Raw genomic sequence first — 56,533 nt, forward strand, 5'->3', positions numbered from 1 at the left:
GGGCGTTGCCGCCAAGGCCGGCGACGACAAGGCGCGAGCCGCACTCGATTGCAAGACCGAACTCACGGCGCTCGACGCGCTGCTCGCCGACCGCGATGCCAGGCTCGACCCGCGCGTGCAGAAGCTCCTCGCGATGTGGCCGCAGACGAAGGCCGCTTACACCGGCGACGAATACGTCGTGAAGATCCGCGGCAAGGAGATCCGCACCGCGCTCACCACGGTATCGCTGTCCGGTACGCACGTGCCGAAGGTCGCACTGCCGAAGTTCGAGGACGACGGCGAGATCCTGCGCTGGCAGCTCGGCGAGAACGTTCCCGGGTCATTCCCTTACACCGCGGGGGTGTTCGCGTTCAAGCGCGAGAACGAGGATCCGACGCGCATGTTCGCCGGCGAGGGCGATGCGTTCCGCACCAACAAGCGCTTCCATCTGCTCGCGGACGGCATGCCGGCCAAGCGGCTCTCGACCGCGTTCGACTCGGTCACGCTCTACGGCAACGATCCGGATCTTCGTCCCGACATCTACGGCAAGGTCGGCAACTCGGGCGTGTCGATCGCCACGCTCGACGACATGAAGGTGCTGTACGACGGGTTCGATCTGTGCGCGCCCAATACCTCGGTATCGATGACCATCAACGGCCCGGCGCCGACCATCCTGGCGATGTTCATGAACACCGCGATCGACCAGCAGGTCGACAAGTTCAGGAAAGACAACGGCCGCGAGCCGACCGACGACGAAGCCGCCAAGATCCGGGAATGGGTGCTGGAGAACGTGCGCGGCACGGTGCAGGCCGACATCCTGAAGGAAGACCAGGGGCAGAACACCTGCATCTTCTCGACCGAGTTCAGCCTCAAGGTGATGGGCGACATCCAGGAATTCTTCGTGCACAACCGGGTGCGCAATTTCTACTCGGTATCAATTTCCGGCTATCACATTGCCGAAGCGGGGGCCAATCCGATCTCGCAGCTGGCCTTCACGCTGTCGAACGGCTTCACCTTTGTCGAGGCGTATCTCGCGCGCGGCATGCACATCGACGATTTCGCGCCCAACCTGTCGTTCTTCTTCAGCAACGGCATGGATCCGGAATACACGGTGCTGGGGCGTGTGGCGCGCCGCATCTGGGCGGTCGCGATGCGCGACAAGTACGGCGCCAACGAGCGCAGCCAGAAGCTGAAGTACCACATCCAGACCTCGGGGCGTTCGCTGCATGCGCAGGAGATCGACTTCAACGACATCCGCACCACGCTGCAGGCCCTGATTGCGATTTACGACAACTGCAACTCGCTGCACACCAATGCGTATGACGAGGCGATCACCACGCCGACCGACGAATCGGTGCGCCGCGCGCTGGCGATCCAGTTGATCATCAACCGCGAATGGGGCCTGGCCAAGAACGAGAACCCGAACCAGGGCAGCTTCATCATGGAGGAGCTGACGGACCTGGTGGAAGAAGCGGTGCTGCAGGAATTCGAGCGCATCGCCGAGCGCGGGGGCGTGCTGGGTGCGATGGAGACGGGTTACCAGCGCGGCAAGATCCAGGAAGAGTCGATGCATTACGAGCATTTGAAGCACGACGGCACGCTGCCGATCATCGGCGTGAACACCTTCCGCAATCCGAAGGGCGATGCGGTCCAGCAGACGCTGGAGCTGGCGCGGTCTACGGAAGAGGAGAAGCAGTCGCAACTGAAGCGCCTGGCGGAATTCCAGGCGAGGAACGCCGAACAGGCTCCGGCGATGCTGAAAAAATTGCAGCAGGCGGTGATCGACAACCAGAACGTATTCGCGGTACTGGTGGAAGCCGTGCGCTACTGCTCGCTGGGACAGATCAGCAATGCGCTGTTCGAGGTCGGCGGGCAGTATCGCCGCAGCATGTAAGGCTTGATTGTCCACGGAAAACACAGAAACCACCGAAATCTTTTCCGTGTTTTTCGTGTCTTCCGCGGACAACGCTTTTATGGCACGCTGTTCCACTTCATGCTCCCGCGATATCTCTTGTCCACAAATTACGGCGTCAGGAAATTCTCCCATCAAGGTCAGCGACATGGATCGTTCGTATACACAATGATGCTCAGGCATCTGTCTTTCGCGCTCGCAATGTTCCTTGGCGCCTCGGCCATCGCGGCACCCGCGCCTTGGTACAAATGGCGCAGCAAGCTGAATGGAACGGTGGTCTGCGCGCAATTCATGCAAGGGGAATGGGAAAAGGTCGACGGTCCGTTTCGCGACGCGCACTGCACTGAACCTGGTTCCGCGCATAATCCATCCTGAGCGGAAAGGGCGCGCGGCCGGATGCATTCCGGGCAATCTCAGAACTTCGCCATTTGCTGCTGGATCTCCTTGTCGATGGCATTCAATGCGACGGTCTTCTCGACCGCGCCGCGCTTGACGGCTTCCTTCGGCATGCCATAGACCACGCAGCTCGCCTCGTCCTGCGCCACCGTGCGCGCGCCGGCCTTGCGCATCTCCAGCAGCCCCGCCGCGCCATCATCACCCATGCCGGTCATGATCACGCCCAGCGCGTTCGCGCCGGCGGCCTTCGCGACGGAGCGGAACAGCACATCGACCGAAGGACGGTGGCGGTTCACCAGCGGCCCGTCGACCACCTCGAGGAAATACTGCGCGCCATTGCGCCGCAATAGCATGTGCCGGCCGCCGGGTGCGATCAGTGCGCGTCCCGGAATGACGCGGTCGTTGTTCTGCGCCTCCTTGACCGCGATCTGGCAGATGCTATCGAGCCGTGCTGCAAAGGCAGCAGTGAATTTTTCCGGCATGTGCTGCACGATCACGATGCCTGGCGACACGCGCGGCAATGCAGTCAGCACCACTTCCAGCGCCTGCGTACCGCCGGTGGACGTACCGATGGCGACCACCCGTTCGGTGGTCTGCGTCATGGCATTGCCGTCGGCCGGCGTGAGGATCACATCGGCGCTGAATTTCTCGGTGACCGGCGGTGCGGCATGCTGCTGCCGTACCAGTTGCTTCACGTTGGCGCGTGCCGCCGCGCGGACTGCGTGGATCAGTTCGTCGGCGCTGTCTTTCAGGTATTGCTTGAGCCCGAGCCTGGGCTTGGTGATGATGGCGACGGCGCCGGCGGCGAGCGCTTCCATGGTGGTCTGCGCGCCCTTTTCCGTCAGCGTCGAGCAGATGACGACCGGCGTCGGCCGCTCGCTCATGATCTTCCTGAGGAAGGTGATGCCATCCATGCGCGGCATTTCCACGTCGAGCACGATCACGTCCGGCCACTGCATTTTCATGCGCTCCATCGCCAGCAAGGGATCGGCCACCGCATGCGTGACGGTGATGCCGGGCGTGTTCTCCAGCAGGCCGGTCAATACCTGGCGCACAACGGCGGAATCATCCACGACCAATACCTTGATGCTGTTCATGCGCTGCTTCCTGTCTCCATGAATGTCGTCAGCCGGGCTTCACCTGGCGCGACCAGACGTTGCCGCTGCTGACGTCGAAAATGATTTGCCGGTGCCCGACGCCGAACAGGCTTTCGGACAGGATGGGGATGCCATGCGCGCGCAGCAGTTCGCGCGCCGTTTCGCCATTTCGCTTGCCGACATGGATCGGCGCCGCCCGCGCACCGGGAAACATGTCGCCGCCGCCGAACACCTTTCCCTGGCATTCCCTTGGCGTAATGCCGGCCGCGCGCAATTCGCGCAGCATCAGCCACATGGCTTCCTCGCCATAGCGCCCGTCGGGCTCCGCGATGACGTGCGCGGGCCGGCTCGCCAGCAGGAAGTGCGACATGGCGCCGATGCGCAGGCAAGGATGCCAGAGCGTGATCGAGACGCAGGAGCCGAGCAGTGTGCGGATCCGGTAATCCGCGTTGCCGACGAAATATTCGCCAGGCTGCAGGAAGATCTCGATGCATGGCGTCTGGCCCGGCATGGCATCAAGCCACCTTCCGGTACACCGAGGGCATCAGGGGCTGCACCTGGTCCGTTACGCCATGCAGGCTCTCGGAATGGCCAATGAAGAAATAGCCGTTCGGCCTCAGCAGCGAGAGTACGCGCGCCACCACCTGCTGCTTGGTCTCGCCGCTGAAGTAGATCATCACGTTGCGCAGGAAGATCACATCGAAGGTGCCGATCTGCGGCAGCGTGTCGTTCAGGTTCGCTTGCAGGAACTGCACCCGCTGGCGCAGGGCGCGTTCGACCAGCAGCGTCCCCTGCTGCGCGCCGGTTCCCTTCAGGCAGTAGCGCTTCAGGTAGCCTGTCGGGATGTGCGTGGTGCGCTCCAGCGGATAATGGCCGGTTCGCGCGCGCGCCAGCACCCGCGTGCTGATATCCGAACCGATCACTTCCCACTGCGCCTCTCCCAGCGTGTCGGCCAGCACCATGGCGATGCTGTAAGCCTCTTCGCCGCTCGAACTGGCTGCACTCCACACGCGAAAGGCCTGCCCATGCCTGCGCAGGCTGCCGGCCGCTTCGCGCAGCAGGTCGAAATGCTTCGGTTCGCGAAAGAAATAGGTCTCGTTCGTCGTCAGCAGGTCGATGGCCATCTGCACTTCGGCGACATCATTGCCGCTGGCCAGCAGCCGGAAGTATTCGCCATAGTTGTTCAACTGGCGCTGCTGTATGCGCTTGGCCAGGCGTCCGCTGACCAGCGCCTTCTTGGCGGGCGACATGGTGATGCCCGCAGCCTCGAAGATGAAGCGCTGGAACTGGGCAAACTCGTGGTCGGTAAGCGTGATGACATTTCCCACAGCTTTTCACTCATTGATGGTTTTCTTGCCAGACCGGTTATATGGTTGCCGTATCGGTTGACAGCGACGCGAGCGCGCCACGATCCTCGACCGACAGCACGCTGTCGACGTTGAGGAGAATAACAAACCTGCCGTTGACCTTGCCCATGCCTTCGATGAACTCGGTACGGATCTTCGCGCCGAACGTGGGCGGCGGCTCGATCTCGGCCGCGGGGATCTCCAGCACGGCATTGACGGCATCGACCACCACGCCGATCACCTGCTGTCCGTCATGATGGCTGACTTCCACGATCACGATGCAGGTGCGCTTGGTGATGGCGGTCGTCGCCCTGCCGAACCGCGCCGACAGGTCCACCACAGGCACCACGGCACCGCGCAGATTGATCACGCCGCGTATGCATTCCGGCATCATCGGCACGTCGGTCAGGCCGCCGTATTCGATGATCTCCTTGATCGCCAGAATGCCGATGGCGAAAGTTTCACCGCCCAGCATGAAGGTGAGGTACTGCGCGTGGTCGGCGCCGGCCTGTATCGGCCGTTTCGCATTGGCCCTGGCTTCTACCAGTGAACTCATTCTCGCCTCCCTAGAATTTCGTGAAATGCGACTCGTCCGGCGCTTGCGTCGCGGCGAACGCGTGTTCCGGCAGCTTCTTCGTGCCGTTCAGTTTTGTCGTCGGCGCCTTCGGCACGGCTTTGCGCAGTGCGGAGGTCGCCTGCGTTTGCCCCTGCATTTGCGCCTGCTTCAGCCTGAAGAAGGACATCGTCTGTTGCAGCTGCTCGGCCTGGCTGCTCATCTCTTCCGCCGTGGCCGCCAGCTCTTCCGAACTCGAGGCATTCTGCTGCGTGGTCTGACTCAACTGCCCCACTGCCGCATTGATCTGGCCCACGCCCGACGACTGTTCCTCCGATGCCGCCGTGATTTCCTGCACCAGGTCCGATGTCTTCTTGATGTTCGGCACCATCTCATCCAGCAGCTTGCCGGCCTTTTCCGCAAGACCCACGCTGTTGCTCGCCACCTCGCCGATTTCCTGCGCCGCCACCTGGCTGCGCTCGGCCAGCTTGCGCACTTCCGCCGCCACCACGGCGAAGCCCTTGCCGTGCTCACCCGCGCGCGCCGCTTCGATCGCGGCATTCAGGGCAAGCAGGTTCGTCTGATACGCAATGTCGTCGATGATGCCGATCTTCTTCGCGATCTGGTTCATCGCGGCGACGGTTTCCTTGACTGCATCGCCACCCTCGGCTGCTTCCTGCGCGGCCTTGGTCGCCATGCCGTCAGTGACCTTGGCGTTCTCGGTGTTCTGCGAGATCGAGGCCGTCATCTGCTCGATGGAGGCGCTGGTTTCTTCCACGCCGGCGGCCTGCTCGGTCGAGGCCTGCGACAAGGCCTGCGCGGTGGCGCTGACTTCCTCCGACGCGCTCGCCAACGCGTCGGCCGCGCCATTCACCTCTGCCACCACCAGCGAGAGCTTGTCGACCATGTTGTTCGAGTATTCCTTGAGCTTGCCGAACGCGCCCTCGTAGGACTTGTCGATCTTCGTGCTCAGGTCGCCTTCGGACATCGCGCCCATCACTCGCACCACATCATCGATGCTGGCGCCGGTGGTCGTCATCAACTGGTTCAGGCCGGCCGCCATCTCTTCCTGGAATCCGCGCAGGCCTGCGGTCTCGACTCGCGCCTCGAAATTGCCGTGGTTGGCAGCGTCAATGACGCGGCGCTGGCCGTCGATCACCTGGTTGAGCTTGTCGACGGTATTGTTCGTATATTCCTTGAGCTGGCCGAATGCGCCCTCGTAGGGCTTGTCGATCTTCTGCGACAAATCACCGTCGGACACGGCACCCATCACGCGCACCACGTCGATGATGCTGTCCCCGGTCACCGTCACGAGCCTGTTCAGCCCTTCACCCATGTCTTTCTGGAAGCCCTGCAATCCGTCGAGATCGGTGCGTACATCGAAGTTGCCTCGGTTGGCGGCCTCGACCACGCGCTTCTGGCCATCGATCACCTGCGTCAGCTTCGCCACCATGGTCTGCATCGCGTGCAGCAGCTGGCCTGTCTCATCCCTGCTCGTTGCTTCGATGCGTATGCCAAGATCGCCATCCCTGAGCTGGTTGGCGGCCAGTACCGCCTGGCCGAGCGGGCGCGTAATGCTGAGCGTGATCCAGAACGCGGTGAGCGCCGACAGCACGAGCGCCGCGGCGCCCATGACGAGCATCAGCACGCGCGCGTCATGGAATTCGTCGGAAGCGTCCTTGCCGGAATTTTCCATCAGCTGGCCCTGGTAGCTGATCAGCGCATTCAGCGCGTCCATATAGGCAAGCTGTGTGGGCCGCAGCTGCGTCTGCAGGAGATTTTTCGCTTCGTCCTTTTTCCCTTCGTTGACAAGCCGGATGAACTGCTCCTCATGCACGCGGTAGCTTTCCCGCGCGTCGGCAATGCCCTTCAGCAGTTCCTTTCCTTTCGCTGATGTGATCGCCTTGTCCAGTTTCTCGACGCTTTCCTTGATCTTTCCCTTGGACGTTTCGATCGTGCCAAGCTCTTTGCGAATCGTTTCCGGATCGGTAAAGATGATCGCGTTGCGCATCGAGCGCGCAATCTGGTTCACTTCGCCGATCGCGGAATAGGCCCACACCACCTTCGGATAGCGGTCGTTCACGATGAGCTCCGTGCCTGCGTTGAGATTGCCCAGGCGGGAAATCCCAAGCAGCAGCACGGCAATCAGTACCAGGCAAACCAGTCCGAACGACATCCCCAGCCGGGTGCCGATTCTCATATGTTTCAACATTGCATTACCTCTACAACCAAGTGTTCATTTCAACTTCGGCAGCGCGTGCTTGCCGTACATCCGCATCTGTGCAGTCAGGTCATGGTCTGGTGACTCACCTCCGGTGATCTTGCATGGTTTGCTGTTGCCGAAAACATCAGAAGCGCGTGAACTGGGCTTCCTCAAGCGCGGCCTCGGTCGCGAGCGCCGTGCTTCGCGTCGATCTGCCATCGCCCCTCTTGGCCTGTCCATTCGCCGGCGTTTTCGCTGCCGGCCTGCGCGACTGCATCTCCCGTCCGCCCGCGACACCGTCCAGCTTGAAGAAAGCCATCGTCTGCTGAAGCTGCTCGGCCTGCCCGCTCATCTCCTCCGCCGTGGCCGCCAGCTCTTCCGAACTCGACGCGTTCTGCTGCGTGACCTGGCTCAACTGCGCCATGGCGGAATTGATCTGCCCGACGCCCGACGACTGCTCTTCCGATGCCGCCGTGATTTCCTGCACCAGGTCTGAGGTCTTCTTGATGTTCGGCACCATCGCGTCCAGCAGATGCCCCGCCTTCTCCGCCAGCTCCACGCTGCTGGTCGCGACTTCGCTGATTTCCTGCGCCGCCACCTGGCTGCGCTCGGCCAGCTTGCGTACTTCCGCTGCGACCACGGCGAATCCCTTGCCATGCTCGCCCGCACGCGCCGCCTCGATGGCTGCGTTCAACGCCAGCAGATTCGTCTGATACGCAATGTCGTCGATGATCAGGATCTTCTTCGCGATCTGGTTCATCGCAGTCACCGTGGCCTTGACGGCCTCGCCACCCTCGGCCGCTTCCTGCGCGGCCTTGGTCGCCATGCCATCGGTCACCTTGGCGTTTTCGGTGTTCTGCGCGATCGAGGAAGTCATCTGCTCGACCGAGGCACTGGTTTCCTCCACGCTCGAGGCCTGCTCGCTTGCCGCCTGCGACAAGGACTGCGCCGTGACGTTGACCTGTTCGGACGCGCTGGCAATCGCTTCCGCGCCGCCGTTGACCTCGGACACCACCTGCGACAGCTTCGCGACGGTGTTGTTGGTATAGTCCTTCAGCTTGCCGAAGGCGCCCTCGTAGGATTTGTCGATGGTCCTGGTCAGGTCGCCCTCCGATACCGCGCCCATGACCCGCACCACGTCGTCGATGCTGGCGCCGGTCGTCACGACCAGCTGGTTCAACCCTTCGCCCATCTCCTTCTGGAAGCCCTGCAATCCGGCCACCTCGATGCGCGCATCGAAATTGCCATGGTTTGCCGCCTCGACGATGCGACGCTGTCCTTCGATCATCTGCTTCAGCTTCGCCACCATGTTCTGCATCGCGTACAGCATGCTCGACTGGTCGCCGGCCTTGACCACCAGATCGGCCGGCAGGCTGCCCGCGGCCACCTCGCGCGCCACCTGCGCCGCGTACTCCGGCTCGCCGCCGAGCTGGCGCAGCAGGTTGCGGATGATGAGCCAGGACAGCAGCAGCGTCACGCCGATGCAGGCAATGGTGAGCGTCACGGAGATGATCAGGTTGCGCCAGGCACGCGACGCAATGTCGTGCGCGATGGACACGATATCGGCGGACAGGCCCTGCTCCACTTCATGCAGCCCATCGATGCGCGCCGTCGTCTGGCGCACCCAGGTTTCGCCGGACACGCCGAACTGGCCGCTGGTATTGCGCTCCAGCGCCGCGCCGCGCATCTTTTCGACGTCGCGTGAGTAGTCTCGCGACATGACGCCTTCAAAGTTCTTCACATCCTTGTCGCTGGCGTAGGTGCGGAAGGTGGAGAAATCGCTATCCTGCTTGTGCACGCGCTCCAGGAATGCGCGGTAATCGGCAGCGCTCATTGCATCGGCGACGAACACGCGCGCCCCCAGTGCACGCTCCTGGCCGGCAAATTCCTTGCCTTTGACGAGGCTGAGATAGGCCGTGAGCTTGCGCACCAGCACCGGGTCCGCATCCTGCGTGGCGAGGCCGGACAGCGCTTTCACCAGGACACTGACGGTGTCAGTGAAGTACGCAACGGTCTCGTCGCCGGACTTGCGCAGGGAGGAAATCTCCTCGCGGGCGCGCGCAAGGCCGGCCAGGCCATCCAGCGCCTGCCGGGCGAACTCATTGTTGCCGGCGATATTTTTCAGGTTCTGCTGGCTGGTATCGGTAGTCATGCGGCGCCTGGCCATCTCCTCGCCGAACTTCTGGCCCTTGGACTGTGCGAAGCCCACGCTGTTGGCGCGCTCGACCTGCAGTGCATGCACGACTTCGCCGAGGGAGGTCGCCAGGTTCATCAGCTTTTCCGTTTCGCTCGCGCCCTGGTACTGGAGCCAGCCATCCCTGGAAATCGTGCCTGCTGCAAGTGCCAGTGCCAGCAGCGGCAGCGCCACCAGTATCAATAACTTGCCCGCAACCGTCTTGATGATGTTCATGTCAGTCTCCTCCCTTGAAGTCCTTTTTTCCAGTTCCGCCGCCGGCGACGGCCTTATGCCGCTTCGGGCGGTCCGGAAGCCGTCTCTGCCAGTGCCGCGAGTTCGTCGAGCGAAACGATCTGGTTGATGTTGAGCAGGATCACGAACCGGCCGTTGACCTTGCCCATGCCCTCAATGAAATCGGTGCGGATCTTCGCGCCGAAGGTCGGCGGCGGCTCGATCTCGGACGCCGGTATCTCCAGCACGGCATTGACCGCATCGACCACCACGCCGGCCACCTGCTGTGCTTCGCCGCTATCGACTTCGACGATCACGATGCAGGTGCGCTTGGTGACCGCCGTCGTCGCCCGGCCGAAACGGGAAGACAGATCGAGCACCGGCACCACGGCGCCGCGCAGATTGATCACGCCGCGTATGCATTCGGGCATCATCGGCACTTCGGTCAGGCCACCGTATTCAATGATTTCCTTGACGGCGAGGATGCCGATGGCAAAGGTTTCTCCGCCGAGCATGAAGGTCAGATACTGGCCATGATCGGCGATCGCCTGAACCGCCGATACGGCGGGGCCGGCTTCGATGAATGCGCTCATTCGCCTCTCCTAGAACCTGGTGAAATTGGCTTCATCCAGCGCCGCGTCGCTGGCGAGCGCGAGATTGCCTTCGACCGGCTTGCTGGCGAAGGCCCTTCTGGGCACGGCGGGTATGCCTGGTTTGCGAAGCGACTGCACGATCTTCACCTGCGCGCCGGCCTCGAGCTTGAAGAAAGACATCAGCTGCTGCAGCTGCTCGGCCTGGCTGCTCATTTCTTCGGCAGTGGCCGCCAACTCTTCCGAACTCGATGCATTCTGCTGCGTGGCCTGGCTCAATTGCCCCACTGCCGCATTGATCTGGCCCACGCCCGACGATTGCTCTTCCGATGCCGCCGTGATCTCCTGCACCAGGTCCGATGTCTTCTTGATGTTCGGCACCATCTCGTCCAGCAGCTTGCCTGCCTTCTCTGCAAGGCCCACGCTGTTGCACGCGACTTCGCCGATTTCCTGCGCCGCCACCTGGCTGCGCTCGGCCAGCTTGCGCACTTCCGCCGCCACCACCGCGAAGCCCTTGCCATGCTCGCCGGCACGTGCCGCTTCGATCGCGGCATTCAGTGCCAGCAGGTTCGTCTGATAGGCGATGTCATCGATGATGCCTATCTTCTTGGCGATCTGGTTCATCGCGGCGACGGTCTCCTTCACCGCTTCGCCGCCCTCGGCCGCTTCCTGCGCGGCCTTGGTCGCCATGCCATCGGTGACCCTGGCGTTCTCGGTGTTCTGCGAGATCGATGCTGTCATCTGCTCGATCGAGGCGCTGGTTTCCTCCACGCCGGCCGCCTGCTCGCTTGCCGACTGCGACAATGACTGCGCGGTGGCGCTGACTTCCTCCGACGCGCTTGCCAGCGCATGCGCTCCGCCATTGACCTCGGCAACTACGTGTGCAAGCTTCGTGACCATGGTTTTCAGGGCGAACAACAGGCTCGACTCATCCCTGGCCTTGGTCCGTATCTCCAGCGACAGGTTGCCTGCCGCGACTTCGCGCGCGATCTCCGCTGCATAGGCCGGTTCGCCGCCCAGCTGGCGCAGCAGGCTCATCACGACCAGCGTCGACAACACGACAGCCAGGGCCGTCGCGGTACCGGACATCGTGATGATCGTATTCCGCGCGTCGTGATAGGTAGCGTCCGATTCACGCCCTGCTTCCTGCATCAGTTCACCCTGATACGCGATCAGCTTTTCCAGCGCATCGATATAGGCCAGCTGGGCAGGCCGCAACTGGGTCAGCAGCAGTCCCTTGGCCTCGTCATTCTTTCCGCCGCCAGCGAACGCAATGAAATCTTCCTGGTGCGCCTTGTACTTGCTGCGCGCGTCAAGCATGGCCTTCAGCAGTTCCTTGCCCTTGGGCGTGGTGATGCTTTTTTCCAGTTGGTCGATATGCTTGACGATATTCGACTTCGCGCCATCGATCGTCGCCAGCTCCTTCCTCACCATGTCAGGTTCCGTGAAGATGACGACATTGCGCATCGACCGCGCAATCTGGTTCAGTTCGCCGATCATTTCATAGCCGGTGACGACCTTCGGATAGCGGTCGTCAATGATCTTCTTCGTGCTTTCGTCAAGCTGACCGAGGCGCGAGATGCCCAGGAATGCCGTGGCAAGCAGCAGCAGGATGACGACACCAAAACACAGCCCGAGACGGACCCCGATTTTCATATTGTTCAGCATGCGATTTCCCTTGTTCAGTGGTAGGCGTTTGTCACAGTTTTTCCGGCTTTCTTTTTTTTCGCCGGCTTTTCCCTGGTGCGACAAGTCTCACGCTGCCAGCCGTTGCTTCTCCCTGGCATCGATCAGGTTCAACAGTGCGGGCACATCAAGAATGAGGGCCACCTCGCCGCTGCCGAGAATGCTCGATCCGCTGATGCATTTCACCTGGTTGAACATCTTCCCCAGCGGCTTGATCACGGTCTGGAATTCGCCGAGCAGGGCATCCACCACGAGGCCGGCCTTCTTGCCCGCATGCCGGATGACCACGATGCTTTCGCGCCGCGCCCTTTCACCCTCGATTGCGAACAGTTCGCGCAAGCGGATGAAGGGCAGCACTTCGCCGCGCAGGTTGGTGTAGTCGTGGCCCGGCTCGCAAGAGAACTCGACGCACTCCTCGATCATGTCGAGCGGGACGACGAAATTCGTCTTGCCCAAGCCGACCATGAAGCCGTCGATGATCGCAAGCGTGAGCGGCAGGCGCACCATGACCGTCGTGCCCACGCCTTCCTCGCTGGCGATGTCGACGCTGCCGCGCAAGGCGATGATGTTGCGCTTGACCACGTCCATGCCGACGCCGCGACCCGACAAATTGGTGATCTGTTCCGCGGTCGAGAATCCGGGCTCGAAGATCAGCGCATAGACCTCGCTGTCGCTCAGCGTGCGGCCCGCTTCGACCAGGCCGCGCTCCACCGCCTTGGCGAGGATCTTGTCGCGCTTGAGTCCGCCGCCGTCGTCGCTAACCTCGATCACGATGCTGCCGGAATCATGGTAGGCATTGAGCCTGACGCTGCCCTGCGCCGGCTTGCCACGCGCGGTGCGCACCTCGGCCGGCTCGATGCCGTGATCCATCGCATTGCGCACCAGGTGCATCAGGGGATCGCCGATCTTTTCGACTACGGTCTTGTCGAGTTCGGTGTCTTCGCCGCTGACCACCAGCCCGATGTCCTTGCGGAGCTCGCGCGCGACGTCATGCACCACGCGCTGAAAGCGGTTGAAGGTCGCGCCGATCTTGACCATGCGCAGTTGCAAGGCGCTGTCGCGCACTTCTTCCACCAGGCCCGACAGCGTGGAAGTACATTCCTGCAGCTCGGCGATCTGCGTGCGGCGCGCAATCAGATTGGCGGAAGCGCCGGCGATGATCAGCTCGCCGATCAGGTTGATCAGGTGGTCGAGCTTGTCGGCATCGACGCGGATCGAACGGTTCTCCTGGGCTTTTGTGTCGTTGATCTTTTTCTGCTTGACCAGCGCCGCGTTCACCACATCCTGCTGCACCACATGCTGCTCGACGAGAATTTCGCCGATCGGCGGCGCAGCGGGCGCGGCTTCCTGTTGTGCATTGAGTGCGGCATCCAGTTCATGCGCGGTGACGCTGCCGCAACGCACGAGGATCTCGCCGAGGCGCGCCGTCTCCTCCGGCAGGCCTTGGATCAGCCGGACGTATTCGGAAATGCGGCTGTGCGGCGGCAGGATGGCGATGCGGCAGTCGTCGCGCACGAATTCGAAGACATTGTCGATGGCCGCCTTGTCGGCATCGCTGGCGAAGGCGATCTCGAAGCCGAGGAAGCAGGATTCGGGATCGATCGTGTCGAGCGCGGGAATGGCATCGGTCAACGTGACGATGCCGACGATGCGGCCGAGCTTGCCGAGGTAGCGCAGGAAGGACAGCGGGTCCATGCCGTTGCGCAGCACCTCGCTGCCGAAACGCAGTGAGATGTGCCAGTGGTTGTTGCCGCCACCGAGACTTTCGATGCGCTCGAAGGCTTCGGCATGTTCGACCACGGCGAGGGGCAGCGCGCTCGAGGGGTTAGGCGCAGCGAGATAGCCGCGCAATTGCGCGCTGAGCGGTTCGCCTCGCTGTTGCGCAGCCGCCACATCGCCCTCGTCCAGTCCGGCCTCCGCACCGTCGATCAGCGCGCCGATGTGGTCGCAGCAGGAAAGCAGCAGCGTGACCAGCGTGTCGTCGATATCGAGCTTGCCATCACGGACGCGGTCCAGCACGCTTTCCAGCACATGCGTGAACTCGACGATATGGTCGAGGCTGAACAGTCCCGCCGAACCCTTGATGGTGTGCGCGGCGCGAAAGATGGCGTGGATCATTTCCTGGTCCGCCTCGGCGCGCTCGAAGGCAAGCAGCGCGTTTTCCATCTCTTCGAGCAGCTCCCGGCTTTCTTCGATGAAGGTCTGCAGTGCAGCGTCAAGATTCATGTTCCACCCCGCTCATGTCCTGGCCGAGGCACGGCCGTTCTCTTGCTCCGCGCCGGATCCGATCATCATGGGATCGCCGAAGAAGCCGCCCAGGTCGAGCAGCTCGAAGGCCTCCACCACCGCCGCACTGTGCGCAGCGAGGTGCAGTTCCTTGCGCCGCGCCAGCGCCTCCTTCTTGGCCGCGACCAGCAGCTGCACGCCTGCCGCGTCGATCTCGGACACGCCGGACAGGTCGATTTCCAGTGCGTCGCCCTGCTCCAGCAGCGCTGTCAGCGCCGGCTTCAGCTCGGCCGCCTGGTAGATCGTCATCTCGCCTTCGATGCGCAGGCAGTGTTCAGGGCGAGCGTCGCCCTCACGCCTTGTTTCAGCGTTCATGGTGGTCTCCGCGAAGTGGTTGGGTTAGAGGGGTGCTAGGGCAGTACCAGCTTCTGCACGGCGTTCAGGAGGAGGTCCGGCTTGAACGGCTTCACGACCCACGCCTTCGCTCCAGCGGCCTGGCCCTGTCGCTTCTTCGATTCCTCGGATTCGGTGGTGAGCATGATGACCGGCGTGAACTTGTACGCAGGCATCTGCTTGACGGCGGTCAGGAAGGTGATGCCGTCCATCTTCGGCATGTTGACATCGCTGATGATCAGGTGGACCTTCTGGCCCTTGAGCTTGGAAAGGGCATCGACGCCATCGCTTCCCTCGAGGACTTCATAGCCTGCCCCCTTGAGGGCGATGCCGACCACCTGTCGCAATGATACCGAGTCGTCCACGATCATGATTGTCTTGGCCATCTTCCCTCCTAAAAGAACGTGATTTCGTCGTCCTGCTTTTTCTCGGCCTGCGTTCCGCCGTGCACGGCGCGCTCCTCCGCCATCGCATAGGTACTGGCGAGTTCGGCCAGCAGCGCCTCCGCGTCAAGCGGTCGTAGTTCGCCGTGCTGCTCGAACTGGCGGCGATGCTCGTCGAGGAATACCGGGAGGCGGTCGATGCTCTGCTGTACGTGGCTCATGATCTGGCTGACGCGATCCTGGAATTGCAGTTGCACCAGGGCCTCTGAGACCTCGTACTTGATGCCGATGCTCTCGTCTTTCAGCAGGCTGGAAGAGCGCACCAGCGCGTCGGTGACGTTGCGGAAGTCGGCCAGCACCGAGCCGATGGTCGTCTCCGACGAAGACATCGAGTCCTGCTCGCGCTGCACGGACTGCTCGGCTGCCGAGCAGGTGGCGATGATGGCGTCGCTGATCAGGCTGACTTTTTCGGTGATGCGCCGCCCGGTCTCGCCGGAGAGGTTGGAAAGCATGCGCACTTCCTTTGCGACGACGGCGAATCCGCGCCCCATCTCGCCCGCGCGCGATGCTTCGATCGCGGCATTGAGCGCCAGCAGGTTGGTCTGCGACGCGATTTGCGCGACTTCGTCGGCCATACTCCGGAGCTCCTTGATGAAATGCTCGAGCCCCTGGATCTTTTCCAGCATGGCCGCCTTGCTCGCCGTGGCCTCCTTCAGCGAAGCGACCACGGCGCCGAGTTCCCGTTCGCTCGACGAGAATACGGCGACCAGTCCGGCGTGACCATCTTCCACAGATTCGGAGGCGGTGCTGGAGGCGCGAACGGCCTGGTCAAGCTTGTCAACGATGCCAGAGAATCGTTGCGCCAGCGAAGACACGGCTTCTTCCATCTGCGATACCGATGAGCCGATCTGCGCGGACCATACCGGCGCCAGCGACTCGCTGAACTGCTTGCGGCTGGCGAAGTAGGTATCGATGGGTTGCTGGAGTTGCTTTTGTGCGACAGCGCTGCGCGATCCGATCACGATGCCGGCTGCGCCGAGCAGCAGCGCCGTCACGATGGCACCGATGCTCCAGCCGCCAAAGGCCAGCGTACTCGCCGCGCCCGCGCACCCAAGCACGGCGGGCCAAAGCGCAGGCAGGACAGGGGCTTTCATGCGCCACTCCTTGTCGCCCGTATCGCAAATACTGCTGCCATCACTGCCCGCATGGGGCGTGCAGAGGCAACGCCTCGTCCTGAAGACATTTTTTCTCCATCCCCGTTGGGGCGCATGTGGCTTATTGTTCAAAAGGCCGGCCGGGTGCCTGTGCACCTCGGATCTTTTGTTTCCACTTGGAAATTATCCTATCAGCTTTTTCTATTGCCGCAATAGTTCAAGGCTTAATTCTTGGTACAGAATCAATCACAACAGGATGTAATTGTCATGCTGTCAGCGGCGGGGAGTGTTGCCGCCCGGGATGGCAGAAGCGGAAATTGTCGCGGAGAGGAACGGGCAAGCGTCGTGCTCGCTTGCCCGGCAGGTGGTCAGCGCATCATCGAGTCCGGCAGCCAGTTCACCAGGCCGGGAACAAAGTACACCAGAGCCACCGCGGCGACCATCAGGAAGAACATCGGCAATGCTGCCTTGGCGATCCAGGGCACCTGCTTGCGTGTCATGCCCTGCAGCACGAACAGGTTGAAGCCGACAGGCGGCGTGATCTGCGCCATCTCGACCACCAGCACGATGAAGATGCCGAACCAGACCAGGTCAATGCCTGCCTTTTCGATCGTCGGCAGGATCACGCCCATGGTCAGCACCACCATGGAAATGCCGTCGAGGAAGCAGCCGAGGATGATGAAGAACACCATCAGCGCCATGATCAGCATGAAGTTCGACAGGCCGAGCGAACCGATCCATTCCGCGAGATGGCGCGGCAGGCCGAGGTAACCCATCGACAGCGTGAGGAACTGCGCACCGGCCAGGATCAGCGCGATCATGCAGTACAGACGCGTCGCGCCCATCAGGCTTTCCATGAAGGTGCGGCGCGTGAGCGAGCCCTGCACTGCCGACAGGATCAGCGAACCGAGCACGCCCACGGCCGCCGCTTCGGTCGGCGTTACCCACGGTGAATACACGGCACCGAGCACCAGCGCGATCAGCAGCACGACCGGCAGCAGGTGGCGCGAGGCGTACAGCTTCTGGCCGAAGGTGTATTTTTCCGTGGCGCGCGGCAAGGCATCCGGATGCATCAAGGCCCAGACGATGATGTAACCGGAGAACAGCGCGGCGAGCAGGATGCCGGGAATCACGCCGGCGATGAACAGCTTGGCGATCGAGACATTGGCCATCACGCCGTACACGATCATGATGATGGACGGCGGGATCAGCAGGCCGAGCGTGCCCGCGCCGGCCAGCGTGCCGATGATCTTCTCTTCGGGATAGCCGCGCGCCGTCAGCTCGGGGATGGTCATCTTGCCGATGGTGGCGCAGGTCGCCGCCGACGAACCGGACACCGCCGCAAAGATCGCGCAGCCGACCACGTTGGTGTGCAGCAGACGGCCCGGCACCCGCTCCAGCCACGGTGCGAGTCCCTTGAACATGTCTTCCGACAGCTTGGTGCGGAACAGGATCTCACCCATCCAGATGAAGAGAGGCAGCGCGGTCAATGTCCAGGAGGATGCGGCGCCCCAGATGGTCACCGCCATCGCATCGCCCGCGGGACGCGCGGAGAAGAGTTCCATGCCGATCCATGCCACGCCAGAGAGCGCGAGCCCGACCCACACGCCGGTGCCCAGGATGGCGAACAGGGCGGCGATCAGCAATATCGTCGTAATGAATTCCATGGCTCCGCCTTATTCGCTATGCACCGCTTCTTCGGATTCCAGCGCAACACGCCTGCCGCGCAGTTCCAGCACCAGGTCGTCGGCCAGCGCGATGAACAGCACGATCGCGCCGATGGCCATCGGGATCTGCGGGATCCAGAGCGGCGTGGCATCGTTGCCGGTAGAAATGTCGTTGAATTCATGCGACTGGTACGCCAGCCGCATGGCGTAGAAAGCGAATGCGCCGGCCAGCGCAGCGCCGATACCATGTGACCAGATTTCCAGCGCGTGTCGCATCCTTGGCGAAGCCGCATGCAGGATCAGCGTCACGCGAATGTGCTCGCCGCGCTTGAGGGTATGCGCAAGCGCGAGGAAGCCGCTCGCCGCCATGCTGTAGCCGGCGTACATGTCGGTGCCGCGCCAGCCCAGCGCGAACATGCGGTCGGCGATGCCGGCCACCACCATCAGCAGTGTGCCGATCATGAAGAACGCGGCGGCATAGCCGGCTGCGTTATAGAGCTTGTCGAGAAATGCACGCATGTAATCCTCGTCGGATGCCGGCCCACGATGGCCGAGCCTGCCAATGGTATGTCGTCCCGGACGCAAGCAGAGCGTCCAGATGATTTTGAGGAGTTGAAATTCTCCTCGGCCTTGACCCCTCCCCCTTGCAGGGGGAGGGTTAGGGGCGCCCGGCGGAGGGTGGGGGTATTGAGCTTGCATTCACGTCTACGATAGCTCAACCTCACTACCCCCATCCCAACCTTCCCCCTGCAAGGGGGAAGGGGCTTCACCGGGGATCTTGCGAACGTTCGGTTAAATTCATCTGAATGCGCCAATCGCGTTCCGGTCAGGACATCGTCAAGCCTTAGGGTCTGACCAGGTTCCTGGACAGGCCCTTACTTCCGATAAGCGTCAATCACCGCCTGCCCTTCCGGTCCGGCTTTCTTCAGCCAATCGGCCAGCATGGTGTTGCCGATCTGCCTGAAGTCGGCCTGCATCTTCTCGGAGGGCTTGTGAATGGTCATGCCCTTGTTCTTGAGCTCGGTGAGGTACCAGTCGTTCTTGGTACTCGACATGGTCCAGCCGCGTGTCTCGGCATCGGTGGCGGCCTTCAGCACGGCAGCCTGGGTCGGCTTGTCCAGCGCGTCGAAGGCTTTCTTGTTTACGATGATCGCATTCTTCGGCAACCAGGCCTGGGTGTCGTAGAAGTTCTTCAGCTGTTCATACACCTTGGAGTCGTAGCCGGTCGAGCCGGAGGTCATGAACGCCTCCACCACGCCGGTCGCGAGCGCCTGCGACAGTTCGGATGCCTGCACCGTCACCGGCTGCGCGCCGACCAGTTCGGCGATCTTGCTGGTGGCCGGACTGTAGGCGCGCCACTTCATGCCGCGCAGGTCGGACGCCGACTCGATCGTCTTCTTGGTGTAGATGCCCTGCGGCGGCCAGGCCACTGCGTACAGCATCATCATGCCCTGCTTGGCGAGCAGGTCGTCCAGCGCCTTCTTCGATGCCTTGTAGAGTTTCTGCGACTGCTGGTAGGACGTAGCGAGGAAGGGAATGCCGTCCAGGCCATAGAGCGGATTTTCGTTTTCGAAGTTGACCAGCAGGATCTCGCCCGCCTGGATCTGGCCGCCCTGCACGGCGCGCTTGATTTCCGGCGCCTTGAACAGCGAGGCATTCGCATGCACCGTGATCTTCAGCTTGCCGCCGGTCGCCTTCTCCACGTCATTGGCGAACTGCTGGATGTTTTCGGTATGGAAGTTGTTCCCCGGATAGGCGGTGGCCATGTCCCACTTGGTCTGGGCATGTGCCGCCACTGTCAGGGTCAACGCGGATAAAGCAAGGGCAAGTCGTTTCAAGCGCATGGTATCTCTCCATAGTTGGTCTTCTTTTACCGCGCAGGATTCGCGCCTCGCGCGGCGCTCACTCCGAAACCATTTCCGACGGCTTTCATTATTACAAGAAGCCGGCTCTTGCGTCACATTGACATATCGTTGATAAAACGTTGACGAAATGTTGATCAATGCTAGTAAACTTGTCACTATAATGTCAAGCGGCTTGTGTCGCGAGGGGAGACTTTTTTCACCAATTCGGGAGCGCGGTATGCAACGCTGGCAATTCTGGATCGATCGGGGCGGCACCTTCACGGACATCGTTGCACGACGGCCGGACGGCACGCTCGCCACGCACAAGCTGCTGTCGGAAAACCCGGAGCAGTACAGGGACGCGGCGGTGGCCGGCATCCGCCACCTACTCGGCCTCGGCACCCAGGACAAGATCGGCGCCGACCTGGTGGAAGCGGTGAAAATGGGCACCACTGTTGCCACCAACGCCCTGTTGGAGCGCAAGGGCGACCCGACCGTGCTTGCCATCACGCGCGGATTCCGCGATGCCTTGCGCATTGCCTACCAGAACCGCCCGCGCCTGTTCGACCGGCATATCGTGCTGCCGGAGCTGCTCTACAAGGAAGTGATCGAGATCGAGGAACGCGTCGGCGCGCACGGCGAAGCTGTAGTGCCGCTGAACGAGCCGCTGGCGCGCGCCGCGCTGCAGCGCGCGTACGACAAGGGCTTCCGTGCGATCGCAATCGTGTTCATGCACGGTTACCGCTATACCGCGAATGAGGCCGCGGTCGCGGAGATCGCGCGCGAGATCGGCTTCACGCAAATCTCCGTCTCGCACCAGACCAGCCCGATGATGAAACTGGTATCGCGTGGCGACACCACCGTGGTCGATGCCTATCTCTCGCCAATTCTGCGCCGCTACGTCGACCAGGTTGCGCAGGATATGCCCGGCGTCAACCTGCAATTCATGCAGAGCAACGGCGGCCTGACCGATGCGCATGCGTTTTCCGGCAAGGACTCCATTCTCTCCGGCCCTGCCGGCGGCATCGTCGGCATGGTGCGCACCAGCCAGCTTGCCGGCTTCGACAAGGTGATCGGTTTCGACATGGGCGGCACCTCCACCGACGTATCGCATTTCGCCGGCGAATTCGAGCGCGAGTTCGAGACGCAGGTGGCCGGCGTGCGCATGCGCGCGCCGATGATGAGCATTCACACCGTCGCCGCGGGCGGTGGCTCCATCCTGCATTTCGATGGCGCGCGCCTGCGTGTCGGGCCGGACAGCGCCGGCGCGAATCCGGGGCCGGCATGTTACCGGCGCGGCGGCCCGCCGGCGGTGACGGACTGCAATGTCGTGCTCGGCAAGATCCAGGCGAAGTACTTCCCCGCGGTGTTTGGCCCGCATGCCGACCAGCCGCTCGACGCCGAAGCGGCCATGCAGAAATTCCGCGACATGGCGGAACAGATCGCGCAGGCAACCGGCCGCCGACGTACGGTGGAGGAGATCGCGGAAGGCTTCATCGAGATCGCGGTCGGCAACATGGCCAATGCGATCAAGCAGATCTCGGTGCAGCGCGGCCATGACGTGACCGAGTACGTGCTCACCACCTTCGGCGGCGCGGGCGGACAGCACGCCTGCCTCGTGGCCGATGCGCTTGGCATGACGACGGTGTTCGCCCATCCGCTGGCCGGCGTGCTGTCCGCCTACGGCATGGGCTTGGCGGACCAGGTCGCCATGCGCGAATCGGCAGTCGAGATTCCGCTCGACCCGGATGCGCTGCCGACGCTGCAGGCGCAACTCGACCAACTCGCCTGCGACGCACGCCGCGACCTGCAGTCGCAAGGTGTTGCGGAAGAGCGCATGCAGGCGGTGCGACGCGTGCACCTGCGCTACGAGGGCACCGATTCCGCGCTGACCGTGCAGTTCGACAGCCTGCACGGCATGCTCGCGCAATTCGAGGCCGCGTACAAAAAGCAGTTCTCCTTTCTCATGCCCGGCAAGGCGCTGATCGCTGAAGCGGTGTCGGTCGAAGTGATCGGCAAGTCGGGCGAGGCGCAGGAAAAAGCGACTGCACTGCCGCCGCGTCCCGGCGCATTGCAAGCGGCCGAAACCGTGCGCATGTTCTCCGGCGGCCGCTGGCATGATGCCGCGCTGTTCAAGCGCGAGGACACGCGCCCCGGCGACATCATTACAGGGCCGGCGATCATCGCGGAAGCGAACGCGACCACAGTCGTCGAGCCCGGCTGGCAGGCGCAGGTCACCGCGCTGTACCACCTCGTGCTCACCCGCGTGGAAGCGCGCCCCGAGCGGCGCGCGATCGGCACCACCGCCGATCCGGTCATGCTGGAAATCTTCAACAATCTCTTCATGAGCATCGCCGAGCAGATGGGCCTGCGCCTGCAGAACACCGCCTACTCGGTGAACATCAAGGAACGGCTCGACTTCTCCTGCGCGATCTTCGATGCGGAGGGCAACCTGATCGCGAATGCGCCGCACATGCCGGTGCACCTCGGCTCCATGGGCGAGAGCATCAAGACCGTGATCCGCGAGAATGCCGCGACGATGCGCCCCGGCGACGTGTACATGCTGAACGATCCCTATCACGGCGGCACCCACCTGCCCGATGTCACCATCATCACGCCGGTATTCGACGAGGCCGGCCTCAAGGTGCTGTTTTACGTCGGCTCACGCGGCCATCACGCGGACATCGGCGGCACGACGCCGGGTTCGATGCCGCCGGATTCGACCGTCGTGGAAGAGGAAGGCGTACTGATCAACAACTTCAAGCTGGTCGACGCGGGCCGCCTGCGGGACCATGAAACGCGCGCCCTCCTGACCGGTGCGCGCTACCCCGCGCGCAATCCGGAGCAGAACCTGGCGGACTTCCGCGCGCAGATCGCGGCCAACCAGAAAGGCGTGGAGGAACTGCGCAAGATGGTCGCGCATTTCGGGCTGGATGTTGTCAGCGCCTACATGAAGCATGTGCAGGACAATGCCGAAGAAGCGGTGCGGCGCGTGATCACAGCGCTGAAGGACGGCGCATTCGAATATCTGCTCGACAACGGCGCGGTGATCCGGGTCGCGATCCGCGTGAACCGCGAAGAGCGTTCGGCTGAGATCGATTTCACCGGCACCTCGCCGCAATTGCCGAACAACTTCAATGCGCCATCGGCGGTCTGCATGGCCGCCGTGCTGTATGTGTTCCGCACCTTGGTCGACGACGACATCCCGCTCAACGCCGGCTGTCTCAAGCCCTTGCACGTCATCATCCCCGAAGGCTCGATGCTCAATCCGCGCTATCCCGCATCGGTAGTATCAGGCAATGTCGAAACCTCGACCTGCATCACCAACGCACTCTACGGCGCATTGGGTGTGATGGCAGCTTCGCAGGGCACGATGAACAACTTCACCTTCGGCAATGATCAGTACCAGTACTACGAAACCATCTCGGGCGGCTCGGGCGCGGGCGAAGGCTTCGACGGCACGGACGTGGTGCAGACCAACATGACCAACTCGCGCCTGACCGATCCGGAAGTGCTGGAGTTCCGTTTCCCGGTGCGGCTGGAAAGCTACGAGATACGCAAGGGCTCCGGCGGCAGGGGAAGGTGGCATGGCGGCAATGGCGGCATGCGCAAAGTGCGCTTCCTTGAAGACATGACCGCTTCCATCCTTTCCAACAACCGGTTGCACGGCGCATTCGGCATGGCGGGCGGTGAAGCGGGCGCAACGGGCCGCAACCTCGTCGTGCGGTGCGACGGAACGGTCGAGGAACTCGCGCATGTGGCGCGGACCGACATGAAGGCCGGGGACCTGTTCGTGATCGAGACGCCGGGTGGCGGCGGATACGGCCTGCCCTGACGGTATACTTCGCACTCGCCCTCAGTCGGAGCACAACATGACGAAAGAAAAGAAGAGCACCCCGAAATCTCCCGCCGCATCGGCCGCGAAGGTGCCCATCGTCTCATCCGCGCACCTTGCAGCGGGCAAGAGCGCGGAGCTGAGCGAATTCGAATTCGGCCTGATCATCGCGAGCAACGCATTCAACCGCTGGGCGGTACGCTGCATGTCGGCAGCCGGCATGAAGGACATGACGATCACCGACGTGCTGGTGCTGCATCACATCAACCACCGCGCGCGCGAGAAGAAGCTGGCGGATATCGCCTTTATCCTCAACATCGAGGATACGCACGTGGTGAATTACTCGCTGAAGAAACTGCTCGCGCTGGGGCTGGTACAGACCGAGCGGCGCGGCAAGGAGGTGCTGTACTCGACCAACGAGCGCGGCCGCGATCTGTGCAAGCGCTATTTCGAGATCCGCGAGCATGTGCTGGTCTCGACGCTCAGCCGCGACGCCGCTGAAAGCTTCGAACTTGCAGAACTGGCGCGCTTCCTGCGCATGCTGTCCGGCCTGTACGACCAGGCGGCACGTGCAGCGACTTCACTGTAGGGATTTCCTGCGCGCCGCGCACGCTACAGGTCGTGATGGCTGCTACTTCCACTGCTACTTCGACTGGTAACAGCGCAGCCCATCCAGGTCGAGGACGGTGACACCGCCATATTCGGCTTGCACCAGCCCTGCTTCGTCCAGCACCTTCAGTGCGCCGTTCACCCGCTGGCGCGACGCATTGCACAGATAACCCAGCTCTTCCTGCGAGATCTTCAGCTGCGGGCTGATGCCGGGGTTGATGTGCGGATTGAACAGGGCCGCGAGGCAGCGCGCGACGCGCGCGGTGGTGTCGAGCATGCGGTCAAACTCGACCAGCGAAATGAACATGCCGAGCCGCTCGTTGAGCAGCGTCATCACGAAGCGATTGAAACCAATGCTGTTGTCGAGCAGCGCATGGAAGGTGGCGCGCGGCATCAGCGCCAGCCGTGTGTCGCGCAGTGCGATCACGTCGTATTGGCGCGGGCTGGTCTTGAGCAGTGAGCCTTCGCCGAACCAGGCGCCGCCGAGCACGCCGGTAAAGGTGATGATCTTGCCTTCGGGAGAAACGCAGCTCATCTTCAGCAGGCCGTCCATCGTGCCGACCCAGTAATCCACCGGCTCGCCCTTGCGGCAGGCATAGCCGCCCGCCGGCACGAAGCGCTCGATGGTGTCCGCCTCGACGCGCTCCATCTGCGCGGGCGAGAGCGCTTGCGCCCAGGGAGACTGGCGAAGCATGTCGATCAGCGCGGGAGAGGAACTCATGTGGTGCAGTTGAAGCGGGAGTGGACACAGGCCGGATTGTGCCAATGAGATGGCGCGGACGCAATGTTGCATTGTCTTTCCCGGGGCCGCCCGCGTGTTTTTCGAATTGCTGGGATAATAAGTCCCCTTCCGGGAAGCCTCCCTTTCCTTTGTCGATTGAACAAGCTCTCATGCAAGCTGGAATACTTTACGCAGCCTGTGCCTACGCGATCTGGGGCGTGTTCCCGATCTACTTCAAGGCCATGCAATCCATCCCGCCGATCGAAATCCTGCTGCATCGCATGGCATGGTCGCTGGTGTTCGTCGTGATCGTGCTCGCATGGCGCAGGCAATGGGCCTGGCTTGCCGACGTGGTGCGGCGTCCGAAGGTGCTGGCCGGCTTTGCCGCCAGCGCGCTGGCGCTCTCGGCCAACTGGTTTACCTACATCTGGGCCGTCAATAACGGGCGCGTGGTCGATTCCAGTCTCGGCTATTTCATCAACCCTCTGTTCAGCGTGCTGATGGGTTACCTGGTCCTGCGCGAACGCCTGCGTCCGGTGCAGTGGATGGCCGTGGCGCTGGCCGCTTTCGGCGTGCTGTGGCTGACGTGGCATACGGCGCAATTGCCCTGGATCGCACTGGTGCTGGCGGCCACCTTCGGTCTGTACGGATTGCTGCGCAAGACGGCGCACCTGGGAGCGCTGGAGGGCTTTGCACTGGAAACCATGCTGCTCTTTCCGCTCGCTATCGGCAGCCTGCTGGTGCTGGCGACGCATCATGAGAACAGCTTCGCCGCTGCGCCGCTGTCGCAGCAGATCCTGCTGGCGTCGACCGGGCCGATCACGGCGATTCCCTTGCTGATGTTCGCCTATGGCGCGCGCCGCATCCCGCTCTCGCTGCTCGGCCTGCTGCAGTACATCGGGCCGACCCTGCAGTTGCTGATCGGCGTCTGGATCTATCATGAGCCCTTCGGCAGCGTGCGATTGACTGGCTTCGCCCTGATCTGGAGCGCGCTGGTGGTATACACGGCGGAAAGCTTGTGGCGCAACTGGAAGCTGAAGCAGGTCAGACCATGAGAAAAAAGGCCGGAAGCCCAGGAAGGCGTCCGGCCTTTTTACCGCAAGGGCGGGCTTAGAAGCGATAGCCGAAGCCCACGCCGACCAGCAGCGGATCAACCTTGACCGCGCTGACCTTCGCGCCGCTCGCCATCACGTCGCTGCGGATCTGGACTTTTTTCACGTCCACGTTGAACGACCAGTTGCGGTCGATCTTGAAATCCACGCCCGCTTGCAGCGCAAGGCCGACGCTGTCGTGCTCGAGCGTGGCTGCGCCATTGAGCAGGTTGACGCTGGAGAAGGTGGTGTAGTTGACGCCCGCGCCAACGTAAGGGCTTACTTTCGCGGCCGGCGTGAAGTGGTATTGCAGCGTCAGCGTCGGCGGCAGATGTTTCAGGGTGCCGATCTTGTTGCCGGAGAGGTAGACGTCATGCTTCTGCGGATAGGTCAGGATCAGTTCTGCCGCGATGTTCGGCGAGAAGAAATACGAAATGTCGACTTCCGGAATGGTCTTGTTGCTGACCGTGATGGCATCGCCCGGCAGATTGAGCGGACCGCCGGCATCGGACTTGTCGGCCGGGTCGATATAGACCGCGCGGGCGCGAACCTGCCACGGGCTTTGCTGTGCCATTGCCTGAGATGCAAGACCAAGAGCTGCAAGTGCAAGAATAACTGCGGATTTCTTCATTGAGATTTCCTTGAGGATGGTTGGTGAAAAGAACTGTTGCCGACTGTATTCCTGCCGTTCTTGAAAATCGTTGATCGAGATCAACCAATAACCATTCTCAAAGTAGGGAATTATTTCCGCTCAAGGGAAGCCGCAAGCATTTGTGCTACAGCCCCGCCCGCTCCCCCGATCGGTTATGCTTGCACACTCTTCTTTTCATCCGCTTCATCGCACAATTTCCTATGGCTCAATACGTGTACACCATGAACCGCGTGGGCAAGATCGTCCCGCCCAAGCGCCAGATCCTCAAGGACATCTCGCTGTCCTTCTTCCCGGGCGCCAAGATCGGCGTGCTCGGCCTGAACGGCTCCGGCAAATCGACGCTGCTCAAGATCATGGCCGGCATCGACAAGGAGATCGAGGGCGAAGCGGTGCCCATGCCGGGCCTGAACATCGGCTACCTGCCGCAGGAGCCGCAACTGGATCCGGAACACACGGTGCGCCAGGCGGTCGAGTCCGGCCTGGGCGAAGTGTTCGAAGCGCAGGCCAAGCTGGATGCCGTGTACGCCGCCTATGCCGAACCGGATGCGGATTTCGATGCGCTAGCCGCCGAGCAGGCGCGCCTGGAAGCGATCATCGCCGCCAGCGATGGCAACACGCTCAACCAGCAGCTTGAAATGGCCGCCGACGCGCTGCGCCTGCCGCCGTGGGATGCGAAGATCGGCGTGCTGTCCGGTGGCGAGAAGCGCCGCGTCGCCTTGTGCAAGCTGCTGCTGTCCAAGCCCGACATGCTGCTGCTCGACGAGCCGACCAACCACCTCGACGCCGAGTCGGTCGAATGGCTGGAGCAGTTCCTGCAGCGCTTCCCGGGCACCGTGGTCGGCATCACCCATGATCGCTACTTCCTCGACAATGCCGCCGAATGGATTCTCGAACTGGACCGCGGCCACGGCATTCCGTGGAAGGGCAACTACAGCTCCTGGCTGGAGCAGAAGGAAGCGCGCCTGAAGCAGGAAGAGGCACAGGAATCGGCGCGCCAGAAAACCATCCAGAAGGAACTGGAGTGGGTGCGCCAGAATCCGAAGGGCCGCCAGGCCAAGAGCAAGGCACGCCTGGCACGCTTCAACGAGCTCTCCGAATACGAATACCAGAAGCGCAACGAGACGCAGGAAATCTTCATTCCGGTCGCGGAGCGCCTCGGCAATGAAGTGATCGAATTCAAGAATGTGAGCAAGGCCTTCGGCGATCGCCTGCTGATCGACAACCTCAGCTTCAAGGTGCCCGCCGGTGCGATCGTCGGCATCATCGGTCCGAACGGCGCGGGCAAATCGACACTGTTCAGGATGATCGCGGGCAAGGAGCAGCCGGATGGCGGCGAAGTCGTGGTCGGCCCGACCGCGAAGGTCTCGCTGGTCGAGCAGTCGCGCGAAGACCTGAACAACAAGAAGTCCGTGTGGGAAGACGTGTCGAACGGCGCAGACCTGCTCACCGTCGGCCGTTTCGAAATGCCCTCGCGCGCCTACCTCGGCCGCTTCAACTTCAAGGGCGGCGACCAGCAGAAGATCGTCGGCAACCTGTCCGGCGGCGAGCGCGGGCGCTTGCACCTGGCCAAGACGCTGCTGCAGGGCGGCAACGTACTGCTGCTGGACGAACCGTCGAACGATCTCGACGTGGAAACCCTGCGCGCACTGGAAGACGCACTGCTGGAATTCGCCGGCAGCGTGCTGGTGATCTCGCACGACCGCTGGTTCCTCGACCGCATCGCCACGCACATCCTCGCCTTCGAGGGCGACTCGCAGGTGGTGTTCTTCGACGGTAACTACCAGGAATACGAAGCGGACAAGAAGAAACGCCTCGGCGAAGAAGGCGCGAAGCCGAAGCGCCTCCGCTACAAGCCGATCACGCGCTGATCGCACCACCGGCTGGCACGCTGCCGTGCCAGCCGCCTTCCAGTCCTTCCCCTTGCATGCCGCTCTCGCCGCCGGCGCGGCGCTTCCTGCTTGTCGCAACTCAACCCCATGCTGACGGCGTCTTTGGCCGGGCCCGGCCCGCTGCTATAGTGAAACTACCGGGAGGGCGGGAAGTGGACGGTACCGTGCTTTCCCGCGGAGATCCGCCATGAGAATCCTGTCGATATGTGTCGTGCTTGTCCTGCTCGCCGCTTGCGAGGGAATGGGCCCCATCAGCGGCATCAGCAATTCGGGCGAGCATGCGAGCGCCCCCGACAAGACGGGCATGGACAAGAGCAAAGACCAGGGCAAGGGTTTGCCCGGTTTCCCCTCGAACATCTATTTCGGAGACTGACGCGCGTCCGCGCGTACATTCCAGCCTCGTTATCCACCTGCCTGCAAGGCCTGAAACGCCGTTCTCCGCACGCCTCTGAGTTACATCAAAGCCCTGTGCATCGCATCATTTGGCGGTAGTGATTCGCAAAGCGGCCATCTATAGTGAACCCAGCACGACGCAATCGGGGAGGACCAATTTTCATTGGAGGCATGTCATGAAAGCCCTTCCAACCATACTGATCGTCATGTTGCTGGCCGGCTGCGCTGGAACGCCCATGCGGAGTTCGAGTGGAGCCAGTGCAAGCGGGATGAGCGGTGCCAGCAACGACCTGTACCAGTACCAGAGCCAGAGGCCAGGCGATCTCTATTTCGGTGATTGACCATCAATCCGGCTGCGCGGCGGGCCGGCCGTGACGCGAGCCCGTCGCGCTACTCAGCCCGCCGCGCTGCACGCGCTACATCTGCAGGCTTCAGAACTTCCGGTTGTACTGGACGCTCAGGATGTTCACATCGTTGTTGTAGTCGCCGGTCAGCGTGCCGCCGATTGGCGGCTCTGCCTTGCTGATCGGGGCGTCGCTGACGAAAAGATGCGCGTAGCCGAAATCCCAGCTGCTGAACCGGGATGGACTGAACTGCGCGCCGAGCGCCACCCAGCGCCTGTTCGCGTCGGGAATGCGCGGCGTACGGAATGCATTTACCACCGGCGACTGGTCGTAGGCGAGGCCGCCGCGCAGCTTCCATGCGTCGTTATAACGGTAGCTCAGGCCCACCGCGGCGCGCCAGGTATTGCGCCACTGCTCCGGCGTGACGCTGTCCGGTGCCCCGTTGTCGAAGCGGATGCGCAGTTCCTTGAAGCGGCTCCAGTGCATCCACGTCAGGTCGGCCATGGCGGCCCATTTTGTCGTCAGGTCGGCGTAGGTGCTCAGGCTGAGCGAGTCGGGCAGGGTCACGTCCGCCCGCACGCCGGTATTGGTAAACGTGGGCGAGACCGCGAGCGGCGCGGGCAGGCCGGTCGGCTGGGTGAAGCGCGCATCGCCGGACAGGTTGTGGCTGATCTTCGAGCGGTACGCCGCGCCGAAGCGCACGAACTCGTTCGGCGCATACATGGCGCCAAGGTTGAAGCCGTAGCCCCAGTCATTGCCTTTCACGGTCACCGCGCCGTCCTTTGCCTGCGGCAGGAAACCGATCGGCGCGCAGGTCGCAAGGCCGATACTGCCGGCGCAGACGCTGCCGAAATCGATCGCGCGCGAGAGCTCGACATTGACGTATTGCGCGCTCACGCCGGCACCGAGCGAGACGCTATCGTTGACCTGCCAGGCCAGCACCGGATTGATGTTGACCGTGCTGAGCTCCGACTTCAGCGCCTGGTAGCGACCGACCCAGCCGGCTTCGTATTCGGTCTTGAGGCCGAACGGCGCCTGCACGCCGATGCCGAAGCGCAGGCGCGGGCTGATGTCCATCGCGTAGTAGAGCGACGGAATCAATGCCCAACTGCCGGCATCGCCACCATTGCCTCCGGCCAAGGGCGTGCCGGCTGCCGATACCGATCCACGGTTGCTGAATTCCGCCGATGGGCGAATGCCGAATCCGGAGACCATGAACTGCCGCCCATGCAGGCGCGTCAGGCCGGCCGGGTTGTAGTAGGTCGTGCCGAGGTCCTCGGCCGCGGCGGCGCCGCCCGCATGCGCATTGCCAACGCTCGATGCGCTCATTTCATTGATAGAGAAGCCGCCCGCATCGGCCGCGCCGGTGGCGAGCAGTGAAATGGCACCAAGGACGGATGAAACAGACGCTGCCAGAGAGATGCGCAAACATGTCATGTCAATGCCTCCACTTTGCTGGCGTGTCGCCCGTGCACTGGCATGCATCACAGAGCCGGGACGCGCCTGGATTGAAACGGCAATCCTCTTGCACAAAACCGCCGCATTGCTTCGCATGGACAGGCCTCGCACTTGCCGTGGGGTGGCAAATGGAGAACGGCTCCAGCCGCGCGTTTTGTCAGAGGCTCGTGCGTGCAGGGCATGTCACCAATTGGCCCGGGAGATGCGTCATGCGGACGGACTGTTCGCATTCCTGGGACGATGGAAAACAGGCGTACGGCCCGCCACGCCAGTGTTGGGCAATTTGCGACTGCCGGGTCTGACTCCGATCAAGCATCAGGACCGCACCGCAGCAGGACGCAGGCGAGTGGGGCTTGCGATGCATCGCAAGGTTTTTCTGCATCGCACCGGCAAGCAGCGCCACGCGGCCGAAATGATTTTCGCTTCGCTACAGTTCGCCGAGCATGCGGTTCGCCAGGACTTTCGCTTCCTCGATCGCGCCTTGTGGCGAATCGAAGACATCGACCGTTCGATGCACGACCTGCTCGGATTGCGGCCCTTCTTCATGAAGGAGCAGGACGAGGCCCTGGAATTTTCCGCTTGCCAATTCATCCACCTGAATGTCCGCCCGCCACTTTCCCTTGTGATAACTCACCGTCTCCATGGTCATCTCCTGAAACCGATACCGAGTGAATGACAGCATAGGCAGCACTCGCACGACGGTAAAGGTCTGTCGATCTGCCGGCTGTGAAAGGTGCGAAAGGTGCACAGCGTTGATCAGCATTCACGCGCTTGCGCAATACGCCATGCTGCATATGGCCGCGCTTGATGCCGTGCGGCACCATAGCGCATCATCCCCAAACCCTGTGAACATTGCATGCCGTACATCGCAAAGGAAAATCGCTTCATGTTGCGCCAGGTGGTTGGTGCAATCGCGCTCGCCGTTTCCTGCGCAAGCCTTGTCCCCACCAGCTCGGCAGCGTCTCCTCTTCCTACGGCGCCGCGCGTGTCTGTGCCGGATGCGGGCGAGCTGATCAACGAAACGGGACGCCTTCGCATGCTGGCCGAGCGCATGGGCAAGGCTTATGCGCAGCTTGCGCTGAAGCTCATGCCCGACAAGGCGCGCGAGCAGCTCATCGATTCGCAGAAACGCTTCGAGGAAAACATTGCGCTGATCGGCCGCGGCGCCACCAAGCCGATTACCAGGGCGGGGCTCGATACGATTGTGGCAAGCTACCGCTCTTATGCCGAAGCCCTCGCCTTGCCGCCGACAAAGGCGAACGTGGCGGCCGCCCATCGTCTGACTGAGAAACTGGTTGGCGAAGCGGAGAACCTGGCTGCCGCCTTCGAGGGGCATGCGCAGGTGCCGGCGGCGCGGATCGTGAACATTTCGGGGCGGCAACGCATGCTGTCGCAGCGGATGGCGCGCCTGTATTTCGCCGCCGCGCTGGGTAACGGCAAGGGCGACGTCGAGCAATCCCGGGTGGAGTTCAGGAACAGGCTCATCACGCTCGAAACCTCGCCGCTGACCACGCCGGAGATTCGCCGTGAAATCGACCTGGCAAAAACGCAATGGCTGTTCTTCGAGCAGGCGCTGCTCGGCAACGGCGACCCGGCAGGCAACCTGAAAAATGTGGCAACAGCCAACGAACGCCTGCTCGAAACCATGGACAAGCTCACCTCGCTTTACAGCAAGGACCTGCACATCATCCTTGGCAGCCGGCCGTCGGCTGTGGTCGGCGGTTAACTTACTCTTCCATCCCGTTCAATGCCTCGATGTCGGCGATCGCGAGGCGCAGCATCAGGTCGGGCGTTGCCTCGTGCGGCGCCATGCCTGTGGCCATCGCATCGGGGAAGGCTTTCTTCATCTCGCCGTCGCGATGGATGAAATATTCCCCTTGATCGTACTCAATGTTGTAGGTGTAACGTTTTCCCGTGCGGCGGGTATATTCATAGACTGGCATGTGTTCCCCCATATGAAGCCTTGGTTTTCTGCCCTGCCTTTCCAGCTTAGCACCACATGCGGAACGGGAATGCGGAATGCATCAAGGCCCTATTGCGAATAACGGGAGGCCGCGATGGCAATGGAGATGATAGGCGACTATGAAATCGAGTATTCCGGCATCCACCTCGCCGACGTCGAGGGCTGGGGCGCGTATGTGACGATCTTCGGCCCCTCCACCAACCCGATGCACCGCAACGAGGTGTTTCCACACCAGCGGGTTGCGGTCGAGACGGTGTTCCGCACCGAACAGGAAGCCGAACAGGAAGCGCACAAGATTGCGCTGACGATGCTGAAGCGCTAGTGAACCGTTACGCCGCGATGTGACGGTTCACGCATTCACTAATCCACCACGCCCTGCTCGCGCAACCATTCAAACAGTTTCTGCAAGTTGGGCTGGTTGATGGAAATCGAATTCGATATCAGCTCGCCGTCCGACACTTCTTCCTTGATCTGGATATCGACCATCGAATCGCTGCCGGGATGCAAGGTAACGACCAGTTGTTCTCTGTCCACCGCAGTCGTGTTCCGAATCACTGCCTGACCTGAATCGGACGCGTGGAATGTCGATTGCATATCCTTCTCCTTGGATGTTCACCTGTGTCGTTGCTGGTCAGTCTTTGGCCGTTTCAAGAACAGATTAGCCCTTTTTGCCGCAATTGCCAGAGCCGTTCCCGGCGGGATCATTGCACGCGAACCGCGCCGGCCATGAGAGGCAAGCGCGGGACAAGCACGGGACAAGCGCGAGGCGAATGCGAAGCATCTTTGCGCCACGTCAGGCTGCCCGCACTGCCCGCCACGGGACTCAGGCGCGCCGCCTATAGTGATACCTCGTTTGACGCACCACGGAGTCATGAAATGAAAGCATTGATGATCGCAGTCATGCTCGGCCTGCTGTCGGCCTGTTCCGGCATGAATATGCATCCCGGTTCGAGCGGCAGCACGGGAGCGGCGAGCTCGCAATCCGGGAACGGTGGCGCCGATTACTACCAGCGCGACGACGGTACCCACACCTGGATTCACTAGCCCGGTTCAGCTCCTCTCCTTGCGCACCATCAGGAAGAAGTGCGCCTTGATGCCGAACACGCGCTTGTGTCCGACATCGTGTTCCGGTTTGCCGGGCAGCAGGCTGGCAAACTTGTAAAGCGCTGCGGAGTCCACCAGGTTGAGCGTGGCCGCCCCGGCGGACTTGCCCTTGCCGGTCCACGCCAGCGCGCGCCGCCACCACGTGCGCGGCAGCCAGTGCAGGAATGGTCTGCGCGTGTTGAACTCGATGGGGTGACGCCGGTTGGAGGTGGTCACGAACAATCCCTTGCCGCACACCCTGCCCAGCTCCTGCACCAGCGCGAACTGCTTTTCGAAGTCGCCGACGCGTTCGATCACTTCATTGCACACCACCCAGTCGAACTGGCTGTCGGCGAATGGCAGGCGCATGTCGCCGGGCTGCTGGCGCCGAGCGCCGGCGGGCGCGCCGAGATGGTACGAGGTGATGCCGGCGCGCTGCTGCGGCGTGCTCCACGCAAGCACGTAATCAAACCTGCCGGCGAGCGGGTCTGCCGGCTGGCCGGCATGGTCAGGGACGATGCCCACGTTCAGCACGCTTCCGTTGCTGTCGCCTTGCTTGAATGCCATGAAAGCATCGAACAGCTTGCGCCGCTGCGTCGAGAGAATCTTGTCAATGTAGCCGCCAGCCGGTGCCGCGCCGTAATCCGCGTCGATCGCGTTCTTCAATTTTCTCCCCCTCGGGATTTGTGCCTGTGATTATTATTCAACGCACCTGCACGCCAGGGGTTTGCGCGAACACAACTTTTATGTCGAACAAGGCTTCATTGCCTGTTCCATTAGCGCGGATATTTTTATGGGAAGGAACATTGTCCTGTGGAAGCGGTCAATCCGTTTTTGCGAGGCAATGTATATGGGCAAGATACAAGTCGGCGACATGGTGGCATTCCGGCGCGAGGTGGTCATCCGCTGCAACTCGCGCGGCATCGCGGATTTTCGCGGCACGGTTACCGACGTTTGCGATGGCTGGCTGTTCCTGCGCGAAGGCTGCGGCCGCATCCGTGTCATGCCGGCAAGCAGCATGTGCAAGGTGGCGCGCAACGGTGTCGTGCTTGAGCTCGTCTGAGCCAGATCAGCCTTGCTTGTCGCAGGTCAAGGAATTCCGCTATGGCGATCCCGTATGCCAGGCCGCGGTATAACAAAAAGAGGTAGTCTTTTTTCATCAGGTTTGTCATGACTTGCAGACATGGGACCGATGAAAATCAGCGCATGCGACGAGTGCATCAAACGGGCATCCTTCGACGCGAACCAGTGCCAGCAGTGCCCGCTGTTCCTGTTGCTCGGAACGGAAAGCCGGGAGGCGAATCCGCTGCCGGATGTGGAGTCGGTCGGGAAGCTGCGCCCGCTGCTGATCCTCGGCATCAGCGTCGTCAGCGCCGGCATCTGCGCGGCCATGTTCGACCTTGCCCTGGTTGCCGGCACCCTGGTCACCTTCGGTATTGGCACCTGCCTTGCCGACTGTCTCATCAACCACTAGCGCGCGAGTCCCGGGTATAGCTTCGACGCCAGCCCCAGCAGCACGACAAACACCAGCAGCATCACGCCGAAGCTCAAGGCAGGCGGATAGACGCTCCTGCCACCAATGATCATCACGCCACGCAGCGCATCCACCAGGTAGGTCAGCGGATTGAACGCGGCGATGGCTTTGAGCCATGACGGCATCAGGTCCAGCGGATAGATCGCATTCGACGCGAAGAACAAAGGCATGGTCAGCACCTGACCGATGCCCATGAAGCGCTCACGCGTCTTGACGATGCAGGCAATGACCAGCGAGAAGGTCGAGAAGATGCAGGAGCCGACGAAGACGGCGGCGGCCATGGTGAGGATCGGCATCAGCTCCCAGCGCACCGCGACCCGCAAGGCAATCGCCACCACATAGACCACGGCTGCCTGCACCAGCCCGCGCAGGCCCGCTGCCAATGCCTTGCCAAACACCAGCGCGCTGCGATGTGCCGGCGTGACCAGCAGCTTGTGGACGATGCCGAGGTCGCGCTCCCAGATGATGGCGATGCCGTAGAAGATGGCGCTGAAGAGGATGCTCTGGGCGAGGATGCCGGGCGCCATGTAATCCAGGTAGCGCAGATTCCCCGTCGGAATGCCGCGCACCTGGCTGAAGACCTGGCCAAAGACGGCCAGCCACAGCACCGGCTGCACGGCGCGCGAGAACAGTTCCGTCGGATCGCGCATCAGCTTGTGGATTTCAGCGCTGGCGATGGCGCCGCTCTGGTAGAGGAAATCGAACATGGCTCACCCCAGCCGGCGGATGGTGCCACGGCTTTCGCGCACGTCGCGGTAATTGCCGCCGTAGTCGAGCACCGCGCCGCTGAAATGGACGAACACGTCGTCCAGCGTGGCCTCGGGACCCACCTGCACCTTGAGTTCCGCAGGTTTGCCGATGACCGCCAGCCGCCCCTGGTGCAGGATGGCCAGTTCGTCACACAGCACGTCGGCCTCTTCCATGTCGTGCGTGGTGATCAGGATGGTCGTTCCCCTTTCTCCGCGCAGTTGCTGCAATCGCTCCCAGACGGTGCGCCTGGCGACCGGGTCGAGGCCGATGGTCGGCTCGTCGAGAAACAGCACTTCCGGCATGTGCAGTGTGGCCTGCGCGATCTCGAGGCGGCGGATCATGCCGCCGGAGTAGGTGCGGACCAGCTTGCCGGCAGCCTCGCGCAGGCCGGAGAACGCGATGGCCTCGTCGATGCGCGTCTCACGCGACGCGCCGCGCAAGCCGTAAAGGCTGGCTGACAGGCGCAGGTTCTCAACACCGGTCAGCGCCCCGTCCGCGGACAGCATCTGCGGCACGTAGCCGATATGCCGCCGCACCTGCAACGGCTCTTTCGCGACATCGTAACCGGCCACGGTGGCAGAACCCGAGCTCGCATCGAGCAGCGTGGTGAGGATCTTGATGGTGGTGCTCTTGCCGGCGCCGTTCGGGCCGAGCAGGCCGAAGATCAGGCCGCTCGCCACGCCAAGCGTCAGCCCTTCCAGCGCCGTGAAGCCGTTGAAATGCTTGCACAGGTCGGTGGTGGCGATGGCGACTTGTTTGCTGTGGTTCATGTCGTTTCTTTCATTGCTGCAGCCGATGTGAGACGCAACAAGGTGAGTTCGGGTTCGGTGCCGAAGCGCACCGGCGGCCCCCAGGTTCCGGTGCCTGCATTGACGTACACCCACATCCTGCCCAGCCGCGACAGCCCGGACACGTGCGGCGCATGTGCCATGCGCACCGCGAGCGTCCAGGGGAAGAATTGCCCGGCATGGGTATGGCCGGAGAGCTGCAGGTCAAAACCGGCTTCCTGCGCGCGCGGCGCCAGCGAGGGGTTATGCGCCAGCAGGATGCGCACGGCGGGCCCCGCCTCTGGCGCAGCAGCCAGGTCCGGTCGCGGCCCCTGCCCCGGCTCACCCAGACCCAGGGCCGGATCGACCACGCCACCGAGCACCAGCCTGCCGCCGTCGCGCTCGAACAGCAGATGTTCGTTGAGCAGCACGCGCATGCCCAGCGTTTGGAAATGGATGATCCACTGCCCCGCGCCGGAGTAGCAGTCATGGTTGCCGAGGATGAAGACGACGCACTCGCGCGCCTGCAGCAGGGACAGCGGCGCCACATGCGGCGCGAGACGGCTCACCGGCCCGTCCACGATGTCGCCCGTCAGCACGACCAGATCCGCGTCCAGGGCATTGCTCATCTCGACCACGCGCCGCACGTAGCGCGCGCCGATCGTCGGCCCGACGTGCAGGTCACTGATCTGCACGATGCGCAAGCCCTCGAATGCCGGAGGCAGACCGGCGAGCGGAATGTCCACGCGCCGCAGGCGCGGCCCGCGAAAGGCGGCCAGCAGGCCAATCGCCAGCGCGCCGAACGAAGCGGCGAATACGATCTTCGGGCCGACATGATCGAGCAGAGCCAACAGCCGGTCCGCCCCGGCTGCCCATGCGATGCCGAGCAGCGCGTCGCATGCCAGCGTGAACAGGACCAGAAAATTCAGCCAGCCCATGCACAGGTAACTGACGGCATGCAGCAGCTCGTCGGCCTTCGTCGCGCTTTCACGCTCGCCCACCCAGTAGACCGCCGGCACCAGCCACACCATGAAGAATGGCAGCGCCAGCGCCCAGCGCGCCGATGGGCTCGAGGCCAGGCGCCATGCAACGTACGCATAGCCCGCCGCCAGGATGGCGCTTAGGGTCAGCAGGAAGGGATTCAGGATGCGTCGCATGCCGGTTGCGGCGCGGCGGAACCACGCTTGGAAATGATGCCGAGCACGCTGCCCGCCATCAGGGCAGTCACGTCGACCAAAATTCCGGGCAGGGCGACGCCGCCGGGCGAGGCGAGATACAGGGGCCGCCAGACCGGATTGAACTTTGCCTTGTAGCGACGCAGGCCATTGAAATTGTAGAAGTGTTCGCCATGCCGGTAGATCAGGGTGCCGACGTGGCGCCAGATGGGCGACTGGCGCTGCCCGGCCAGCCCAGACAGCGGCGCCATGCCGAGGTTGAACCAGCGATAGCCTTGCGCGTGACCCCACAGCATCAGTTCGCAGAACAGGAAATCCATGGTGCCGTTCGGCGCTTCCGGGACATGGCGCATGAGATCGACCGACAGCTCCTCGTTGTCCGCGCCGAGCCACAGGTTGGCGAAGGCGACGATGTCATCCCCGCAGCGCACGACGGCGAGCGGAAACTGCCCGAGGTAGGCGGCATCGAAGGATGCATTTGAAAATCCTTTCTCCTGCGTCGCCTTGCCGGCCAGCCAGGCATCGGAGACTTGCCGCAGTTTCGGCAGCATGGCGGCCACCTCCTCGCGTGGAACGATGGCGAAACTGCAGCCTTGCCGCAGCACGCGCGAGCGGGCCTGGCGCAAGCTCTTGCGCGCGGGAGTGTCGATGCTGAAGTCGGCCAGCGCGACGCGCGCTTCCTCGCCGAGCGGCGTGAGCGCCAATCCGAGTTCGGCATACTCGGCGCGCCATGTCGCGCTCGCTTCAAAGAACACGCAATGTCCGTCGAAGCGGTCGCAGAGATCATGGAACTGCCACAGCAATTCCCGCGCGCCCTCCTCCGCGCCGACCGGATCTCCCATCGCGATCCAGCTGCGGCCCTTTCGCCCATACATCAGGAAGGCATCTTCCGCCTCGCTGAGCAGCACCGCCTTGTCGCCGCGCAGCACGAGGTTCGCATACGTTGCGGGTGATTGTTGGGCGATGGCACGCGCGTGGTCCATGTCGGCCGCTCCTGGCGAACGGGGTGGAGGCCGCATCGGCCGCAAGAGCCGATATAAAGCGAACAGGCAGATCAGCACCGCCGCGCCAACGATCGCGCGCAGCGAGCGCGATGCCTCCGCCTTCAGCGCGAAAGCCCACCACGGCTGATCGGCGTACGGCGCGTGCCGGTAGGCGAAGGCCACCAGCCAGGAAGAGGCGAGCATCACGATGGCAGTGGCCGCCACCCATGCGCCCGTGAACGGCTCGCCCAGCAGCGACGACTTGCGATAGAACTGCCGCCGCAGGGACAGCAGCACGATGCAGGCGATGCCAAGCACGCTCGCCTCCTCGAAATCCCAGCCCTTGGCCAGCGACAGCACGGCGGCTGCGCCAAGCAGGAGCACGGCAAGATGCCACGCCGCATCGAGCCTGCGCTGCAGCGCATGCGCAAGCAGCAGCAAGGCGGCTCCTGCCAGGCTGGCAACGAAGTGGGATGCTTCGATCAGCGGCAGGCCGAGGATGTGATGCACGATGTCCAGGCGTCCCGTTGCGGCCGGCACCGAACCGGAGAACAGCAGCAATGCGCCGGCCACGAAAACGGTTGCCGCAAGAATCTGCGGCGCGACCGCGACGAACAGGCGCGAACCTTTCCCGATCATGCCCCGCAGCTGCGGGAACGCGCCGGCCCTGGTGCGAACTGCCACCAGCGCCACGGCGACAAGCAGGGGCGCGATGAAATAGACCATGCGGAACATCAGCAGCGCGCCGGCGAGATCCGCCGCTGCAACGCGCCGCCCGAGCAGGAGCACGACCGCGGATTCGAACACGCCCAGCCCGCCCGGCACCAGGCTGACATTGCCGGCGACCAGCGCAATGAGAAAGACCGCCAGGCAATCGGCATAACCGATATTCGCGGCGTGCGGCAGCAGCGACTGGAACACCGCCGCCATCAGGCACAGGTCGAAGGACGCGACGACGACCTGGCCGAAGGTCAGCGGAAGCGGCGGCAATGCGAAGCGACGGTGCGCGGGCATCAGCTTGCCGTGTCCGGCGACAAGGATGAGATAGATGGCAAGCAAGGCAAGGAAGATGGCTCCGACCGGCCTTGTCGTCGCGCCGTCCCATTGCAGCGCCACCGGCAAGGCGACTGGAAAGAATGCAAACACGACGCCGCCAACGAAAAGGAAGCCCAGCCAGAAGCCGATGCTGCAGAACAGGACCACCCGGGCGACTTCCGCCGCCGTCAGGCCGGCCGATGTGTAGATCCAGTAGCGCACCGCCGCGCCGGTGATCAGCGTATTGCCGAAATTGTTGCCAAGCGCATTGGCAATGAATGCTGCCGATGCGGTGGATGGCATCGTGAGCCGGCGACCGACGAAGCGCAGGGCGAACAGGTCGTAGCCCGTCATCACCGCGTAGCCAGCCGCCGTGAAGCAAGCGGCCCGCGCCAGCGCCGATGCCGGGAGCGCGGCCAGCGCGGCCTTAAGTTCCTGATAAGACTGGGCGAGCAGCCAGTCATGCAAGACCACCAGCGCCAGCCCGAAGACGGCGATGCCGATGAAGGGGCCGATTCTATGCACTAGCCGGGGTGCGCTGGCGAGCATAAGGAGTCAGTATCGCGCTTGCCCTGCGGCGCGCGCCTTGTCTGGGTGGCTGCTGTCGCGTTCGGGCGTATGGAAACCTGCCCTCTTGGCATTGTGCAATGGCGCAGCGGATGGGTAATTGACCGCGCTCAGACATGCCGAAGGCTGTGTGTTGCAGCGATGTGTTGCCGGAGTGCTCATGTGTGCAATCTTTCCGGATAGCCATTTGCAGCCATCAAGCGCCCCGCTAAAATTGCTTCCGTTCAGCAAGCCTGCTGCAAGGCAACGCACTCATTCAACAGCGCAGTCGACGGAAGATGATGGAACAGGTATTGAGCGCTCTCTACGGCGCATCGGGCATTGCGGCGACGGCCTTGTACCTGCCACAGATCCTGAAGTATCACCGCGACCGTGAAGCGCGCTTGTCCATTTCGCTCCTTGCCTGGAGCGGGTGGATTGCCATTGCTGCCATCAGCGTGCTGTACGCCCTCGTTGTCGCGAGAAACCCGCTGTTTGCCATGGTTGCCGGGATGAATATCGCCGCACAGCTTGTGGTGCTGTCCTACGGCATTGCCTCGCGCGTGCGCCGACGTGGATAACAATATCGCTACATCGCTTTCCCGCAACATTCCTCCATCAGAGCGCAGGCAGTTTGCGTTTTCTTAAGACCGTTACATTCCCGATGCGTTATTGATGCAGATCGTCGGCCGCAGTCCGCCACGCCGGCAAGTTTTCTGCACGGGATCGTTTCATGAAATGGGCTGTTGTTTCCCTCTACCTGCTGTCGGTGCTCCACATTCATTTCCGCGGAAGGGTGCGCCTTCCGCTCATGCGCCAGATCTTCGACCATTCGTCATTCATGGCGCCCATCAACCTGTTCATGCACCTGTTCTCGCGCGCGCCCACGACGCCCTATCTGTCACCACGCGAATTCACCGAGCTGGCGCAGCTCGACCGCAACTGGGAAACGATCCGTACCGAAGCGCTGAACCTGCTCGCGCTGCAGAAGATCAAGGCGGCGGAAAAGAATGACGATGCCGGATTCAATTCCTTCTTCAAGTACGGCTGGAAGCGCTTCTACCTGAAATGGTATGACGCCAGCCATCCCTCGGCCGAGCGCCTGTGCCCGAAGACGGTGGCGCTGCTGCGCGGGATTCCGTCAGTGAAGGCGGCCATGTTCGCCGAACTGCCGCCCGGCGCAAAACTCAACATGCATCGTGACCCGTTCGCCGGATCGCTGCGCTACCACCTCGGCCTCGTGACGCCGAACAAGGACTCCTGCTTCATCGAAGTCGATGGCCAGCGCTATAGCTGGCGCGATGGCGAAAGCGTATTGTTCGACGAGACCTACATCCACTGGGCGAAGAACGACAGCGACAGCAACCGCATCATCCTGTTCTGCGATGTCGAACGGCCCATGCGCTACCGCTGGGCACAGGCCGTGAACCGCTTTCTCGGCCGCACCATGATGACCGCTGCCAGCTCGCCCAACGAGAACGGCGACCAGCTCGGCGGCGTGAACAAACTGTTTCGCTTCGTCTGGCTGGCGGGTCAATACCGCCGCCGCTTCAAGTCCTGGAACAGGCACGCCTATTACGCCACCAAGATCATGCTGATCGTGTCCGCCGCGGCCTTGATCGTTGTTGTTTAGCCTCGCCCCCGAGCGGCTGAGCGGTCGTGCAATAATTCTTGTCCACGGAAAACACGAAAAGCACAGAAAATTTCATTGGTTCATCCGTTTTCTGTGTTTTCCGTGTTTTCCGTGGACAAACAAATTGCGTCGCCCACAGCGACACCGCGCAAAGACAAACCCGGCAAAATTATCTGAACGATCCAGGAGAACAAGACTTGAACAAACGTGAATTCCTTGCCGCAGCGCTGGCTTCGGGCACGCTTCCTTCGCTGGCACACGCTGCGACATCTGCCACGCCCTTGCACGGCCCCACACTGCTGACAGTGACCGGTGCCATCGGCAAGGGCAACCGCGGCGCGCTCGATCCGGCGCTCGACCAGATGATGAAGAAGCAGGGTGTCCAGTTCGACAGGGCGCAGGCATTCGACTACGCCGCGCTCACCACCTTGCCTGCCGTTGACATCAGGCCGACGCTGGAATACGACGCGAAGCCGCATGCCTTGCGCGGCCCCTTGCTCACGGAAGTGCTGAAGGCAAGCGGCGCTGCCATCGGCGACGGCACGAAACTGGTGCTGCGCGCCATCGACGGTTATGCGGTATCGCTGCCGCTGGCCGATGCGCGCGAACGGCGCTTCATCGTCGCCACGCATCTCGACGGAAAGCCCATGCCGCTCGGCGGTCTTGGCCCCTTGTGGGCTGTGTACGACGCCGACCGATTTCCCGACATGGCAGCGAAGCCGGTCAACGAACGTTTCGGCCTGTGCCCCTGGGGGCTGTATCACATCGACGTGCGATAGCAGCCTTTCAAGGCTTCAGCACCACCTTGATGCAGTCATCCTGCTTGTTGCAGAACATCTCATATGCAAGCGGCGCATCGTCGAGCGCCATGCGGTGCGTGATCACAAAGCTCGGATCGAATTCGCCATTGCGGATGCGTTCCAGCAGAGGCTGCATGTAGCGATGGACGTGCGTCTGGCCGGTCCTGATGGTCAGCGAGCGGTTCATCACCGCACCGAACGGGACCTTGTCGAGGAAGCCACCGTACACGCCGGCGATCGATACCACGCCGCCATTGCGGCAGGACATCAGCGCTTCGCGCAAGGCCACCGGGCGATCGGTCTGCGCGGCCATCGCCTGCTTGACGCGGTCGTACGCGCCCATGATGCCCATGCCGTGCGCTTCCATGCCGACCGCATCGATGCATGCATCCGGCCCGCGCCCGCCGGTCAGGTCCTTCAATGCATCCGACACATCGACCTCTTCATAATTGAGCGCAATCGCCTTCGATTTTTCCCAGGCCATGCGCAGGCGCTCCGGGAAGCGGTCGATCGCGATCACGCGCTCGGCGCCGAGCAGGTAGGCGCTCTGGATGGCGAACTGGCCGACCGGCCCGCAGCCCCAGATCGCCACCGTACTGCCAGGCTTGATATCGCAGTTCTCCGCCGCCATGTAGCCGGTCGGCAGAATGTCCGACAGGAACAGCACCTGCTCGTCGCTCAGGCCGTCCGGCACCTTCAGGTGGCCGACGTCAGCGAACGGCACGCGCACGTACTCGGCTTGCCCGCCCGCATAGCCGCCGGTCAGGTGCGAATAGCCGAAGATGCCGGCCGGCGAGTGGCCCCACATCTTTTCCGCCATCCAGGCATTGGGATTCGAGTTCTCGCACACCGAGTAGAGTTCCTGCTGGCAGAAGAAGCAGCTGCCGCAGGCGATGGGGAACGGCACCACGATACGGTCGCCGACCTTCAGGTTCGACACGGCATCCCCGACATCGACCACTTCACCCATGAATTCATGCCCTAGGATGTCGCCCTTCTCCATCGCCGGCACGAAGCCGTCGTACAGGTGCAGGTCGGAGCCACAGATGGCGGTCGAGGTCACCTTCACGATGGCATCGCGCGGATTGAGGATCTCGGGATCGGGAACATTCTCGATGCGCACATCCTTTTTGCCGTACCAGCAGTTCGCTCTCATCCTGCCTCTCCTCTTCTCAGAAGCCGCTCAACCACGCCGCGCGTGCCGGAAGGCTGGCCGATGGTGGTCGGGATCTCGCCGGTTTCGATCAGCCACTTGAAGCGCCGCAGGTCTTCGTCGATCTGCTGCGACGGTTCCTCGCCGAACAGCTTCGCGATCAGTGCGCCGGCCTTGCCGCCGGGCGGGCTGTAGTGCAATTCGACGCGCACGATGGTGCCACGCATGCCGGGCGCGTTTTCGAAGCGGACGGAACCGAAGTTCTCGACATCCGATCCTTCGATCGAGCGCCATGCGAGATAGCGGTTCGGCTCGTCGGCGGTCAGCTCCGCATTCCATTCGATGTCGAGGCCGGCCGGCCCTTTCGCCACCCAGTGCATGCGGTTCTCGCCGCTGATGCGCACCGATTCGACATGCTTCATGAAGCGCGGGAAGTTTTCGAAATCATGCCAGAAGCGATAGCAGTCTTCGGGAGCGCGGTTGATGATCAGGCTCTTCTCCACGTGCAGCTCGCTGCTCTCCGGGCTGCTCACCGCCATGCGCTGGTTCTGGATGCCCGACAGGACATCCAGCGCGGTGATGCCGGCCACTGCGGCGGTAGCGAGCGTCACGCGGCGGCGTTGCGCCTGCGCGGAACGCCCGGCCAGTGCGAGCAGCGCGAGATCGATCGCGTCGCCCGCCACGCGTGCCCATATCCATCCCGACTGGCGCGGGCGCGCCAGGATGCCGACACCGCTGGCGATCTCGCGCACGCCCACCATGCGCATGGTGCGTGGACGCTCGCCCACGCCGGCCGCCTGCGACACGCCACGCGGCGCGAGCAGCTGCGCGACGCCAAGGCCGATGCTGAACCAGCCAAGCAGCTTCGCCAGATGCTCCGCGCGTGCTGCGTCTTCTGTGCGGTAGGCCGTATCCCACGAAGGAGGTCGGACCTGCCGGGGGACTTCAGGAGAGCCGGCGTGCGGCAGGTGCGGCAACTCGCGTAACGCGCCACCCGCTACAGCCGGGCTTGCGACCTCGTCTTGCATCATGGTTTGCCTCCGTTGCGCTGGCCGCACGGGAAAATGTGCGGCGAGAAAACCAAAGGGAACTGGTTAGTCCGGGTTTTCGGGAACCGAGTTCCCGCGCAGGGATGGAGGCGGCGACGCAAGCTGCCGCCGGGAACGGCGACGTCTTGCCGGATGGAGAGAACTGTTTCAGGACCGGGCTTCGCGGTTCGCCAGGTAATCCTTCTGGAAGATGCACATGCGGTAGGCGTCGCGATAGATGCCGTTGACGAAGAATTCGCCGGTCAGCTCGCCTTCGGTGACGAAGCCGCATTTCTCGTAGATGTGGATCGCCTTCACGTTTTCCTTGTCGACCAGCAGGTACAGCTTGTAGAGGTTCAGCACGCAGAACGCATACTCCACCGCCATCTGCGTCGCCCGTTCCGCATAGCCCTTGCCCTGCCATGACGGCGCGATGATGATCTGGAATTCCGCGCGCCGATGGATGTAGTTGATCTCCACCAGCTCCACCAGCCCGACCAGTTCTTCCGTGTGGTTCTCGATGATGAAACGCCGCTCGCTCTGGTCATGGATGTGACGGTCATACAGCTGCACCAGCTCGACATAGGCTTCGTACGGCTCTTCGAACCAGTAGCGCATGATGTTGCTGTTGTTGTTGATCTGGTGGACGAAGTGCAGGTCATTGCGCTCCAGCGGACGGAGCTTGATGTTGGGTTGGGATAGGGTAGTCATGCGGGTTCCCGATTGACGATAAGGCGACGGCGGCGATCGCGATGCGGCGCACAAGAGCAGGTCTTGTTGTCTATGCTGCTGCGTGCAGGAAAACTTGTCCAGAGAAGCGCGGCACGACGTGGCGCGGATGCGACTGCGGCATGCATCCGCAGGCGCTTATTCCTCTTCCTTCTTGTCCTTGCTGATGGTCGTCGCGACCTGCTCGAAGGTTTCCCAGGGCAGTTCAGTCACTTCCGGCCTGGGGATGTGGCGGTAGTGTTCCAGCCCTTCGTTGATGTAGTCATCGGACAGCTCGTCCGCCTTCTTTTCTTCGCCAGGCGCCGGATCGGCCACGGTTTCGGCCTCGTTGGCGGGCGCAGTGCTCTCCGATGCGGCAACGGCCTGGACGGCATCCTTGATCGGGAATCGCCAGTAGATCTTGTCGAGTTCCAGGTCGCAGGCCTTGCGCACATGCTCGCGCACTGTCATTTCGATGATGTGCGACAGGCGGAAACGCTTCATCGGCTCGGACTCGACTACCGCGGTAAAACCCGCACCGCTGCGATAGCAGTCGGCGGCGACCTCAACGCCGGTGCGGCGGAAATAATCGATGATGGTCGCCCTGATGGCCAGGATGTCCCGCTGCTGCCGGCGCGCCTTGACCCTGTTGGCAATGAGATAACCCAGCACTGCCAGGATGACGGCTGCCAGCAAGACGGCAAGCATCAGGGTGACGGCATCGGCATCGAATGACATTCTTGTTTTACCTCACTGGCATGGGCAGTTGATACGGCTTGATCCGGGATCATATCATCCTGCGCAGCAATGTGACCCGGTTTCATGCCTTGCTGACAACACGAATCCTGGACCCATCGCAACGCCTGCTCAACTGGACTTTGCCAGCAGTGTGAAATGTTCGACCATGGGCGGCGCCGCGAAATAGGGCCCGACGATGGCGCGCCATTCCTGGAATGCCGGCGACTCACGGAAATCCACAGTGTGGTTTTCCAGCGTCTCCCAGAAAATCATGAGTGCATAGCGCTCCGGTGATTCGATGCCCTTGTTGATTTTATAACCGCAAAAACCTTTTGCTTTCGAGATCACCTGCTCGACTCCGCGCTGGATGGCGACGTCGAATTCGGCTTGCTTGCCGGGCTGGATGCGGATGTCGGCGAGTTCGAGGATCATTTGCTTTCCATTCGTTGTAGTGAAGACACGACTGGATTATTGCATCTTCCGCCACCCGCTGCCGGCTGAAAACTTTTCACCTTGCCCGCCGCGCTTTCGCGTGGTTTCCGGTGCGCTTTCCAGCATGTTTCTTTCGCGGCGCTTCCGTTTCGCCCTCCTTCAACCGCAGCTGCAGCAAGGCAAGCACCGCCGCCTCTTCCGGGCGCATGGTGTGCATATCATGCGTCAGTTCCTCCTGCGCCCGCTCCTGCAGCGCATGCAGCATGGTGCCGTCGAGATAAGAGTCGATGATCGCCGGATGGACATAGCACTTGCGGCAGATGGAAGGCGTGTTGCCGAGCTTTTCCGCGACCGTCTCGATGGCGCGCACCACGTTCTTGCGCGCCTGCGCCTCGGAATCGACCTTTTCATATTCCTGCAGCGCGAGCGCGGCCAGCAGCGTACCGGCCCAGGTGCGGAAATCCTTCGCGCTGTAGTCTTCGCCGGTCAGTGCGCGCAGGTAGTCGTTGACGTCGGCCGAGCCGACGCTGTGCACCTGGCCCTCGTCATCCACGTACTGGAACAGTTCCTGCCCGGGCAAATCGCGCACGCGCCGGATGATGCGCGCGAGGCGCGGATCGTCGACCTTGATCGCATGCTGTACGCCGCTCTTGCCGCGGAAATGGAATTCGACCTCGCTGCCGTCGATGCGCACGTGGCGATCGCGCAGCGTGGTCAGGCCGAAGGATTTGTTGTGCCGGGCATATTCCTCATTGCCGACCCGCATCATGGTCGCTTCGAGCAGATGCACGATAGTCGCCAGCACCTTTTCGCGCGGCAGGCCGGGTCGCTTGAGGTCCTCGTCGACCTGTCTGCGGATCGCCGGCAAGGCCTTGCCGAAGCTGAGCATGCGCTCGTATTTCGCCTCGTCGCGCACATTGCGCCAGCGCGCATGGTAGCGATACTGCTTGCGCCGTTTCGCGTCGCGCCCGGTCGCCTGGATGTGCCCGTTCTCCCACGGACAGATCCACACGTCCGTCCAGGCGGGCGGGATCGCGAGCGCCTTGATGCGCGCCAGCGTCGCCTCATCGCGAATGGTCTCGCCATCCGGTCCGGTATAGCGGAAGCCGCCGTTCGCCGCGCGGCGCGCGATGCCCGGCAGGTTGTCGTCGACATGGCGCAGGCCGGCCACCTTGCTGGCAATGAGGGGATCGTGTGCGGCCGGCAACGCGCCGGTAGGCTTGGCCATGCTCTGGTCAGGTCTGGTCGGAAACAGTCATTCGTCGAATGTACTTCTTCGCAGGCGGCAGGTCGTGACCAAACGCAAACCGGATCTAGGCATCGAATGGTTCCGGCTGCTGCGCCGGGTCGCGCAGCGGAACCGACAAGCGCAGCACCGTGCCCTTGCCGACACAGCTGTCGATGTTCAGCTCGCCGCTCAACATCTTGACCCGCTCCTGGATGCCGACCAGCCCAAAGCTGCGCGGCTTGCGGCGGTCGCCGGGATACATGCCGACGCCGTTGTCCTCGATGGTCAGCGTCAGCCGGCCATGCGCCACGCCCAGCTCGATGCGCACGCGGTTTGCCTGCGCATGGCGGCCAACGTTGGTGAGCGATTCCTGCAGGATGCGGAAGATGGCCGTCGCCTGCGCCTCCTGCAGCACCAGGCCCTCCTCGTCCATCACGAGTTCGCACGCAATGCCGTTGCGTTGCTCGAACTGCCGCACCTGCCATTCGATCGCGGCGCTCAGGCCGAGGTCGAGCACCGACGGTCGCAGGTTGTTCATGATGTTGCGGATCGATTTCATCGTGGTGTCGATATACTCCAGCGCCGCCGCCGACCGTTCCCTGAGCAGCGGATGACGGGTGCCGGCGCGGGCGTGCAGCGCGGACACATCAAGCCGCAGCACCAGCAGGTTTTGCCCCAGCTCATCGTGGATCTCGCGGGCGATGCGCTTGCGCTCGTCTTCCCGGATGCGTTCCTGGTAGGCCGCCAGCTCGCGCAGCGTCTCCTGCGACTGGCGCAACGCCTCTTCCATGTTCCTGCGTTCCGCCACTTCATGCTCGAGCTGCGCGATGACCTTGCGCAATTGCGCGGCGCTGGGCTGCAACAGCATCTTCGGCACCACCGGGAGCAACATGACCGCGGTGGCGGCGGACACGATGGCAGTGAGTGCCTTGATGGCAAGGTCCAGCCCGTTGATCGGCGTCCAGACAGTCGTAAGCGTGCTGAGGTGGGAGGTGCCGCCGGCAAAGATGACCAGCGCGAACATCACATACATCCGGTGGAAGCGAACGTTTCCGCGGCGGTATACGAAATAGATGAGCGATGTGGAAATGGAATAACAGGCAAGTCCGATGATCACGTCCGAGGCCGCATAAGCCCAAAGCAGTTCGGGCTTCCAGAGATAACGATGACCAAGGGACAGAATCCCTTGGTTGGAAAACCACTGTTCCATCAGGTTGGACACTTTTTCCTCCCATGTTTCCGGGCTGTCGTTCCGGCAATTTTCCGGCATTTGTCTCCCGCTGCGTCCGCGGCAGTGCCAGTGTAGCAGCTTGCCAATCCGGCATTGTCAATCTGGCACGCAAAGACAAGTAAACCCGCGCCATGGGCAGGCGCCCTGCGGCCGCAGCAGGCTTGTGCAATCAGCCAACAGTCGTATTGCGCCGCGTCGCGACGTTGCTCCATACTTGCTCCAGCCGTGTCCCGGAGGACATACAGCAGGCAGGGACCGGAACGCAGCCCGCCTGAGCCATCAGAAGACTGCCATGCCGCCATTCCTGCAAACCTATCGTTCCGTCGTCTGGACCACCCTCCTGCTGCTGGGCGCATTTTTCACGACATCCATCGCCGGCTATCAGTCCGCTACCCATGCTCTGCAACAGGAGATCGGCGAGCGGGTGCTGCCGCTGGCCGGCGACCAGGTGCAGGCCGCGCTGCAGTCCGACCTGGAGAAACCGGCCGTGATCGCGTCGATGATGGCCAACGACAGCTTCGTGCAGGACTGGCTGCTCAATGGCGAAGGCGACGCCGCGCCGATCGTGCATTACCTGTCCGAAGTGCGGCAGCTGCAAGGCGCCGCCACCACCTTCCTGGTGTCAGAACGCAGTCGCAAATACTATTACGCCGACGGCACGCTCAAAGCGATCCAGGAAGACGACGCGCAGGACAACTGGTTCTTTCGCGCGAAGGAAGCGCACGTGCCCTTCGTCGTCGACATCAGCGTCGACCACGCCAATGGCGGCGCGCTGACGGTGTTCATCCACCATCGCATGCTCGCGCGCGACGGCGCTTTCCTCGGCGTGGCCGGCGTCGGCCTCAAGGCGGACCGGCTGGGGGAACTGATCGAGAATGTCCAGCGCCGCTTCGACAGCCGCATCTATTTCGTCGATGGACAAGGCTCGCTGGTGCTGGCCGGAAGCGCCCTGAAGCAGTGGCGCGGCGCGCTGCGGCAGGCGCCCGGCATCGGCGGGCTCGCGCACGCGCTGCTGCACAAGGACAGCAAGCCGGCCTGGTTCGAATACCAGCGTGACGGCGCGCGCGTGCTGGTCAGCTCGCGCTTCGTGCCGGAACTAGGCTGGCACCTGCTGGTGGAGCAGGACTTTGCGCCGCTCGTCGAACCGTTACGGCATCGCTTCCTGCTCAATCTCGCCATCGGCCTGGGCGCAACGCTGGTGGCATTGATCATCCTGCTGCTTGCCGCACGACGCCATCGCGCGCAACTGGAGCGGACGGCAGGCAGCGACCCGCTGACGGGGCTGCTCAACCGGCAGGCCTTCGACATCGTCTTCCACCATGCGAAGCTCGACGCGGAACGCACCGGCCGGCCGATGTCCTGCATCCTGTTCGACATCGACTTCCTGAAGCAGATCAATGACAGCCACGGTTACGGTGCCGGCGACGACGTGCTGCGCATGGCAGCAATGGTGGCGCGCAATACCGTGCGCGAGAGCGACGTGATCGTCCGCTGGGGTGGCGAAGAGTTCATGGTCCTGCTCAAGGAATGCGCGCTGGAGCAGGCCGCGACGGTGGCGGAAAAGCTGCGCGAAGCGATCGACGCACATGATTTCTCCGCCATGGTGCCGCATCGCGGCATCACTATCAGCCTTGGTGTCGCGCAGTTCGGCATGCAGGAAGCGGGGTGGGCTTTCTTCGCGCGGCTGTATGAAGCGCTGTCGAAGGCCAAGGCGAATGGACGAAATCGACTGCAGGTGGCGCTCGCGGCCCATAGTGCGTGCGCCGAGGCGGCAAGGGCGTGAATCAAGGCGGTTCGGTCGTTGGCTGTTGTCGATGCCTGTGACATGTTCTGGCCAAGCCGCCCCCTCCCCGGCCACATCCACCTGTCCCATGGCTGTTGATGCCCCACAATATCCAGGTTGATTTCCGGAACTTCCCCATTGCAGTTTTGCCATCGCCGCCCTACCTTGGGTTCGTACATCTCGGTCGAACATCATGAATGCGCGGCACCCCCTACTTGCAGCGATCTGGACGGTCCTGAAATGGATCCTCATTGTGCTGGGCATCGTCCAGCTGGTCATGATGGCCTTCTCACTGTGGTTCTTCGGAGTGATTCCCATCCCGTTCCTGACCGAGCAGGCGCCCAAACCACACGCGCAATTCGCGGTCACTGGACTTTCACCGACTGCGGATCGAGCCTATCTGGAATTCGCCGAACCTGGCCGGAATCTTCGAATCGGCTGGAAGGATCTGCAAACGTCTGAAGTGTTTATGCTGGTTCCCAAAGGCTCCGACGATGTGCTGGCAGCGCCACACAGCTCCAGCGACGGCAAGAAACTTGCGGTCGTCATCAAGGAGGCCGCGTACCAATACACACGATCGCAAATCGGCATCCTGGATCTGGATCGGATGACGTACCGTCCGATCACCAGGGGCGAGGGTTACAAGCAATTGCCGTCATTCTCGCGCGACGGCCGGAAAATCATCTATGCACAGTCGAACAGGGTTCGAGAGAGTGGAAGGACGCGCTTCTCTCAATGGGATTTCTACGAAACAGATGTAGAAACAGGCGCGATGACACGGCTGACCGAGTTCTGCTTTTTCGCAGTGGATAACCCGTTCTATCTTGCGGACGGCGAGCGATTCATTTTTTCCGGCGAATACCCGTCATGCAATTTCCCTTCGCCTGGCGACAAAGGCAAATATGATTACTACGTAAAAATTCATCGTGAAAACACGATTTTTCTCCGGACGCGAGACGACAAATCTCCATTGACCCCATTGTTTTACAACGGGGAAACCTCCCATTCACCATTACTCACGGACGATGGCAGGATCTTCTTCATTTCAAGAACAAATGAAATGGATGGAATCAAAGTAGGCAACTACAACTACGATCTCTTCGTCCAGGAGCACGGAAACATCAGGCGGCTCACGAACTTGCAAACCTTCCTTACCTCGATTGCGGTTTCGCCGGCTGGAGATATCGTGGCGTATGAAAGCGACAAACAGCGGAACCAGGAGCGAACGCACTGGATCCTCCAGGTTCAGGACGGCACAACCAGTGAGTTAACCCTCGGCGACCCTCAATCGTTCCATATTCTGGAAGTGGTTCAGGGAGAACGATAAATGTCCGCCACAAAGAAGCAAGAAATAAAAAGGGAGCGTTTCCGCTCCCTTTTTCATGCCGATCGTTCCGATCTTCTTAGTAGCTGACCAACGGCGTCGGCTGACCGTTCTTGAAGTTGAACACCGTGACCGGCGACTGCTTCATGTTGCCCTTGTCGTCGAAGGAGTAGGTGCCGGCGACGCCCTTGTAGGTGCCCTTGTAGATCTCGGCGCCGACCTTGGCGGGTTCGATCGAATTGGACTTCTTCATCGCGTCGGCATACATCATTACGCCGTCATAGAAGGAAGCGGCGTAGACGTCCGGGTCTTGGTTGAAGCGCTTCTTGTACTTTTCCTTGAAAGCCGGGCCGCTGGCGGCCTTGTCGAGGATGGCGCCGCCTTGCGCGCACAGCACGTTCTCGCCAACCGCGTCACCACCAAGCTTGCCCATTTCCGGCACACAGATGGTGTCGCCGCCGAGCAGCTTGGCATTGATGCCGAGCTGCTTCATCTGGCGTGCCATCGGGCCGCCCTGCGGTGCATAGCCGCCAAGGAAGATCGCGTCGACCTTCTTGGCCTTCAGGCTGGTCAGGATGGAGGTGAAGTCGGATGCCTTGTCGGTGGTGAATTCATGGCCGGCGACCTTCATGCCGGATGCCTTGGCCTGCTTCTCGAATTCCTCGGCGACGCCTTGTCCGAAGGCGGTGCGGTCATCGACCACGGCAACTGTCTTCAGCTTGAGTTCCTTGGCGGCATACAGCGCCATCTTGGAGCCGAGCTGAGAATCGCTGGCGTTGACGCGGAACAGGTTCTTGTAGCCTTGCTGCGTGACCTTCGGATTGGAAGCAACGGTGGCAACCACCACGCCGCCTTCGCTGTAGACGCGCGAGGCCGGGATCGTGACGCCCGAGTTGTACGGACCGACCACGTACTTCACGCCGCTGTCGACCAGCTTTTGCGCCACGCTCACGCCGGACTTCGGATCGGCCTGGTCATCCTCGCTCACCAGTTCGAACTTGACCTTCTTGCCGCCGACGGTGATCGGCTTGGCGTTCAGCTCCTCGACGGCGAGGCGCGCGCCGTTTTCATTGTCCTTGCCGGAAAAGGCTTGCGAGCCGGACAAGGGGCCGCTGTGGCCGATCTTGACGACGATTTCCTGCGCGGATGCAGTGCCGACCAGGCCAAGGATGGCAAGACCGCCGATAATCTTGTTCAGTTTCATCATTGTTGTTCCTCGTTGAAGTATCTCTCCAGGACGCGCCGATCGTGTCGCGCTACGCCCGACTCTGTGAACGGGATGGGTCACGGATGGGGATTATGGGGAAGGTGGCGGAAAATTATCTTGCGTTCTTTTCACGGAATCGAAAGATTCTCAGCAATTTATTTCCCGCCATCCGGCATTATCAAATTTAATTTGGTTTGGCGACAGGGGTAGTCAAACTGACAAGGCGGCAAACATGGACAAGGGAAATCTGTACGCAGCGATGCCGGCACAACTGCCGGAAGAATTCTTCCAGGTGCTGGCGGAAGGCAAGGCAGGCAAGGGCGCGCGCATCGAGCGCATCGTCTCGAAGGGGCACCGTTCACCGCCGGGATTCTGGTATGACCAGCCGGAAAATGAATGGGTGACGGTCCTGCAGGGACGCGCCGCATTGCGTTTCGAACAGGGCGACCGCGTGCTGGAGCTGGCCCCCGGCGACTACGTCAACATTCCCGCGCATGAGAAGCACCGCGTGGAGTGGACGGCGGAGGAGACGGAGACCGTCTGGCTCGCGGTCTTCTATTGAGTGCGCCCGATTGCGCCGTACCGGATCTTGCAGTAAGGTCTTCTACCAACAATAAATCGCTCATCATGACCCAGACAGTCTCTTCCACGACCGTCACCCCGCCGCAGGCGCAGTTCGGCAGGCCGGAAAGCGGCTGGCGCCTGCGTCTTTACACCGTCATTTTCGAAGCCGATACACCCGCCGGCCGGCGCTTCGACCTGGGGCTGATCGCCGCCATCCTGTTCAGCATCCTGGTGGTCATGTTCGACAGCGTGCAGGCCATCAATCGCGGCCATGCGGCGCTGATCGATGCGCTCGAATGGATCTTCACCGCCCTGTTTACGGTCGAATACCTGCTCCGGCTCGCCTGCGTGCGCTATCCGCTGCGCTACGCCACGAGCTTCTTCGGCATCGTCGATCTGCTGTCGGTGCTGCCGACCTACCTCGCGTTCTTCGTTCCGGAAGTGCACCTGCTGCTCGACGTGCGCATCCTGCGCCTGCTGCGCATTTTCCGGATCCTGAAGCTGAGCATGTACGTGCAGGAATACCAGGTGCTGACCAATGCGGTGCGTGCGAGCCGGCGCAAGATCATGGTGTTCCTGTCGATCGTGATGATGGTGGTGCTGGTCATGGCCACGATCATGTATGTCATCGAAGGGCCGGAAAACGGCTTCACCAGCATTCCCAAGGCGATGTACTGGGCGATCGTGACCATGACCACCGTCGGCTACGGCGACATCACGCCGCACACCGACATCGGCGAGATGATTGCTTCGCTGATGATGCTGCTCGGCTGGGGCGTACTGGCGGTGCCGACCGGCATCGTCACCGCCGAGATCACCACGCAGCGCCTGACGCGCCCGGTCACCACGCGCACCTGCCCGCATTGCCTGAGCGAGGGGCATGAGGCGGACGCGAAATATTGCAAGGATTGCGGCGAGCGCCTTCCGCCCTACCAGCATGCGTGAACCGATACGACAAGGACAGCATTGATGGATCTGCTTATACGCAACGCCACACTGCCCGATGGTGCGCGCGGCATCGACATTGCCATTGCAAACGGACGCATCGCCGCCGTCGGCCCGGCGCTACCGGCACAAGCCGCGCAGGAAATCGATGCGGGCGGCGACCTCGTCACGCCCCCCTTCGTCGATGCGCATTTTCACATGGATGCCACGCTCAGCCACGGCCTGCCGCGTGTCAACCGCTCCGGCACGCTGCTGGAAGGCATTGCCCTGTGGGGCGAGCTCAAGCCGATGCTGACGCAAGAAGCACTGGTCGAGCGCGCCCTGCACTATTGCGACTGGGCCATCGCGCACGGGCTGCTGGCGATCCGCACGCACGTGGACGTGTGCGATGACCGCCTGCTGGCGGTGGAAGCGCTGCTGCAAGTGAAGAAACAGGTCGCGCCCTGGCTGAACCTGCAGCTGGTGGCGTTTCCGCAGGACGGCCTGTTGCGCAACCCGAACGCCTTCGCCAACCTGAAGCGCGCGATCGGCATGGGCGTGGACGTGGTCGGCGGCATTCCGCATTTCGAGCGCACCATGACTGAAGGCGCGGAATCGGTGCGCCTGCTGTGCGAATTCGCCGCCGAACAGGGCCTGCGCGTGGACATGCATTGCGACGAAACGGACGATCCGCTGTCGCGACACATCGAGACGCTCGCGTATCACACGCAGCGGCTCGGCCTGCACGGAAGGGTGGCCGGTTCGCACCTGACCTCGATGCATTCGATGGATAACTATTACGTCAGCAAGCTGCTGCCGCTGATGCATGAGGCCGGTGTCGCCGCGATCGCCAATCCGCTCATCAACATCACGCTGCAGGGGCGGCATGACAGCTATCCGAAGCGACGCGGCATGACACGCGTGCCGGAGCTGCTGGCTGCCGGCATCGACGTCGCATTCGGCCACGACTGCGTGATGGATCCGTGGTACAGCCTCGGCTCCGGCGACATGCTGGAAGTGGCGCACATGGGCTTGCATGTGGCGCAGATGACCGGGCAGGACGCGATGCATGCCTGCTTCACGGCCGTGACCGAAACGCCTGCGCGCATCCTCGGC

53 protein-coding genes and 2 pseudogenes (1 of these 55 cut by a window edge) are annotated in these 56,533 nt (G+C 62.4%); 20 read left to right on the plus strand and 35 right to left on the minus strand.

From position 1 onward, the window contains the following. Positions 1-1,873 (plus strand): methylmalonyl-CoA mutase family protein (locus tag VJ698_RS11470; RefSeq protein WP_324102893.1); only part of this gene is annotated, 1,873 nt, incomplete at its 5' end. Positions 1,874-2,304: 431 nt separating this feature from the next. On the opposite strand, the gene VJ698_RS11475 is transcribed toward VJ698_RS11470, so the two are convergent. From VJ698_RS11475 to VJ698_RS11550, 16 genes and pseudogenes are all read right to left on the minus strand, one after another. After that, positions 2,305-3,384 carry a chemotaxis response regulator protein-glutamate methylesterase gene (locus tag VJ698_RS11475; protein WP_324102894.1) on the minus strand — a complete coding sequence of 360 codons (1,080 nt, stop codon included), beginning with the start codon at positions 3,382-3,384 and terminating at the stop codon, positions 2,305-2,307. A 28-nt stretch (positions 3,385-3,412) separates the two neighbouring features. Further along, positions 3,413-3,895, minus strand: a complete 483-nt coding sequence (locus VJ698_RS11480) for a chemotaxis protein CheD (RefSeq protein WP_324102895.1) — start codon at positions 3,893-3,895, stop codon at positions 3,413-3,415. 4 nt (positions 3,896-3,899) lie between these two features. Beyond that, positions 3,900-4,712, minus strand: a complete 813-nt coding sequence (locus VJ698_RS11485) for a CheR family methyltransferase (RefSeq protein WP_324102896.1) — start codon at positions 4,710-4,712, stop codon at positions 3,900-3,902. Positions 4,713-4,749: 37 nt separating this feature from the next. After that, positions 4,750-5,286, minus strand: a complete 537-nt coding sequence (locus tag VJ698_RS11490; protein WP_324102897.1) for a chemotaxis protein CheW — start codon at positions 5,284-5,286, stop codon at positions 4,750-4,752. Between the two features lie 10 nt (positions 5,287-5,296). After that, the gene (locus VJ698_RS11495) at positions 5,297-7,495 is read right to left on the minus strand and encodes a methyl-accepting chemotaxis protein (protein ID WP_324102898.1); all 2,199 of its coding nucleotides are present in this window, start codon (positions 7,493-7,495) and stop codon (positions 5,297-5,299) included. Between the two features lie 136 nt (positions 7,496-7,631). Further along, positions 7,632-8,876: pseudogene (locus VJ698_RS11500) on the minus strand (methyl-accepting chemotaxis protein); the annotation flags it as partial. 180 nt (positions 8,877-9,056) lie between these two features. Beyond that, positions 9,057-9,896: pseudogene (locus VJ698_RS11505) on the minus strand (nitrate- and nitrite sensing domain-containing protein); the annotation flags it as partial. A gap of 53 nt (positions 9,897-9,949) precedes the next feature. Next, a complete protein-coding gene (locus tag VJ698_RS11510; RefSeq protein ID WP_324102899.1) occupies positions 9,950-10,486 on the minus strand; it encodes a chemotaxis protein CheW in 537 nt (178 codons plus the stop codon). 9 nt (positions 10,487-10,495) lie between these two features. Continuing rightward, positions 10,496-12,151: a methyl-accepting chemotaxis protein gene (locus VJ698_RS11515; protein WP_324102900.1), complete on the minus strand. Its 1,656-nt coding sequence runs from the start codon at positions 12,149-12,151 to the stop codon at positions 10,496-10,498. A gap of 87 nt (positions 12,152-12,238) precedes the next feature. Then, positions 12,239-14,395: a chemotaxis protein CheA gene (locus VJ698_RS11520; RefSeq protein ID WP_324102901.1), complete on the minus strand. Its 2,157-nt coding sequence runs from the start codon at positions 14,393-14,395 to the stop codon at positions 12,239-12,241. Between the two features lie 12 nt (positions 14,396-14,407). After that, complete coding sequence (locus VJ698_RS11525) at positions 14,408-14,770, minus strand: STAS domain-containing protein (RefSeq protein WP_324102902.1); 363 nt, start codon at positions 14,768-14,770, stop codon at positions 14,408-14,410. A gap of 35 nt (positions 14,771-14,805) precedes the next feature. After that, on the minus strand, positions 14,806-15,174 hold the full coding sequence (locus VJ698_RS11530) for a response regulator (protein WP_324102903.1): 369 nt from the start codon (positions 15,172-15,174) through the stop codon (positions 14,806-14,808). Between the two features lie 8 nt (positions 15,175-15,182). Beyond that, positions 15,183-16,325, minus strand: a complete 1,143-nt coding sequence (locus VJ698_RS11535; RefSeq protein ID WP_324102904.1) for a methyl-accepting chemotaxis protein — start codon at positions 16,323-16,325, stop codon at positions 15,183-15,185. A gap of 368 nt (positions 16,326-16,693) precedes the next feature. After that, positions 16,694-17,992, minus strand: a complete 1,299-nt coding sequence (locus VJ698_RS11540; protein WP_324102905.1) for a TRAP transporter large permease subunit — start codon at positions 17,990-17,992, stop codon at positions 16,694-16,696. Positions 17,993-18,001: 9 nt separating this feature from the next. Beyond that, the gene (locus VJ698_RS11545; protein WP_324102906.1) at positions 18,002-18,511 is read right to left on the minus strand and encodes a TRAP transporter small permease; all 510 of its coding nucleotides are present in this window, start codon (positions 18,509-18,511) and stop codon (positions 18,002-18,004) included. A 356-nt stretch (positions 18,512-18,867) separates the two neighbouring features. Then, positions 18,868-19,836: a TRAP transporter substrate-binding protein gene (locus tag VJ698_RS11550; RefSeq protein ID WP_324102907.1), complete on the minus strand. Its 969-nt coding sequence runs from the start codon at positions 19,834-19,836 to the stop codon at positions 18,868-18,870. A gap of 238 nt (positions 19,837-20,074) precedes the next feature. On the opposite strand from VJ698_RS11550, the gene VJ698_RS11555 reads away from it, so the two are divergent. Then, complete coding sequence (locus tag VJ698_RS11555) at positions 20,075-23,671, plus strand: hydantoinase B/oxoprolinase family protein (protein ID WP_324102908.1); 3,597 nt, start codon at positions 20,075-20,077, stop codon at positions 23,669-23,671. A gap of 37 nt (positions 23,672-23,708) precedes the next feature. Then, complete coding sequence (locus VJ698_RS11560; protein WP_324102909.1) at positions 23,709-24,260, plus strand: winged helix DNA-binding protein; 552 nt, start codon at positions 23,709-23,711, stop codon at positions 24,258-24,260. A gap of 54 nt (positions 24,261-24,314) precedes the next feature. On the opposite strand, the gene VJ698_RS11565 is transcribed toward VJ698_RS11560, so the two are convergent. Next, entirely contained in the window at positions 24,315-25,001 is a 687-nt protein-coding gene (locus VJ698_RS11565; protein WP_324102910.1) for a Crp/Fnr family transcriptional regulator, read from the minus strand. 170 nt (positions 25,002-25,171) lie between these two features. Here VJ698_RS11565 and rarD point away from each other — a divergent pair, with 170 nt between their 5' ends. Beyond that, positions 25,172-26,056 carry an EamA family transporter RarD gene (gene rarD / locus VJ698_RS11570; RefSeq protein WP_324102911.1) on the plus strand — a complete coding sequence of 295 codons (885 nt, stop codon included), beginning with the start codon at positions 25,172-25,174 and terminating at the stop codon, positions 26,054-26,056. A gap of 55 nt (positions 26,057-26,111) precedes the next feature. Here the strand turns inward: rarD and VJ698_RS11575 are convergent, their stop codons facing one another. Next, a complete protein-coding gene (locus VJ698_RS11575) occupies positions 26,112-26,723 on the minus strand; it encodes an OmpW/AlkL family protein (RefSeq protein ID WP_324102912.1) in 612 nt (203 codons plus the stop codon). A 221-nt stretch (positions 26,724-26,944) separates the two neighbouring features. Here VJ698_RS11575 and ettA point away from each other — a divergent pair, with 221 nt between their 5' ends. The 3 genes from ettA (at position 26,945) to VJ698_RS11590 (ending at position 29,367) form a co-directional block, all read left to right on the plus strand. After that, positions 26,945-28,612 (plus strand): energy-dependent translational throttle protein EttA, encoded by a 1,668-nt coding sequence (gene ettA, locus VJ698_RS11580; protein ID WP_324102913.1) that lies wholly within the window; start codon positions 26,945-26,947, stop codon positions 28,610-28,612. 208 nt (positions 28,613-28,820) lie between these two features. Further along, entirely contained in the window at positions 28,821-29,006 is a 186-nt protein-coding gene (locus VJ698_RS11585) for a hypothetical protein (protein ID WP_324102914.1), read from the plus strand. 196 nt (positions 29,007-29,202) lie between these two features. Continuing rightward, positions 29,203-29,367, plus strand: a complete 165-nt coding sequence (locus tag VJ698_RS11590) for a hypothetical protein (RefSeq protein WP_324102915.1) — start codon at positions 29,203-29,205, stop codon at positions 29,365-29,367. 90 nt (positions 29,368-29,457) lie between these two features. Here VJ698_RS11590 and VJ698_RS11595 read toward each other — a convergent pair whose 3' ends face one another. Both VJ698_RS11595 and VJ698_RS11600 read right to left on the minus strand, forming a co-directional pair. Beyond that, entirely contained in the window at positions 29,458-30,807 is a 1,350-nt protein-coding gene (locus VJ698_RS11595; RefSeq protein WP_324102916.1) for an OmpP1/FadL family transporter, read from the minus strand. 448 nt (positions 30,808-31,255) lie between these two features. Next, on the minus strand, positions 31,256-31,471 hold the full coding sequence (locus tag VJ698_RS11600) for a hypothetical protein (protein ID WP_324102917.1): 216 nt from the start codon (positions 31,469-31,471) through the stop codon (positions 31,256-31,258). 213 nt (positions 31,472-31,684) lie between these two features. Here VJ698_RS11600 and VJ698_RS11605 point away from each other — a divergent pair, with 213 nt between their 5' ends. Further along, positions 31,685-32,554 carry a type IV pili methyl-accepting chemotaxis transducer N-terminal domain-containing protein gene (locus VJ698_RS11605; RefSeq protein ID WP_324102918.1) on the plus strand — a complete coding sequence of 290 codons (870 nt, stop codon included), beginning with the start codon at positions 31,685-31,687 and terminating at the stop codon, positions 32,552-32,554. A gap of 1 nt (position 32,555) precedes the next feature. On the opposite strand, the gene VJ698_RS11610 is transcribed toward VJ698_RS11605, so the two are convergent. Then, positions 32,556-32,771, minus strand: coding sequence for a hypothetical protein (locus VJ698_RS11610; protein ID WP_324102919.1), 216 nt, complete (start codon positions 32,769-32,771; stop codon positions 32,556-32,558). 114 nt (positions 32,772-32,885) lie between these two features. On the opposite strand from VJ698_RS11610, the gene VJ698_RS11615 reads away from it, so the two are divergent. Further along, positions 32,886-33,113 (plus strand): hypothetical protein, encoded by a 228-nt coding sequence (locus VJ698_RS11615; RefSeq protein ID WP_324102920.1) that lies wholly within the window; start codon positions 32,886-32,888, stop codon positions 33,111-33,113. A 38-nt stretch (positions 33,114-33,151) separates the two neighbouring features. Here the strand turns inward: VJ698_RS11615 and VJ698_RS11620 are convergent, their stop codons facing one another. Then, a complete protein-coding gene (locus VJ698_RS11620) occupies positions 33,152-33,385 on the minus strand; it encodes a hypothetical protein (RefSeq protein WP_324102921.1) in 234 nt (77 codons plus the stop codon). Positions 33,386-33,667: 282 nt separating this feature from the next. Between VJ698_RS11620 and VJ698_RS11625 the strand changes: the two genes are divergently transcribed. Further along, on the plus strand, positions 33,668-33,835 hold the full coding sequence (locus VJ698_RS11625) for a hypothetical protein (RefSeq protein ID WP_324102922.1): 168 nt from the start codon (positions 33,668-33,670) through the stop codon (positions 33,833-33,835). Between the two features lie 6 nt (positions 33,836-33,841). Here the strand turns inward: VJ698_RS11625 and VJ698_RS11630 are convergent, their stop codons facing one another. Continuing rightward, positions 33,842-34,540, minus strand: a complete 699-nt coding sequence (locus tag VJ698_RS11630) for a class I SAM-dependent methyltransferase (protein ID WP_324102923.1) — start codon at positions 34,538-34,540, stop codon at positions 33,842-33,844. A 184-nt stretch (positions 34,541-34,724) separates the two neighbouring features. Here VJ698_RS11630 and VJ698_RS11635 point away from each other — a divergent pair, with 184 nt between their 5' ends. Together VJ698_RS11635 and VJ698_RS11640 are read left to right on the plus strand one after the other, a co-directional pair. Continuing rightward, positions 34,725-34,937 carry a hypothetical protein gene (locus VJ698_RS11635; protein ID WP_324102924.1) on the plus strand — a complete coding sequence of 71 codons (213 nt, stop codon included), beginning with the start codon at positions 34,725-34,727 and terminating at the stop codon, positions 34,935-34,937. Positions 34,938-35,057: 120 nt separating this feature from the next. Further along, complete coding sequence (locus tag VJ698_RS11640; RefSeq protein ID WP_324102925.1) at positions 35,058-35,348, plus strand: hypothetical protein; 291 nt, start codon at positions 35,058-35,060, stop codon at positions 35,346-35,348. Here VJ698_RS11640 and VJ698_RS11645 read toward each other — a convergent pair. Genes VJ698_RS11645 through mprF form a run of 4 tightly spaced genes read right to left on the minus strand, consistent with a single transcriptional unit; the run spans position 35,345 to position 40,667 of the window. Next, positions 35,345-36,115, minus strand: coding sequence for an ABC transporter permease (locus tag VJ698_RS11645; RefSeq protein WP_324102926.1), 771 nt, complete (start codon positions 36,113-36,115; stop codon positions 35,345-35,347). The two genes, VJ698_RS11640 and VJ698_RS11645, sit on opposite strands and share 4 nt — an antisense overlap. A 3-nt stretch (positions 36,116-36,118) precedes the next feature. Then, entirely contained in the window at positions 36,119-36,928 is an 810-nt protein-coding gene (locus VJ698_RS11650; RefSeq protein WP_324102927.1) for an ATP-binding cassette domain-containing protein, read from the minus strand. After that, entirely contained in the window at positions 36,925-38,082 is a 1,158-nt protein-coding gene (locus tag VJ698_RS11655; protein ID WP_324102928.1) for a metallophosphoesterase, read from the minus strand. The genes VJ698_RS11650 and VJ698_RS11655 overlap by 4 nt, the downstream gene beginning before the upstream one ends. Further along, a complete protein-coding gene (mprF, locus tag VJ698_RS11660; RefSeq protein ID WP_324102929.1) occupies positions 38,067-40,667 on the minus strand; it encodes a bifunctional lysylphosphatidylglycerol flippase/synthetase MprF in 2,601 nt (866 codons plus the stop codon). The genes VJ698_RS11655 and mprF overlap by 16 nt, the downstream gene beginning before the upstream one ends. Before the next feature lie 311 nt (positions 40,668-40,978). Between mprF and VJ698_RS11665 the strand changes: the two genes are divergently transcribed. The 3 genes from VJ698_RS11665 (at position 40,979) to VJ698_RS11675 (ending at position 43,076) form a co-directional block, all read left to right on the plus strand. Next, on the plus strand, positions 40,979-41,245 hold the full coding sequence (locus tag VJ698_RS11665; RefSeq protein WP_324102930.1) for a hypothetical protein: 267 nt from the start codon (positions 40,979-40,981) through the stop codon (positions 41,243-41,245). Positions 41,246-41,397: 152 nt separating this feature from the next. Then, the gene (lpxO, locus tag VJ698_RS11670) at positions 41,398-42,297 is read left to right on the plus strand and encodes a lipid A hydroxylase LpxO (protein ID WP_324102931.1); all 900 of its coding nucleotides are present in this window, start codon (positions 41,398-41,400) and stop codon (positions 42,295-42,297) included. A gap of 197 nt (positions 42,298-42,494) precedes the next feature. After that, the gene (locus VJ698_RS11675; protein ID WP_324102932.1) at positions 42,495-43,076 is read left to right on the plus strand and encodes a molybdopterin-dependent oxidoreductase; all 582 of its coding nucleotides are present in this window, start codon (positions 42,495-42,497) and stop codon (positions 43,074-43,076) included. A 7-nt stretch (positions 43,077-43,083) separates the two neighbouring features. Here VJ698_RS11675 and VJ698_RS11680 read toward each other — a convergent pair whose 3' ends face one another. The 7 genes from VJ698_RS11680 to VJ698_RS11710 form a co-directional block, all read right to left on the minus strand. Next, on the minus strand, positions 43,084-44,253 hold the full coding sequence (locus VJ698_RS11680; protein WP_324102933.1) for a zinc-dependent alcohol dehydrogenase: 1,170 nt from the start codon (positions 44,251-44,253) through the stop codon (positions 43,084-43,086). Then, complete coding sequence (locus VJ698_RS11685; RefSeq protein ID WP_324102934.1) at positions 44,250-45,281, minus strand: SRPBCC family protein; 1,032 nt, start codon at positions 45,279-45,281, stop codon at positions 44,250-44,252. The genes VJ698_RS11680 and VJ698_RS11685 overlap by 4 nt, the downstream gene beginning before the upstream one ends. 165 nt (positions 45,282-45,446) lie before the next feature. Continuing rightward, positions 45,447-45,989 (minus strand): spermidine N1-acetyltransferase, encoded by a 543-nt coding sequence (gene speG, locus VJ698_RS11690; protein ID WP_324102935.1) that lies wholly within the window; start codon positions 45,987-45,989, stop codon positions 45,447-45,449. Positions 45,990-46,145: 156 nt separating this feature from the next. Then, positions 46,146-46,724 (minus strand): hypothetical protein, encoded by a 579-nt coding sequence (locus tag VJ698_RS11695; RefSeq protein WP_324102936.1) that lies wholly within the window; start codon positions 46,722-46,724, stop codon positions 46,146-46,148. Positions 46,725-46,853: 129 nt separating this feature from the next. Next, positions 46,854-47,156 carry an antibiotic biosynthesis monooxygenase family protein gene (locus VJ698_RS11700; RefSeq protein WP_324102937.1) on the minus strand — a complete coding sequence of 101 codons (303 nt, stop codon included), beginning with the start codon at positions 47,154-47,156 and terminating at the stop codon, positions 46,854-46,856. Between the two features lie 76 nt (positions 47,157-47,232). Next, positions 47,233-48,384: a DNA topoisomerase IB gene (locus VJ698_RS11705; protein ID WP_324102938.1), complete on the minus strand. Its 1,152-nt coding sequence runs from the start codon at positions 48,382-48,384 to the stop codon at positions 47,233-47,235. 85 nt (positions 48,385-48,469) lie between these two features. Continuing rightward, the gene (locus tag VJ698_RS11710) at positions 48,470-49,654 is read right to left on the minus strand and encodes a sensor histidine kinase (RefSeq protein WP_324102939.1); all 1,185 of its coding nucleotides are present in this window, start codon (positions 49,652-49,654) and stop codon (positions 48,470-48,472) included. A 253-nt stretch (positions 49,655-49,907) separates the two neighbouring features. Here VJ698_RS11710 and VJ698_RS11715 point away from each other — a divergent pair, with 253 nt between their 5' ends. Both VJ698_RS11715 and VJ698_RS11720 read left to right on the plus strand, forming a co-directional pair. Beyond that, entirely contained in the window at positions 49,908-51,398 is a 1,491-nt protein-coding gene (locus VJ698_RS11715) for a sensor domain-containing diguanylate cyclase (RefSeq protein WP_324102940.1), read from the plus strand. 193 nt (positions 51,399-51,591) lie between these two features. Next, the gene (locus tag VJ698_RS11720; RefSeq protein ID WP_324102941.1) at positions 51,592-52,725 is read left to right on the plus strand and encodes a hypothetical protein; all 1,134 of its coding nucleotides are present in this window, start codon (positions 51,592-51,594) and stop codon (positions 52,723-52,725) included. A 76-nt stretch (positions 52,726-52,801) separates the two neighbouring features. Here the strand turns inward: VJ698_RS11720 and VJ698_RS11725 are convergent, their stop codons facing one another. Further along, positions 52,802-53,926, minus strand: coding sequence for a branched-chain amino acid ABC transporter substrate-binding protein (locus tag VJ698_RS11725; protein ID WP_324102954.1), 1,125 nt, complete (start codon positions 53,924-53,926; stop codon positions 52,802-52,804). Positions 53,927-54,161: 235 nt separating this feature from the next. Here VJ698_RS11725 and VJ698_RS11730 point away from each other — a divergent pair, with 235 nt between their 5' ends. From VJ698_RS11730 to VJ698_RS11740, 3 genes are all read left to right on the plus strand, one after another. After that, positions 54,162-54,491 (plus strand): cupin domain-containing protein, encoded by a 330-nt coding sequence (locus VJ698_RS11730; RefSeq protein ID WP_324102942.1) that lies wholly within the window; start codon positions 54,162-54,164, stop codon positions 54,489-54,491. Positions 54,492-54,556: 65 nt separating this feature from the next. Next, positions 54,557-55,438 carry an ion transporter gene (locus tag VJ698_RS11735; RefSeq protein ID WP_324102943.1) on the plus strand — a complete coding sequence of 294 codons (882 nt, stop codon included), beginning with the start codon at positions 54,557-54,559 and terminating at the stop codon, positions 55,436-55,438. Positions 55,439-55,462: 24 nt separating this feature from the next. Further along, positions 55,463-56,533 carry the 5' portion of an amidohydrolase family protein gene (locus VJ698_RS11740; RefSeq protein WP_324102944.1) on the plus strand. The gene runs 210 nt beyond the window's last position, so the window shows 1,071 of its 1,281 coding nt (coding positions 1-1,071); the start codon lies at positions 55,463-55,465; its stop codon lies beyond the right edge, outside the window.

It is taken from the genome of Noviherbaspirillum sp. (genome assembly GCF_035254685.1).
GTDB lineage: Bacteria > Pseudomonadota > Gammaproteobacteria > Burkholderiales > Burkholderiaceae_D > Noviherbaspirillum.

What these genes read in the sequence shown, in the direction of transcription:
- VJ698_RS11720 (WP_324102941.1), top strand. Translation starts at nt 51,592, where the DNA reads ATGAATGCGCGGCACCCCCTACTTGCAGCGATCTGGACGGTCCTGAAA.
- VJ698_RS11565 (WP_324102910.1), bottom strand. Translation starts at nt 25,001, where the DNA reads ATGAGTTCCTCTCCCGCGCTGATCGACATGCTTCGCCAGTCTCCCTGG.
- VJ698_RS11710 (WP_324102939.1), bottom strand. Translation starts at nt 49,654, where the DNA reads ATGCCGGAAAATTGCCGGAACGACAGCCCGGAAACATGGGAGGAAAAA.
- mprF (WP_324102929.1), bottom strand. Translation starts at nt 40,667, where the DNA reads ATGCTCGCCAGCGCACCCCGGCTAGTGCATAGAATCGGCCCCTTCATC.
- VJ698_RS11600 (WP_324102917.1), bottom strand. Translation starts at nt 31,471, where the DNA reads ATGGAGACGGTGAGTTATCACAAGGGAAAGTGGCGGGCGGACATTCAG.
- VJ698_RS11480 (WP_324102895.1), bottom strand. Translation starts at nt 3,895, where the DNA reads ATGCCGGGCCAGACGCCATGCATCGAGATCTTCCTGCAGCCTGGCGAA.
- VJ698_RS11605 (WP_324102918.1), top strand. Translation starts at nt 31,685, where the DNA reads ATGCCGTACATCGCAAAGGAAAATCGCTTCATGTTGCGCCAGGTGGTT.
- VJ698_RS11715 (WP_324102940.1), top strand. Translation starts at nt 49,908, where the DNA reads ATGCCGCCATTCCTGCAAACCTATCGTTCCGTCGTCTGGACCACCCTC.
- VJ698_RS11490 (WP_324102897.1), bottom strand. Translation starts at nt 5,286, where the DNA reads ATGAGTTCACTGGTAGAAGCCAGGGCCAATGCGAAACGGCCGATACAG.
- lpxO (WP_324102931.1), top strand. Translation starts at nt 41,398, where the DNA reads ATGAAATGGGCTGTTGTTTCCCTCTACCTGCTGTCGGTGCTCCACATT.
- VJ698_RS11610 (WP_324102919.1), bottom strand. Translation starts at nt 32,771, where the DNA reads ATGCCAGTCTATGAATATACCCGCCGCACGGGAAAACGTTACACCTAC.
- VJ698_RS11705 (WP_324102938.1), bottom strand. Translation starts at nt 48,384, where the DNA reads ATGGCCAAGCCTACCGGCGCGTTGCCGGCCGCACACGATCCCCTCATT.
- rarD (WP_324102911.1), top strand. Translation starts at nt 25,172, where the DNA reads ATGCAAGCTGGAATACTTTACGCAGCCTGTGCCTACGCGATCTGGGGC.
- VJ698_RS11510 (WP_324102899.1), bottom strand. Translation starts at nt 10,486, where the DNA reads ATGAGCGCATTCATCGAAGCCGGCCCCGCCGTATCGGCGGTTCAGGCG.
- VJ698_RS11475 (WP_324102894.1), bottom strand. Translation starts at nt 3,384, where the DNA reads ATGAACAGCATCAAGGTATTGGTCGTGGATGATTCCGCCGTTGTGCGC.
- VJ698_RS11700 (WP_324102937.1), bottom strand. Translation starts at nt 47,156, where the DNA reads ATGATCCTCGAACTCGCCGACATCCGCATCCAGCCCGGCAAGCAAGCC.
- VJ698_RS11725 (WP_324102954.1), bottom strand. Translation starts at nt 53,926, where the DNA reads ATGAAACTGAACAAGATTATCGGCGGTCTTGCCATCCTTGGCCTGGTC.
- VJ698_RS11640 (WP_324102925.1), top strand. Translation starts at nt 35,058, where the DNA reads ATGGGACCGATGAAAATCAGCGCATGCGACGAGTGCATCAAACGGGCA.
- VJ698_RS11545 (WP_324102906.1), bottom strand. Translation starts at nt 18,511, where the DNA reads ATGCGTGCATTTCTCGACAAGCTCTATAACGCAGCCGGCTATGCCGCC.
- VJ698_RS11530 (WP_324102903.1), bottom strand. Translation starts at nt 15,174, where the DNA reads ATGGCCAAGACAATCATGATCGTGGACGACTCGGTATCATTGCGACAG.
- VJ698_RS11680 (WP_324102933.1), bottom strand. Translation starts at nt 44,253, where the DNA reads ATGAGAGCGAACTGCTGGTACGGCAAAAAGGATGTGCGCATCGAGAAT.
- VJ698_RS11555 (WP_324102908.1), top strand. Translation starts at nt 20,075, where the DNA reads ATGCAACGCTGGCAATTCTGGATCGATCGGGGCGGCACCTTCACGGAC.
- VJ698_RS11495 (WP_324102898.1), bottom strand. Translation starts at nt 7,495, where the DNA reads ATGTTGAAACATATGAGAATCGGCACCCGGCTGGGGATGTCGTTCGGA.
- VJ698_RS11615 (WP_324102920.1), top strand. Translation starts at nt 32,886, where the DNA reads ATGGCAATGGAGATGATAGGCGACTATGAAATCGAGTATTCCGGCATC.
- VJ698_RS11655 (WP_324102928.1), bottom strand. Translation starts at nt 38,082, where the DNA reads ATGCGACGCATCCTGAATCCCTTCCTGCTGACCCTAAGCGCCATCCTG.
- VJ698_RS11595 (WP_324102916.1), bottom strand. Translation starts at nt 30,807, where the DNA reads ATGACATGTTTGCGCATCTCTCTGGCAGCGTCTGTTTCATCCGTCCTT.
- VJ698_RS11730 (WP_324102942.1), top strand. Translation starts at nt 54,162, where the DNA reads ATGGACAAGGGAAATCTGTACGCAGCGATGCCGGCACAACTGCCGGAA.
- VJ698_RS11620 (WP_324102921.1), bottom strand. Translation starts at nt 33,385, where the DNA reads ATGCAATCGACATTCCACGCGTCCGATTCAGGTCAGGCAGTGATTCGG.
- VJ698_RS11560 (WP_324102909.1), top strand. Translation starts at nt 23,709, where the DNA reads ATGACGAAAGAAAAGAAGAGCACCCCGAAATCTCCCGCCGCATCGGCC.
- VJ698_RS11575 (WP_324102912.1), bottom strand. Translation starts at nt 26,723, where the DNA reads ATGAAGAAATCCGCAGTTATTCTTGCACTTGCAGCTCTTGGTCTTGCA.
- VJ698_RS11520 (WP_324102901.1), bottom strand. Translation starts at nt 14,395, where the DNA reads ATGAATCTTGACGCTGCACTGCAGACCTTCATCGAAGAAAGCCGGGAG.
- VJ698_RS11625 (WP_324102922.1), top strand. Translation starts at nt 33,668, where the DNA reads ATGAAAGCATTGATGATCGCAGTCATGCTCGGCCTGCTGTCGGCCTGT.
- VJ698_RS11540 (WP_324102905.1), bottom strand. Translation starts at nt 17,992, where the DNA reads ATGGAATTCATTACGACGATATTGCTGATCGCCGCCCTGTTCGCCATC.
- ettA (WP_324102913.1), top strand. Translation starts at nt 26,945, where the DNA reads ATGGCTCAATACGTGTACACCATGAACCGCGTGGGCAAGATCGTCCCG.
- VJ698_RS11735 (WP_324102943.1), top strand. Translation starts at nt 54,557, where the DNA reads ATGACCCAGACAGTCTCTTCCACGACCGTCACCCCGCCGCAGGCGCAG.
- VJ698_RS11550 (WP_324102907.1), bottom strand. Translation starts at nt 19,836, where the DNA reads ATGCGCTTGAAACGACTTGCCCTTGCTTTATCCGCGTTGACCCTGACA.
- speG (WP_324102935.1), bottom strand. Translation starts at nt 45,989, where the DNA reads ATGACTACCCTATCCCAACCCAACATCAAGCTCCGTCCGCTGGAGCGC.
- VJ698_RS11515 (WP_324102900.1), bottom strand. Translation starts at nt 12,151, where the DNA reads ATGCTGAACAATATGAAAATCGGGGTCCGTCTCGGGCTGTGTTTTGGT.
- VJ698_RS11635 (WP_324102924.1), top strand. Translation starts at nt 34,725, where the DNA reads ATGGGCAAGATACAAGTCGGCGACATGGTGGCATTCCGGCGCGAGGTG.
- VJ698_RS11535 (WP_324102904.1), bottom strand. Translation starts at nt 16,325, where the DNA reads ATGAAAGCCCCTGTCCTGCCTGCGCTTTGGCCCGCCGTGCTTGGGTGC.
- VJ698_RS11525 (WP_324102902.1), bottom strand. Translation starts at nt 14,770, where the DNA reads ATGAACGCTGAAACAAGGCGTGAGGGCGACGCTCGCCCTGAACACTGC.
- VJ698_RS11650 (WP_324102927.1), bottom strand. Translation starts at nt 36,928, where the DNA reads ATGAACCACAGCAAACAAGTCGCCATCGCCACCACCGACCTGTGCAAG.
- VJ698_RS11585 (WP_324102914.1), top strand. Translation starts at nt 28,821, where the DNA reads ATGAGAATCCTGTCGATATGTGTCGTGCTTGTCCTGCTCGCCGCTTGC.
- VJ698_RS11590 (WP_324102915.1), top strand. Translation starts at nt 29,203, where the DNA reads ATGAAAGCCCTTCCAACCATACTGATCGTCATGTTGCTGGCCGGCTGC.
- VJ698_RS11685 (WP_324102934.1), bottom strand. Translation starts at nt 45,281, where the DNA reads ATGATGCAAGACGAGGTCGCAAGCCCGGCTGTAGCGGGTGGCGCGTTA.
- VJ698_RS11645 (WP_324102926.1), bottom strand. Translation starts at nt 36,115, where the DNA reads ATGTTCGATTTCCTCTACCAGAGCGGCGCCATCGCCAGCGCTGAAATC.
- VJ698_RS11695 (WP_324102936.1), bottom strand. Translation starts at nt 46,724, where the DNA reads ATGTCATTCGATGCCGATGCCGTCACCCTGATGCTTGCCGTCTTGCTG.